The following is a 57671-nucleotide window of genomic DNA, read 5'->3' as shown; positions in this document are numbered from 1 at the left end:
GACACGCATAATCGTGAGCGCATCCTGTAGTTATCCTTTTATTTTAGCAAAGCCCTTCAAGCCCCATTTTCGCTTTTGTGTCCCTGGCGGGAGGAGAATGGCGATTTCTTGCCGAAAAGACGTAAAAAATTGCCAATAAATGTTAATGAAGCGCATAAATGCGCGCTTTGCCTCTCGACGCGTCAGTTTCTGCTGCCTATTATTTAGGGCGGTGTCGTTTGGATGAATAAACAGAGGGGAGAGAAATGCGCGCAGCGTTTTGGGTGGGGGGGGCCGCGTTATTATTGTCGGCTTGCAGTAGCGAACCTGTTCAGCAGGCAACCGCGGCGCATGTTTCGCCAGGGATGAAAGCGGCGATGTCCAGCGCCGGCGAAGCGAATTGCGCTATGATTGGCGGTTCGCTTTCAGCGGCCCGGCAGCTTGATGGTTCAGTAATTGGTATGTGCGCGCTACCCAACGGCAAACGTTGTAGCGAACAGTCGCTTGCCGCCGGAAGCTGCGGGAGTTATTAAGCGCGGCGTTTCGCCTGACGCGTATAACTTTTCACTTAATGGCTTAGTGCGCTAAATCCGCCAGTTTATACATTAGCGTTGTTTCTGCCGTCGCCAGCGTTAATTGGTTCGCGGTTAAATCGACCTGTGCGCCTTTGCTGAAGAGCTCGCTGAGGGTACCGTCCAGCGCATTAAGCTTCGGATCGGCGCACATCATTCGGGTCATCGCTAAATTTTTCACTTTTAATTCGCCGTCCGACAGTTTTCCTTCGCCGGTGAATTGATTGCACATTTTGCCAGATACCGTCATGTCCTCGCCAAAGCTGAGCTCCGGGCCGGTGACCGTTTTACCGTTTACGCTTTCCAGAACAAAGCGGTGGTGCTCCAGTTGCTCGCGTTTGACGGACACTTTTCCACTGCTCACGCACCCTGTGATTATGATGCTCAGGGCGACCAGCGTGACGATTTTCTTCATTGATATTCTCTGTAATCTGATAGTTAACACTGACTATAGTAATGATATGACCGGATAGATCTTCAGGGGTTATCCGAAAATGCTCCCCTGAGCGCAGGGGAGCGACAGGATTAGAACAGCGCGTTCGGGCAGGCTTCGCCCTTCTCAAGCTGGCTTAAGTTTTGTAACGTGGTTTCAGAGATGCTGATCAGCGCTTCTGCGGTCAGGAATGCCTGGTGCCCCGTAAACAGTACGTTATGGCAGGCCGACAGACGGCGGAAAACATCATCCTGAATAACATCGTTTGACTTATCTTCAAAGAACAGGTCGCGTTCGTTTTCATACACATCCATCCCCAGCGAGCCGATTTTCTGATTCTTCAGAGCTTCGATAGCCGCCTGGGAATCAATCAGCGCGCCACGACTGGTATTAATGACCATAACGCCATTTTTCATTTGATCGAATGCCGCATGGTTCAGCAAATGGTAGTTTTCCGGCGTGAGCGGGCAGTGCAGGGAAATGACATCCGATTCGGCAAACAACGTTTGCAGATCCACATACTCGACGCCGAGGTCAAGCGCGGCGGTGCTGGGATAGGGATCAAACGCCAGTAAACGCATTCCGAAGCCTTTCAGGATACGCAGCGCGGCGACGCCGATTTTACCGGTACCAATGACGCCAGCGGTTTTTCCGTGCATGGTAAAGCCGGTCAGTCCCTCAAGGGAAAAGTTAGCGTCGCGGGTGCGTTGATAAGCGCGGTGAATACGGCGGTTCAATGTCATCATCATGCCAATCGCATGTTCAGCGACGGCTTCCGGAGAATAAGCCGGCACGCGGACCACCTGCAAACCGAGCTCTTTAGCGGCATCCAGGTCGACATTATTAAATCCGGCGCAACGCAGCGCGATGTATTTCACGCCGTGTTTTTTCAGCTCTTCCAGTACCGGTCGGCTCCCGTCGTCATTCACGAAGATACAAACTGCCTCACATCCATTGGCGGTTTTCGCCGTTTTCTCGGTCAGCAGAAAATCAAAAAACTCCAGTTCAAAACCGAACGCTTCGTTCACTTGCTGTAGATATTTCTTGTCATACTGTTTGGTACTATAGACGGCGAGTTTCATATGACCTTCTCCAGTGATGTTAGAATCACACAAATATACTTAAAATTATCTTACAAAAAATCAAAAATAATTGATAGTCATACATATAATGAATAATTTTAGGTTATCATTCTCCACAACGCCTCAAATAGCCGGAGGGCGCCCCTGCAACATGCATAACGCATCACCCGCTTGCAACATGAACTATTAGGCTATGTACGGGCAATCATGCCAAAATAAAGAGATAGCCGACTGAATTTTTCGTTAAATCAGGAAATTAATGGCCCATGAAGGGTAAATATAAAGCCGCCCTTGCGCTACTGTTACTGCTGATTCTTGTCCCTCTGACGCTACTGATGACCCTCGGGCTGTGGGTTCCCACTCTGGCGGGAATTTGGCTACCCGTCGGTACCCGTATCGCTCTGGAACAAAGTCCACGCTTGACACGTCATGGGTTAGTGATTCCCGATCTTCGCTATCTGGTCAATGATTGTTCGTTAGCGCATATTACCCAGGCGGAACTGACGCATCCCAGCCGTTGGTTGCTGAATATTAAAAGCCTTAAACTGGATGCCGCGTGCCTGGCGAAACTGCCCGCTTCGGAAGCTTCTCCCGCCGCGCCGCGTACGCTGGCGCAGTGGCAGTCAATGCTGCCCAATACCTGGATTAACATTGATAATGTCATTCTCGCGCCCTGGCCGGAATGGCAGGGCAAGCTGGCGATCTCCATGACGCCGCTCATTCAGCAGATACGTTATCAGGGCGAAAAAGTAAAATTTCAAGGGCAGTTACGCGGTCAGGCATTGACGGTGAGCCAACTGGAGATCGCCGCGCTGGCCAACCAGCCTCCCGTTAGCCTGGCGGGGGAGTTTATGTTGCCGCTGGTACCGGATGGCCTGCCGGTCAGCGGTCATGCGGCAGCGACCTTGCGTCTGCCGCAGGAACCGTCGCTGGTGGATGCGGAACTGGAGTGGCGTGATAACGCCGGACAGCTCATCGTGATGGCGCGAGGTAATCCTGACCCGATTCTCGATCTCCCCTGGGCGGTAACGCGTCAGCGGCTTACCATCAGCGATGGCCGCTGGAACTGGCCATATCAGGGATTCCCCTTGAGCGGACGTCTGGCTTTTAATATCGATAACTGGCAAGCCGGGCCGGATAATGCGCGAGTCAGCGGACGCCTGAATATTCTGACCCAGGGCGATGCCGGTAAAGCGAACGCTGTACTGACTATCGGCCCGGGAAAACTCAGCATGGATAGCAGTGAGATGCCTCTACAGCTTACCGGCGAGGCTAAACAGAAGGATTTAATCTTTTATGCCGTATTGCCCGCTATGTTCCGCGGCAGTCTGGCCGATCCGCAGCTCACCTTTGCACCTGGCGCATTGCTACGCTCGCGCGGACGGGTGATTGATGCGTTAGATATTGATGAAATTCGTTGGCCGCTGGCGGGCGTTAAGGTGACGCCGCGCGGCGTTGATGGTCGATTACAGGCTATTTTACGGGCGCACGAAAATGAGATGGGCGATTTCGTTCTTCATCTTGATGGCCTGGCGAATGATTTTCTCCCTGATGCTGGTCGCTGGCGTTGGCGCTATTGGGGGCAAGGAAGCTTTACACCAATGCGCGCCCGCTGGGATATTGCCGGACAGGGCGAATGGCATGATAACACCATCAGGTTGACCAGTTTGTCCACCGGCTTTGATCAGTTGCACTATGGCGCAATGACCGTCACATCGCCAAGACTGGCGCTGAATAAACCTATTGTCTGGGTTCGCGACGCCACAACGCCGTCGCTACAGGGCGCGCTGTCTCTGGAGGCGGGAAAAACCGTATTTACCAGCGGGAGCGTGCTGCCGCCTTCTACCATTAATTTTAGCGTTGAAGGGCGCGAGCCAACCCTGTTCCAGTTTAAAGGCGACCTTCGGGCGGGGGCGATAGGGCCGGTACGGCTGAATGGGCGCTGGGATGGCGAACGCCTTCGCGGACAGGCCTGGTGGCCGAAGCAGTCGCTTATCGTTTTCCAGCCGTTGCTTCCACCAGACTGGAAAATGACGCTGCGCGAAGGCTCACTGTATGCGCAGGTGGCTTTTTCCGCCGCACAGGGGCAGGGGTTTGAAGCAGGTGGACACGGCGTGTTAAAAGGCGGTAGCGCCTGGATGCCGGATAACAAAATCAACGGCGTCGATTTCATTCTGCCATTTCGCTTCCACAACGGCGCGTGGCAATTGGGGACGCGCGGGCCCGTCTCGCTGCGTATTGCCGGGATAGTCAACCAGGTCACGGCGAAAAATATCACCGCTGATTTACAGGGCGGTTATCCCTGGAGCGAGTCGAATCCATTACTGCTAAGCGATGTCAGCGTAGACGTGCTGGGCGGTCAAATCATTATGAAACAGTTGCGAATGCCGCAGCACGACCCGGCGCTTTTGCGGGTGCAAAATATTTCATCCAGCGAATTGATTAGCGCCATAAATCCAAAGCAATTCGCCATGTCTGGTCCGGTTAGCGGCGCGCTGCCGCTGTGGCTGAACAATGAAAAATGGATAATCAAAGATGGCTGGCTTACGAATCCCGGGCCAATGACGTTGCGCATCGATAAAGATACTGCGGATGCGGTGGTGAAGGATAATGTCACGGCAGGCTCGGCGATCAACTGGTTACGTTATATGGAGATTACGCATTCGTGGACGAAAATTAACGTTGATAACCTGGGCGTACTAACGATGCAGGCGGCCATTACCGGCAAAAGCCGGGTAGATGGTAAAACCGCGATCGTTAACTTGAACTATACCCATGAAGAAAATGTGTTTACGCTGTGGCGCAGTTTGCGTTTTGGCGACAATTTACAGGCATGGCTTGAACAAAATACAGCGTTGCCGCAACCTCCTTGCCGGAAAGACAAGGACTGTGAGGATAAATAATGAAAATGAGTATTGCCATGCTGTCAGCGCTTGCGTCATTTATCGTGGTGGGCTGCACGCCACGTATTGAAGTCGCCGCGCCGGAACAGCCGATTACCATCAACATGAATGTAAAGATCGAGCATGAAATACATATCAAAGTCGATAAAGATGTTGAAGAACTCCTGAAATCACGCAGCGATCTATTCTGAGGCCATAATGAAAAAGTATTTAATGCTATGGGTGCTGACGCTGAGCTTGCTCACACCTTCTGTGTGGGCCTTAACCCTGGACGAAGCGCGCACGCAGGGCCGGGTTGGGGAAACGCTGAATGGCTATCTGGTGGCCTTAAAGAATGATGCCGAAACCCAGAAACTGGTGCTTGATATTAATCATGCCCGTCGCGCCAGTTATCAGCAGTTAGCGGATAGCAATCATCTTCCCGTGGACGAGGTGGCGAAGATGGCAGGGCAAAAACTGGTTGAGCGTGCCAGGCCGGGAGAATATGTCCAGGGAATTAATGGCAAATGGATGCGTAAATAACCGCTTTCCGACAATTTTTTTACCGCAAAATGCATTTTTATATTGGTAATTTCTGAATATGAAGGTCGTATTTATATTAGGCGAACCGGAAACGCCATTTCTATACTGTTGACTGGTATCACTATTCGCGAGAGTAACCAGGTATGACGTCTGAAAAATTATCTGCTGCCTGCCATTGTGGCAGCGTCGTGTTTACCGTTCAACTTAGCGATGGCTTTCATACCGCCAGGCGCTGCAACTGTTCGTTTTGCCGGATGCGCGGAGCGGTGGCAGTGTCTGCGCCGCTATCGGGTATTAAAGTGCTAAAAGGGCAGGATAAGCTTACCGAATATCGCTTCAATACGGGCAAGGCGGTGCATTTTTTCTGTTCGGTATGCGGGATATATACTTTTCATCAGCGCCGATCCAATCCCGAACAATATGGGGTCAATGTGGCGTGCATCGAAAATGTGTCGCCTTTTGATTTCGCCTGCGTTGAAGTCAATGATGGGGTAACGCATCCCAGCGATGGCGGCAGTAGCGGCGTGGTAGGATATTTGCGCTACGAACCGAAGAAGTCACCTCCCGTCGAAACGGGAGGCAAAAATATTTAAGCGGCCACTACGCTGTCAATCGCGGCTTTTGCATCGGCCTGAGCTTTAGCCGCCACTTCCGGCCCGTAGGCGATGCCTTCGGCAAAGACAAAATTCACGTCGGTAATACCGATAAAACCAAGGAACACTTTCAGGTAAGGCGCAATCAAATCCGTCGGGGTGTCTTTATGGATACCGCCGCGACTGGAGAGAACCACCGCGCGTTTACCGGTTACCAGACCTTCCGGGCCTTTTTCGGTATAGCGGAAAGTGATACCGGCGCGGGCAATCAGATCAAAGTAGTTTTTCAGCTGCGTCGGGATATTGAAATTGTACATCGGTGCCGCAATAACGATGACGTCGTGGGCTTTCAGTTCAGCAATGAGTTCATCAGACAGCGCCAGAGCGTCCTGCTGACGTGGCGTTAAAGGCGCATCGCCCGGACGCATCGCGCCCACCAGCTCGCCATCCAACACCGGAACAGGGTTGGCCGCCAGATCGCGGACAGTAATTTCATCTGCGACGTGTTTTTCGCGCCATTGTTCAATAAAATAGTCAGTCAACTGACCAGACTGAGAGTACCCTGCCAGAATACTGGATTTAAGAACTAATACCTTGCTCATGGGTGTTTCCTTTTATGTATTTGAAGGGGCGTGCCCCGTTGCTTGTTGACACTTTATTCACAAATATGTCGCAGGGATAGCGCAATATATCGAACTCTTTGTTCGAAATTATTGAACAACACAAAAAAAGCCCCAATGTGGTACTCTATACCTATCATTTAAAACGATTTTAAACAGGCAGAATGCTGCCCAAGAGCTTTATGACTGAACAATCTACGTTGACGCTTCAGGTGTTACAGCAGCGGCTGGATGCACTGATGCTGCGCGACAAACAGCGCTTTGCGCGCCGCCTGCATGGCGTAAAGAAAGTAAAAAATCCTGATGCGCAACAGGCCATTTTCCAGACGATGGCGAAAGAAATTGAACAGGCTGCGGCGCAGGTCGCCCTCCGCGAAGCGGCGCGCCCCTCAATCACTTATCCGCAAAATCTGCCTGTTAGCCAGAAGAAACAGGACATTCTGGAAGCGATCCGCGATCATCAGGTGGTGATCGTGGCAGGGGAAACCGGTTCCGGTAAAACCACCCAGCTGCCGAAAATTTGTATGGAACTGGGACGCGGAATTAAAGGACTTATTGGACATACTCAGCCGCGTCGTCTGGCGGCGCGCACCGTCGCTAACCGCATTGCCGAAGAGTTGCAAACGGAGCCAGGCGGCTGCATCGGCTATAAAGTTCGTTTCAGCGATCATGTCAGTAGCAACACCATGGTCAAACTGATGACGGACGGTATCCTGCTGGCGGAAATCCAGCAGGACAGGCTATTGATGCAGTATGACACCATCATTATTGATGAAGCGCATGAACGCAGCCTGAATATTGACTTCTTGCTCGGCTATCTGAAAGAGCTTCTGCCGCGTCGCCCCGATCTGAAAGTGATTATTACCTCTGCGACCATCGACCCGGAACGTTTCTCGCGCCACTTTAATAACGCGCCGATTATCGAAGTCTCTGGCCGAACGTATCCCGTAGAAGTTCGTTATCGCCCTATCGTGGAAGAGGCTGACGACACTGAACGCGATCAGCTACAGGCAATTTTTGACGCTGTTGATGAACTGGGGCGTGAAAGTCCCGGCGATATCCTGATTTTTATGAGCGGAGAGCGGGAAATCCGCGATACCGCCGACGCCCTGAACAAGCTGAACTTACGGCATACCGAAGTGTTGCCGCTGTATGCACGCTTGTCGAACAGCGAACAGAACCGCGTTTTCCAGTCGCACAGCGGACGCCGTATCGTGCTGGCGACTAACGTGGCGGAAACCTCGCTGACGGTGCCGGGTATCAAGTATGTGATCGATCCTGGCACTGCGCGCATCAGCCGCTACAGCTACCGCACTAAAGTGCAGCGCCTGCCGATTGAACCGATCTCACAGGCTTCCGCCAACCAGCGTAAAGGGCGTTGCGGACGCGTATCGGAAGGGATCTGCATTCGTCTGTATTCGGAAGATGACTTTTTGTCACGTCCGGAATTTACCGACCCGGAAATTCTACGTACCAACCTGGCGTCGGTTATTTTGCAGATGACCGCCCTGGGGCTGGGTGACATCGCTGCCTTCCCGTTTGTCGAAGCGCCGGATAAGCGCAATATTCAGGATGGCGTGCGTTTGTTGGAAGAGCTGGGGGCGATTACCGCCGACGAACAGCAAACGGCATATAAGCTGACGCCGCTGGGCCGACAATTATCCCAGTTGCCGGTCGACCCGCGCCTGGCGCGTATGGTTCTGGAAGCGCAAAAGCATGGCTGTGTGCGCGAAGCGATGATCATTACTTCCGCACTCTCTATTCAGGATCCGCGCGAGCGCCCAGTGGACAAGCAGCAGGCTTCCGATGAGAAACACCGGCGCTTCCATGATAAGGAGTCCGATTTTCTGGCGTTTGTTAACCTGTGGAATTACCTCGGCGAGCAACAAAAGGCCCTGTCGTCGAATCAATTCCGCCGTCTGTGTCGCACCGACTATCTGAACTATTTACGCGTGCGTGAGTGGCAGGATATCTATACCCAACTGCGTCAGGTGGTCAAAGAACTGGGGATTCCGGTAAACAGCGAACCCGCAGAGTACCGGGAAATTCACGTTGCGTTGTTAACGGGGCTGTTGTCGCATATCGGGATGAAAGATGCCGATAAACAAGAGTACACCGGCGCTCGTAACGCCCGATTCTCTATTTTCCCCGGTTCCGGTTTATTCAAAAAACCGCCGAAATGGACAATGGTCGCAGAACTGGTGGAGACCAGCCGTTTGTGGGGGCGTATCGCTGCCCGCATTGAGCCAGAATGGGTGGAACCGGTAGCCCAGCACCTGATTAAACGTTCATATAGCGAACCGCACTGGGAGCGGGCGCAAGGCGCGGTGATGGCGACGGAAAAGGTTACTGTCTACGGTCTGCCGATTGTCACCGCGCGCAAGGTGAATTACAGCCAGATTGACCCGGCGTTGTGTCGCGAGTTGTTCATCCGCCATGCGCTGGTGGAGGGGGACTGGCAAACCCGTCATGCCTTCTTCCGTGAGAATCTAAAATTGCGTGCGGAAGTCGAGGAACTTGAGCACAAATCTCGCCGCCGCGATATCCTGGTGGATGACGATACCCTGTTTGAGTTTTATGACCAGCGTATTAGCCATGACGTTATTTCCGCCCGCCACTTTGATAGTTGGTGGAAAAAAATCAGCCGCGAGACGCCGGATCTGCTCAACTTTGAAAAAAGTATGCTGATTAAAGAAGGCGCGGAAAAAATCAGCAAACTGGATTACCCGAATTTCTGGCACCAGGGCAATCTCAAGCTGCGTTTGAGCTATCAATTTGAACCGGGCGCGGATGCTGACGGCGTGACCGTCCATATTCCGTTGCCGCTACTTAACCAGGTTGATGAGAGCGGTTTTGAATGGCAGATCCCAGGACTGCGCCGTGAATTAGTTATTGCGCTGATTAAATCGTTGCCAAAACCGGTACGTCGCAACTTTGTTCCGGCTCCAAACTATGCTGAAGCGTTTTTAGGTCGCGTAACGCCGCTGGAGCTGCCGCTGCTGGACGCTCTGGAGCGTGAACTGCGCCGGATGACCGGCGTCACGGTCGACCGGGAAGACTGGCATTGGGATCAGGTGCCCGAGCATCTGAAAATCACGTTTCGCGTGGTGAATGACAAAAACAAGAAACTGCAGGAAGGGCGTTCGCTCGCCGAGCTTAAAAATGCGCTGAAAGGCAAAGTGCAGGAGACGCTCTCGGCGGTGGCGGATGACGGCATCGAGCAGAGCGGGCTGCATATCTGGAGTTTCGGCGAGCTGCCGGAAAGCTACGAACAGAAACGCGGTAATTATAAAGTGAAGGCGTGGCCGGCGTTAGTGGATGAGCGTGACAGCGTCGCTATCAAATTGTTTGATAATCCGCTGGAACAACAACAGGCGATGTGGTGCGGTTTACGCCGTCTGCTGTTGCTCAACATTCCTTCACCGATTAAGTATCTGCATGAGAAATTGCCGAATAAAGCCAAGCTGGGGCTGTACTTTAACCCGTACGGCAAAGTACTGGAGTTGATTGATGACTGTATTGCCTGCGGGGTAGATAAACTGATAGATGCCAACGGCGGACCGGTGTGGAGCGAAGCAGGTTTCACCGCGCTGCACGAAAAGGTACGCGCCGAGCTGAATGATACTGTGGTGGATATCGCGAAGCAGGTTGAGCGGATCCTGACGACCGTATTCAATATCAATAAGCGTCTGAAAGGGCGGGTGGATATGAGCATGGCGTTGGGGCTTTCCGATGTCAAGGCGCAGATGAGCGGTCTGGTATACCGTGGTTTTGTGACTGGCAACGGCTTTAAACGTCTCGGCGATACGCTGCGTTATCTGCAGGCAATTGAAAAGCGGCTGGAGAAACTGGCTGTCGATCCGCACCGCGATCGGGCGCAAATGCTGAAAGTCGAAAGCGTCCAGCAGGCGTGGCAACAATGGATAAATAAATTGCCTCCAGCGCGTCGCGAAGATGATGATGTTAAAGAGATCCGTTGGATGATTGAAGAACTGCGTGTCAGTTATTTCGCGCAACAGCTCGGTACGCCTTATCCTATTTCCGATAAGCGTATTTTACAGGCCATGGATCAGATTACGGCCTAAAAAGCCAGGCGACGACGTCTTTCAAAGAGATCCGGTACAAGTTCGGAACAAAAAGGAGGAATTATGAATACAACGCCATTTCCGGCGCTCTCTGCGGAAACATTGCTGGCGGTGAATACCGTCGGACAGTGGCTGGCGCAAAATGATTTTTCCGGCGAACAACCTTATTCGTCGGATTGCGTCGTCCTGGCGGGCAATGCGGTGATCCCCACTATCGACGCGGCCTGTCGCATCGCCAAAGCGCAAGGCGTTCCTTTACTGATTAGCGGCGGTATAGGCCATTCGACGCCGTTTTTGTACGCCGTGATTGCCCGGCATCCGCGCTACCACACTATTCGCACAAGCGGACGCGCTGAAGCCGCGATCCTCGCGGATATCGCGAACCAGTTCTGGCATATTCCGGCTGAGAAAATTTGGCTGGAAGATCGGTCAACTAATTGCGGCGAAAATGCCCGTTTCTCCTGCGCACTGATCCGTCAGGCGAAAGAAAACATTAACACGGCTATCGTTGTGCAAGACCCCACCATGCAGCGGCGCACTATCGCGGCGTTTCGGCGCGTGACAAACGACGACACCGATGCGCCACGCTGGCTGAGTTTTCCTGGCTTTGTTCCGGTACTGCGCCACCTTAATGACGGTACACGTTTTGCCAATGTTGAAGAGGGCATCTGGACGGTGGAGCGTTATCTGTCTCTGATTGCCGGCGAGCTGCCACGTTTGCGTGACGATGAAACAGGGTATGGACCGCGTGGTAAAGATTTTATCATTCACGTTGATATCCCACGTGATATTGAAAACGCATGGCAGGTATTGCAGGCAGATACTACGCTGCGCAGTGCGTTAGAACAGAGAGCTTTACGCTAAAAATCGCCCGTTTGCGAGGGTGAACGGGCAAGTGCGACCACCATCTCATAAATTTGATGAATTATTTATAAAAGCTGGTTATGTTGTCGCTTTACGGTTTTCATTCAGGACGCGCTATGGGCAATAAGTATTCCGGCTTGCAAATTGGTATTCACTGGTTAGTCTTTTTTCTGGTTATTGTGGCTTACGCCGCGATGGAGCTACGCGGTTTTGCGCCGCGTAGTTATCGGCCCTGGTTTAATATGACGCACGTTTCATGTGGTATCACTATTTTGCTTTTAATGGTGGCACGCTTGTTTATTCGGCTGAAATATCCCACGCCGCCCATTGTTCCTCGTCCAAAACCGATGATGACCGGAATGGCGCATTTAGGACATCTGGTGATTTACCTGTTATTTATCGTGCTGCCTGTTATTGGTCTGGTCATGATGTATAACCGCGGCAATCCCTGGGTCGCATTTGGCATTACTATGCCCCATGCCGCCGAGGCTAACTTTGAACGCGTAGATATGCTGAAATCCTGGCACGTCACGCTGGCGAATCTGGGCTATTTTGTTATTGGACTTCATGCCATCGCTGCTTTGATGCATCACTATTTCTGGAAAGACAATACGCTGTTACGGATGATGCCGCGTAAGCGTGACTAACCGTCCTGTATGACGTTTGTCGCAGGCGGGGTTAACCGCTTTAGGCAAACAAGGCATCTATCAGTGGGGATGGCGTATTCCATACAGAAAACGCCTGCGTCTAACCAGGACCCGTGACGCAGGCGAAGGAGGACGGGTCTACATCGGAAGCGGGTATTATACTTATTTGTATGACAAATAAAATAAGCAATTGCTATTCCGTAATCCAATGTTTAATCAACGGGTTAAACCCACATGATCGCGCTGCCCGACCGCCCGGAAGTGACTACACTTACAATGAACGTGGCGTAGTGGCGGAAAATAGCGCAACGGCGCCATGTTGCTCCAAAGTCACCTTAGCAAAATGTTCGTCCAACACGCTGCGTAACGTATCGGCTGAATCATTGGTATTACTGAATATTCCTTTCTTGTTATAAACAGCCATCAATTTCTTGCCAAAAGCATTGTGAGGAACCTCTTTGCCCAGAATCGTGGCACCAAAAAGTGTGCCGCCGGGTTTAAGCGCCATACCGGCATTTTTAATTGCCTTCGCTTTTGTTGTCATCTCACCAGGTAAGCAGTGCAGAAGATAGTACATCGAAACGGAATCGAAGCGCCCGTGCCAGTCCGCCGGGAACGTGTCGAAAACATCGTGTTGTAGTGTGGCGCAGATTTTTGTATTACCCACTCGGCTGGCGGCTATTTTCAGGCTATCCGGATTTAAATCCATCAGCGAAATGGCATGAGTCGCAGGTGCATGTTTCAGGTAATAACCTGTACCTACGCCAATATCCAGGTGAGTCTCGCCCATGTGATGCAGGAAGAAAGGAAGTAGTCGCGTATCAGTAGGACACTTCCAGGCATATTTGTTTGAGATATTGAGTACCCACCAGTCATATAAGCTAAGCGTGAATGGGTTATAGACTTTTGCGCCTGATTGTTGTGTATGCTTCATTGTTCTCTCACTAAATAATTTCGCGCTGGAATTAAAACAACGAAGCAATCGTTAGGCAAGCATTAATCAGGTGAGTGAGTAATTTAATGCGACGAATAAAGGCGATATTATGAGTTAAGCGGTTATCTTAAAGAAGATATAGGATAATAATAGCTGGCAAATGAATTGGACAGTTATATTATTATAAGCTGATAATTAATAATCGTTAATATACACATATTAAGCCCTATGATAATAGCATGCAATTAAATGCAGGAGGAACAATATTTATTCATACATATAAAGCGATTATTGCACATTAATTGATATTTTAAATGTTACGATGAGATAGCCATCTTGATTTAATATCACCTACCCGGAGGCGATATGATTGAGGTTTTTGAAGCGTTTGGCTGGACCTTACTTTTAGGCGGTCTGGCAGTGGCAGTACTGTTTATCACTGCACTGGATAAAAAACGGTAATCATTGCATTTGACGCGTCTGTTGAGTCGGTATTACAAATAATTGTACCTGAAATCTATCACTTCTGAAGTTTGCGATATTTTGCCATTCTGACGGCAAGGGGTAATCCTGACTGAAGTTACCGCCGCTTATCAACCAGACACGATGGTGACTTTTTGAAAGCGTTGTCAGAGTATCAATATATGTCTGATCGGCTTGCGCATAAAACAGTGAACCAAAGCCATAGGCATTCGGTCTGCCTGATGTTCCGTGTGCGTTAGGCGGTGTATAAAGAAATGTACGATAATCTCGCTTATTATAATACACATAACTTAAATAATCGAACATTTTACTGACTACCACGGCATCATTAGGCTGGTGACGGGTATTAATATAGTTTACCAGTGGTTTAAACTCGTCTATGTGCTCAGGGTTATTATGATATGAACCATAGCCGAATAATAAGGTGAATAAGATAAACCAGAAGCCACAAACCGCTTTTTTTGCGCGGGTAAGTAATACCGCGAGCAGGGGAGGAATGCTCAGCGATGAGAAGAAGAAATAACGATCGATAAATAACGGCATCCACCAGGAAATGATGAAGACCAGCATTACAGGGATGACCAGATTACAAAATAATATCAGCTGATATCTTTCATATTCTCCGTTGTATAAAGATATTCGCCCCACAGTACCGATAAAACCTCCCACAGCCAGCCACAGAATGAACGACGGAAAACCCTGTCCGTTGTTTCCGGTAAAAAAATGCCAGTACATCGCAGGCAGGTCACGCCATGTTACGGGGGGAATCCAACCGATATCATTACCGGCTCTCAACTGCGCCAGATGAGTCAGTAAATTAAACAATACGGGCAACCAGGGGAGATAAGCGACAGCAATCGCCAGGTTAGCAAACCACCAGCCAGGAAGTTTAAGGTAGCAGGCCGTTTTATGGCTTTGGCAGGATAATATTGTTACTGCGATCCAGTGGGCAATAAGTGCAAATAGGGTGAAATAATGGGTGTAAAAGCTGAACGTCATAAGTAAAGCATACGCGACAAGATAGCGATTATGGGTGGGTGTTTTTATCCACATCATCAATGCTAACGCGGCTGCGAGCGTTAGCATTCCCATTAACGCGTACATGCGCGTTTCTTGACTGTAATGGACTGCCATCGGCATCAGGGCGGCAAACCATCCTGCCAATAAGGCTGTACGCTCATTTGCCAGCCATCGCGTAAGCGCGATAACCAGCACAACTGTCAGGATCCCAAAGAGTAGACTGAGAGAGCGTACCGCTGCAATGCTATCACCCCATAATATGATCCAGTCATGCAGTAACAGATAATAAAGCGGGGGATGCACGTCAAAAGCGGCATGGAAGAGCAGATTATCTACGCTATGTCGACTAATCAGCACGCTGGACGCTTCGTCACACCAAAGGTAGCGGTCAGTTATAAACAGCAACCGTATAAGGACGGAGAATATGACAATGAGACAAACATGATATTTATACTTTATTTTTCTTAACCCATCGCCGGGCTGCCATATTGATAGTTGTGGTAGCGCCATAATATCCTCAATGGAGTAAGACTTAGACCAGAATGGACACCTAACGCAATAATGAAGGTTAAAATCTTAACCAACACTAAATAAAAATAACTTTGATAATGTCAGCGATGAATTAATCAGAATAGTGCAGTGCAACTCAGTAATCCTGACCGTAATGGCGAAGCAGTCTATGCTCTAAAAACCGGGTCAAACCGACAATAAAGGTAACGCCAATAAGGTACACTATGGCGGCAAAAAGGTAAGCATGGAAGAATTTAAAGCTGGTTGCAGCAACCTCCTGAATTCGCGCGAAAAACTCAGTATATTGGATAAGAAAAACGATGGTGCTGTCTTTAAGGTTATTAATCACCTGATTCGTTAAGGCTGGAATGGAAGACAGCAATACCTGAGGCAGTATAATCCACAAAAAGACCTGCCGTTTGTTCAACCCCTGAACGACTGCGGCCTCCGTTTCATATTTATTCAATGCGTTATAGGCCGTTGTCATGTACGCGGCATTATATGCGCCGACGTTTAAAGTAAACCCTGTAACCGCCACGGTAAAAGAGGACAGGTGAATGCCAGATTGAGGTAAACCATAATAGATAACAAACAGAATAAGAATGAGTGGCGTACCGATAAAGAAATCCATGTACAGTCGAGTTATGGCTTTTACCACGGGGCGATGGCTCAGGCTCAGAAAGAAAATAATAATTCCCCACAAAAAACCGGTGATGGAAACAATCAGCGCAAGTTTACAGGTTTCTTTAATACCGTCCACAACAAGTGGCAGTTGTTCAGTCAGGTCATTAAAGAAGAGAGACCAGCCAGCGATCATCGTTGTGCCTCGCTAAAAAAACAGTGGATATCTGGATCCGTTTCTCGTAAAGCAAGATCGGTAAAAGCGCCTTCTGCACGAATTTTGCCATGATTAAGAAACGTTACGTTATCGCTTAGTAATCTGGCGAGGCGAATATCATGAGTGACGCATAATATAGTGACGCCATTGTCGTGAAGTTGCTTGATCAACATTCCGACTTCACGAGTCATGAGCGGATCAAGCGCAGACGTCGGCTCATCAAAAATAATGAGTTCTGGGTCGGTGACCATTGTACGGGCCAGGGCGACGCGCTGTTGCTGCCCGCCCGATAATTGCGAAGGGTATTTCGCGCTATGCGAGACCATATCAAGTTTTTGTAGCTCATGTAAGGCTTTCTCCCGGGCTAGTTGTCCCGGCATGCCAAACACTTTACATAGGGCAAGGGTAATATTATCCATGACGTTAAGATGGCGATACAAAGCGTAATTCTGGAAGACACAACCAACTTTTTTTCTGAACTCAAGAATAGTAAATTCCTTGTCATAAATATTTCTCCCGTGAAAATAAATATCACCATAATCAGGCTCTTCTAATCGAAGCAGACAGCGTAAAAGCGTCGTTTTTCCACAACCCGATGGCCCCATGACTACTTTCATGTCTCCCGATTGAATTTTTAGACTAACCGTATCAAGAACCTTTTTTCCTGAATATTCCTTACTTATCTCTTTTAGTTCCAGTAAAGCCATGAGTATCACCTCTATTTTTATGCTTCAACTGATGCGATATTTTTTCTCAAACACTCCGGCCAGAAGAGTAAAAATTTTATAAATAATGAAATATAATACCCCGGCAAGAGTATAGATCTGTAACCCGTTCAGCGTGATGGCTGTCAGTGACATTGCCTGCTTCGTTATTTCAGCGATACCTACAGTATAAGCAAAGGGCGTCGCTTTTAATACAGAAGAAAACTCATTGATAATACCGGGCACAGAAAATCGCAACATCTGTGGCAACTCAATATTTAATATAATCTGTAATTGACGCATTCCTGCTACTTTCGCTACCGTGATTTCGAATGGCTCAACTAATTTAAGCGCCCCTCTGAACACCTCGGCAAGATAACTCCCGCTGATTAAGCCGACGCTGAGGTTCATGGCTACCAGAGGTGAAACATATATGCCAATCGATGGCAATCCAAAATAAACAAGAAAAACAGCAATAAGTATTGGAATTCCCCGAAGAATAAAGACCATTGCGTCGAGTATCTTCTGTAGTGGAAGGGGGGATAGTCGCCGTAATACGGCGACTGTAAGCCCGGTAAAAAACGCTGAGAGAAAACAGGTAAAGGTTACAAGCAGCGTATTACCAATCCCTTCCAATAGGAAATAAAAGATAGCCAGCATATTACCTGATGACATAGCTTACTATTTCATCCAGTTATCGACGATGTCAGATATTTTTTGTGGCCCTTGCTCTTTAAGCCATAAGTTGAAATCATCGCGCACGGGAGAGCCTTTCTTAAAGGCAATGCCAAGCTGATCAACATTCTTGAAAACATAACGGCTTTCTATCGGCATCTTTTTCTTATTTTTGAAGGTAAAATAAACCGGCTCTTCTATAAAAGCCAGATCAAGATTGCCATTTTTTAGATCAGCCATCGTCTCATTATATGTTGGATACAATTTTACTTTACTTAACGAGTAGTATCCTTTGGGCTCCAGATCGTTTTTGATAAGGTCGGAGTAAGCCATTCCTCGAGGGTATCCAATAGAATATTGATTTAATTCATTGAGGTTATTGAGCGTTATTTTATGATTGGCCATACTGACCAGATAAAAAGAGTTGATGTAATAAGGTTCAGAAAAATCAATAACTTTCTTACGTTTATCTGTGATTGAAATTCCCGAAAATGCGACATCTGCCTGACCACTCGCCACTGCGCCAAGCATTCCATCCCAGGCATATTCGGTGATGTTTAGCTTACAATGCCGTGACTGACAGTAAGACGAAAAAAGCTCCAGATCTATCCCCTGCAATTTGCCATCAGCACTTTTAAATAACATAGGGGGAGAGGCCGGTGATACTGCGACATTGAGTGTTTTCCCTTCAACGATGCTATCAGCAAAAGCTGAAGACGACATTATTCCCAACACTATCATCGATAAGCCAATTTTTTTGAATAACATGCTATCTATTTCCTGTAGTAAGGTAATGTGTATTATAAATTAAGCATTAGGGCGTGAACCTGACATTTGCAGGCGTAAAGTACTTAACGTTATGTATTCCATCGCTGTTAACTAATTTAATCAGGAGGTTTGACAGGAATCATCAAAGGGAATGGATTGAATATACCATGAGATATCAACTGGATATGAGTGCAGCGACCCCATGAAAGGTGAAAATGTAAAAATACCATAGACATTAGTATACTGGACATAGTTTATGCTCCATTTACGCATACATATTTACATGATAAGCAGATAAATGCTTCAGTGACGGTGTATTTAATGTCTCTAAGTATCATCTTGCCACTCTATCCAGGGCCAATATAAAGACTTATCTTTGCTTGTCAAATACATTTTCTGAGCTAATTTGATTTGCGTGCTATCTATATTTGCAAGCATATAAATTATTTATCCTATGAACAAACGACAACAAATCAGGAGTTCTGACGATGTTGTTATGTTTATCAAAACGTTAACTTGTTTTAATCGACAATAATCTTAATTCAGAAATATCTTAATATATGCGGTTGTCGAGATAAAATTCTCAAATTAACATCGTACATCTTATGTAATAAATATAAATACGATAAATAAATCCAAAACTGAGACTGCCAACCGGATAACAAACAGCAATAAAGAGGGCTCTTCATTAAGTTATCCTGGCAATGGTTAAGGTGGTAACATTTTTGGTGGCTTTACCCATTTTAATCGTGTTCACAACACGTTAATTACCTTATGATTACCATGGTAATTAAAAATGAATCCTCGATGACTCGATGACTCGATGACTCGTTGGCTGAATGAAAAGAAAATTCTACATCACATAGGCGCATGTATCGCGTATAATGGGCTCCGATGTCCCTAATCATTGCTATGACATAATAATATGTATCTTAACCGCTTTTGTTATTTACTCCTGATCTCCGCTGCGGTCGGAAGCATTTTTACATCGCATCCCGTCGCGATGTGGTTCCTGCTCGCCAACGTGCTAACGCTGGCGATCTACGGTATAGACAAAACGGCGGCACGTAAAACCTGGCGCAGAGTGCCGGAATCCACTTTGTTGGTGTTTGGGGTTGTCGGTGGGTGGCCTGGTGCGATTGTTGGTCAACAACTCTTCCGTCATAAAACGCAAAAGCAGCCATTCAAAACATACTTTATCGTCAGTGTGATAGTGAGTATTGTAGTTACGGTGGCGATCTATCGACTCTATCCATTTTTGTCCTACTGAACATAGAGTATGGATCACTTATTGACCAACCGGCAGCAAAGACAACCTCATATTTTCATGCCACCGGCACTATGATATTGAGCGGTGTTTTGCTCAAGGCGTACCGCAGCCGATGGAACATTATTCAGTGGAATAATGATGAGCTATAAAACTTTCTAACATTGTGGCAAAACAATGATGGACTTCCTGGGTTGGATGGACAAAGTCATTGAAGACGTATTGCGGACATATATCCAGCTGAGGGTCTTTAGCCCCGGGAACATGTACATAGCCGTGGTGAGTATAAGGGTTTTCCGTATCATAACCAATATTACTGGCCACCTCCATTATCATCTTAAATGCATCGGCAGTCTCGTAATAGCATATTTTGTGCTGGGGATATTTTTCTTTTAATTCTTCAACATTAGTTTTTAGCAGGGCATTGTGAGCGGTGCTTTCATCCTTAAGTTTTCTTTTTTCATCAGAATGTTTGCCATAGGGCGTCAAAGACAAATCGGGAATCCCCATGACTAAAACATTATTAACTCCACCGGAAATTATTTTTTCAATATCATCAATTTGTTGCTCAACGACCATCATTACATTATCTTTGTGTAGTGTCATATAGTCATTAGCCCCCAATAAAAATATCGCCAGGTCCTGGTGAGAAGGGGTGTAAGATGCGACTTGTCTGTCCGTATTTGATACAAAGTCACCGAGGCAATTAAAGCAGGAATACCTTGCCGATGTACTTCCCCCTTCAGCAAAATTAAGCATCTCTTTACCTAAGAAGTGTGGAGATGATAAAAACTCAGTCCAGGTAAATCCATTAGTAAACCTTCCGCCAAAGTATTGACCATAGGAGGGTAAGATATGATGTGTTTTTTCAAACATACGCCCCATGGAGTCAGATAAACTGTCGCCAAAAAATACCAGTCTGGTAATATCACCTAAAGAAATATTTTTTGGCTTGGGATGTAATCTATTGATTTCTTTGGCAAGACCAAAAGCTTCCGGATGACATTCAACCTCAATAGATAAAATATTTTCACCATTATCATCTTTAATAATCAACTTATCGGCGTGTTCCTGTGATTCTATAATAAACTGTTCTTTACATCCCTGAGACGCTAAGGCTCGAAGTTTGATGTAGGCTCCGCGAACCTGTACCGGTGTTAGATTCAGTTCCTGATAGTGGTAAAGTTTAAAGATACATTCGAGCGCCTCTGCATGGTAAGTGGTGAAGAAATATGCTTTGATTTTCTCCCATAAACTTAATTCCGGAGGGCGTGCGCTTTCTTTTATCACATTAAATCTTTCAGCACTGATAGATGATGTGAAATAACCCTGTCCAACACTCAATGGCATAGTGTCCTCCTTACTAATTAATCACGCTTTAGCAAAACATTAATTAACAAATATTAGCAAGAAAAGTAATCAGGTAAATGGTGTATATAGAATTGCGCTTCTTTAACAGTTTGTCGCCGCCAAAAAAACACATGCAATATTTATTATTTTTCAACGAAGTAAATATATCATCAACAACGTGAGGTTAATGCCGGGTACATATTATCTGACTGCTATCATTATTGACTGTGCGTCTGGTTAAGGCAAACCTCTAAAAAAAGTAGCCACTCCTGATTTTAGTGTGCTGGCGTGGGTATGAGCTGGCTTGATACTCAGGAAAATTAGGTAAGCTTATCATCAAGCTATTATTTCCAAGGGGGTGGTGTTTTATATAACGTGTTGATTTCTATTTTCATATTAAATATTTCTTAAGTGAGTTAACTATAATGAGTGATGATTCAATTATTAAAAACTCTTCAATGCTTTTGGCCTATTTAGGTGGTCTGGGATGGGGGAGCGCCTATTTTTATGGCTGGGGCGTCTCCGCGTACTATGGTTTCCCGTGGTGGTATGTAGGCGTCGGCCCTGACAACATTGCCCGAAGTCTATTCCATGCGATTAGCCTGATGGCTATATTCATAATAGCGTGGGGAGTGGGTATTCTATTATTTTTTTTAGTAAAGCAAAAAGCACGTATTCACGACCTTAGCTTCTTACGCCTTTTTTTGGCAGCGGTTTTGTTCTTTATTCCAATTGTTATCGAGTTTTCTCTCTTAACAGAATCGTTTTTGTGGGAGCTTTTTTTTATCATTTTACTGGTGGCTTTATGCCTATCGGTGGGGATGCGTTTTTATAGTAAATTGATGCCAGTGATTTGTTTTACGCAACTCAGTTGGGTGCGAAGACATTGTTTCACTATAGTTATGATTGGTTTTATTATATATTTTTTTATATTTTCTTTTTTTGTTGGGATCTATAAGCCACAATTAAAGAAAGAATACGAAATGATATTGTATGATGGAGGCTGGTACTACGTCCTGGCCAGGTATCATGATAGTTTTATTTTGTCGAAATCCTTTACTAAAAATAACAATAGATTTATTATTTTTAGACCAGAAGATGGACACTCTTATGAAATTACCCTGGTAAAAGTCAGACTTTAATAAAATACTGGCTGGCAAGAGCGTGAAATGACGCCAGAGCTTCCCATAGCAGAGATTAGAGAAAGAACTGAGCGCCCATATCTGTAGGCTGTGGAATAGCAATGCCGGGAAGGGCATGGCATGACACTTTATCTGACATTACCATCTGAGTGGCAGTTTAGCAGATGTTTCAGGCCAAACCCAAGTTGAATTGGACCGCTCAGAAGCCGATTACCTACATAACAAATCCTGGCCGCAAGCTTATGCTGTGGGCGGAATATACGACCGCTATTATCCAGATTGGCTGTTAACTTATTTATTTTCCCAAAGTAGCCTATAACATGGCTCCCTGAGGCATTGGCTAGCATCTGTGCATTGGAAAAACAGCTTCCATTTGCACTATAGCAACTTATAAAGTTTATTGCCTCATGAGAGTTGCTAATATGGCGGATTGATTTGAAAAGTGATGATGACTGACTTGCACCGGAACCGTACCGATTTTCATGTTGAACAACAAAAGGAGCACCATGTTTACAAATCGAAATAGGCATGGATTATTACCTGAGATTGATTTCAAATTAACAATAATGATGACGCTTTTGGGTATTAAAAATCTTTCAAATAACGCTCATTTGATTTTTTGTCCACTATTAACTAAGTCTGGAAAGACACAGGGTTGAGATATTTTCGCTACCCGTCGGCGGTGTATTGCAGTTGTGATGTTACGTTCTTACAAGACTGACATCTGCATATCATAACCTTTATTCATTACCACCTGGTGAGTAAGTAAAAACTATTGAGCAAATATTTACTTCTGGGTAATGGGACTGGATTCACACGGCATTACCTCTGTGCCCCAGTCGGGCAGAACATTGCAGCTTAGAAAGGAAGCTTTGGCGTTTATTGTCTGTGGCCAGAAAAAGTTCCCGTAAGCTGAATATGCTGAATGTGAACTGATTCTTGATGACCTATGCCGGTAAGTTATAAGCGATTGATTTTTATATTGTGTGTAATTTTACAATTACATAAACATTAAATTCTGATAGTATACCCCCCTATAGTATATGGAGGTCGAATGCCGCATTCACCTGAAGATAAAAAACGTATCCTTACCCGCGTTCGTCGCATACGCGGGCAGGTTGAAGCGCTGGAGCGGGCGCTTGAGTCTGGCGAACCTTGTCTGGCTATTCTGCAACAAATTGCCGCCGTGCGCGGCGCTTCTAATGGCCTGATGAGTGAAATAGTTGAGATCCATCTGAAAGATGAGCTGGTCAGCGGGGAAACTACGCCAGATCAGCGCGCGGTTCGGATGGCGGAAATCGGCCATCTTCTTCGCGCTTATCTAAAATAACAATTTCCCTCACCGTAACAGGAAGAGATATATGAAATCACGTGCAGCAGTTGCTTTTGGTCCCGGTCAGCCGCTAAAAATTGTCGAGATTGACGTTGCGCCGCCGAAAAAAGGCGAAGTTCTGGTCAAAATCACCCATACCGGCGTTTGCCATACCGATGCTTTTACCCTTTCCGGCGATGATCCGGAAGGCGTATTCCCGGCAGTCCTGGGTCACGAAGGCGGCGGCGTGGTAGTCGAGGTCGGCGAGGGGGTCACCAGCCTGAAACCCGGCGACCATGTTATTCCACTGTATACGGCGGAATGCGGCGAGTGTAAGTTCTGTAAGTCCGGTAAAACTAACCTTTGTCAGGCCGTACGCGCCACTCAGGGAAAAGGGCTGATGCCGGATGGCACTACCCGCTTTTCTTATAACGGCGAACCCGTTTATCACTATATGGGAACCAGCACGTTCAGCGAATATACCGTTTGCGCGGAAATTTCTCTGGCGAAAGTGAACCCGCAGGCGCCGCTGGATAAAGTGTGTCTGTTGGGCTGCGGCGTGACGACTGGTATTGGCGCCGTCCATAACACCGCTAAAGTGAAAGCGGGCGACACCGTTGCCGTTTTTGGTCTAGGCGGTATTGGGCTGGCGGTTATTCAGGGCGCGGTTCAGGCTAAAGCCGGGCGTATTTTAGCTATCGACACGAATCCGGAAAAATTTACGCTGGCGGGCGAAATGGGGGCCACGGACTTTATTAATCCGAATGATTACGACAAACCGATCCAAGACGTTATTGTTGAGCTTACTGATGGCGGCGTAGATTTCAGTTTTGAATGTATCGGCAACGTTAACGTGATGCGAGCGGCGCTGGAATGTTGTCATAAAGGCTGGGGCGAAAGCATTATTATTGGCGTAGCGGGGGCAGGGCAGGAAATCAAAACCCGTCCCTTCCAGCTAGTGACTGGTCGCGTCTGGCGTGGCTCCGCTTTTGGCGGCGTGAAAGGGCGCACGCAGCTGCCAGGGATGGTCGAAGATGCGATGAACGGTAAAATCCGTTTAGATCCTTTTATTACTCACCGCCTGCCGCTGGAGCAGATTAACGATGCCTTTGAACTGATGCATCAGGGTAAATCCATCCGTACTGTTATCCACTTTGGCGATAACTGATTCATCCGCCAGCGGATTTTCCGCTGGCGCTTTTCTGAATTTTCTGGAATGAATGTTGTGAAAATGTGACGAAGGCGATGCTTTTCGCGGTAAGCAAACGTCATGAAGTGCCGATGACTATCTAACGGGCGTGTTTTACGCATAAAACCTACAAGAGAGTCGACGGTCATGGGCAACACATTCTCGATGCAAGCCTCGCATAAACTGGGCTTCCTGCATCATATTCGGCTGGTTCCGCTGTTTTCCTCCATTCTCGGTGGCATCCTTCTTCTTTTTGCTTTGAGCGCCGGGCTGGCAGGCTATTTTCTGTTACAGGCCGATCGCGATCAGCGTGATGTCACGGACGAGATTCAGGTACGGATGGGATTATCCAACAGCGCTAACCACTTACGTACCGCACGTATCAATATGATCCACGCTGGCGCGGCGAGCCGGATTGCTGAAATGGATGAAATGAAAGCCAATATTGCCGCTGCGGAAACGCGGATCAAGCAGTCTCAGGACGGCTTTAACGCTTATATGTCCAGAGCGGTGAAAACACCCGCCGATGATGCATTGGATAACAAGTTAAACGCCCGTTACACCGCCTATATCAACGGCCTGCAACCGATGCTGAAATTTGCCAAAAATGGCATGTTCGAAGCGATCATTAATCATGAAAACGAGCAGGCAAAACAACTGGATGCCGCATATAACCATGTCCTGTTGAAAGCGATTGAACTGCGCACCGAGCGGGCGAGACTACTTAGCGAGCAGGCTTACCAACGTACCCGGCTCGGTATGATGTTTATGATTGGCGCATTTACGTTGGCGCTGGTATTGACGTTAATGACCTTCATGGTGCTGCGTCGCACGGTGATACAACCCTTGCAGCAGTCTGCGTCACGTATCGAACGCATTGCGGCGGGCGATCTGACCATGGCTGACGAGCCCACAGGACGCAGTGAAATTGGTCGTCTGAGTCATCATCTTCAGCAGATGCAGCATGCGTTGCAACAAACGGTAGGGGCGGTGCGTCAGGGGGCGGAGGAAATTTATCGAGGCACCAGCGAAATTACTGCCGGTAATACGGATTTATCTTCTCGTACTGAACAGCAGGCTGCCGCCATTGAACAAACTGCGGCCAGTATGGAACAGTTGACGGCAACCGTTAAACAGAATGCGGATAATGCGCATCACGCCAGCAAACTAGCGGAAGATGCTTCCGGTAAAGCCAGTCGCGGAGGCCAGATGGTTTCCGGGGTCGTACAAACGATGGGGAATATTTCCACCAGCTCGAAAAAAATCTCGGAAATTACCGCCGTCATTAACAGTATCGCTTTCCAGACCAACATACTGGCGCTGAACGCGGCGGTCGAGGCGGCACGTGCCGGGGAACAAGGACGCGGTTTTGCGGTGGTCGCCAGTGAGGTTCGTACCCTCGCCAGTCGCAGCGCGCAGGCGGCAAAAGAGATTGAAGGCTTGATCGGCGCATCGGTCAGCCTGATTGAACAAGGATCTGAAGAGGTTATCGCTGCGGGGAGCACCATGAATGAGATTGTGGATGCCGTCAAACGCGTCACCGATATTATGCTCGATATCGCGGCAGCCTCTGATGAGCAAAGTCGCGGTATTGTTCAGGTCAGTCAGGCGATTTCTGAGATGGACAAGGTTACGCAACAAAACGCGTCGCTGGTCGAAGAGGCGTCCGCGGCGGCGGCTTCGCTTGAAGAACAGGCCGCCCGCTTGACGCAAGCCGTTGATGCGTTTCATTTACAGGATACTGGCGCGACGATGCGATCATCCTTCCTTTAATGAGCGTCGCGCCAGCGGGCTATTTTAGCCGCGGGCGCGGTTAATGTCCGACAGCCGCTATCACAGCGGCATCGATTTACGGATCGCCGCAATCAGCATTTGCGCCCCGGTTGAGAGCGGGATATCAACTCGCGTAAGAATACCTATCGGTTCGCCCGCGCTCTGGGTCGGCACGGGTAATGAGACCAGCGTTGCCTGGCGAAGATCTTCTTTAACCGCGCCAGAGGGGACGAACCAGACGTAATCGTAATCTACGGTAAGTTGTCGTGATAACGATGCGGATAGCGTTTCGATACATCCGGCAGGCATTTTACACCCCTGGCTTTGCAACAGGGCTTCCGCATTCTGGCGCGGTACCGTGCCTTTTGGCGAGACGACTACCGGCCATTCCATAACCCGACTGAGCGTGATCGTCTCCTGTAACAGGGGATGGCCGGGGCGTACCACTAATTTAAGCGATTCTAAAAACAGCAGTTCGTAATTTAAACCGCCCATTAATTCCGGGTCTGACATGCGGCCAATACCCAGATCGATCTCGCCTGACTTGAGACCCGCAAGCAACATCGTATTGTTCATGGTCGCGACCTGTAACGAGGTCGATTTTTGCTGTTGATGGAACCGCCCAATAGCCGCCGGGAGTATACCCAGCGCAGCGGTGGGGAGCGCGCCAACACGCACCACATCGGCGCTGGCGTCCTCTTTGCGATTCAGCGCCTGCCCGGCGGTATTCAATGCATCTAATACTTTTACCGCATGAGTCAAAAATTGTTCGCCAGGAACCGTTAATTGCGCGCCCAGTCGCCCGCGTTCGAACAGACGGGTTCCGGTGAGTTGTTCCAGTTCGTTCAGCGTTTTAGAAAGCGCTGGCTGGCTCAGGTTAAGGGTTTCAGCCGCGCGCCCCAGCGTTCCCTGTTGCGCAACGGCGACAAATGTATGAAGGTGGCGCAACCGAATGCGCTGACTAAACAGACCATTTTTTTCCATAAGCGATGTTAAAAACAGAGCCGTGCGGGTGACAAGTAAAGTTGTTTGTTTTTGATAACCTGATAGCAAAATATTATTAACATTTTACCATTTCAAGTTACAACTGTTTTATTTTACTGATGATTCAACTGCCGTTAAGCGTGTTAAGCCGCGATCTGGTCGGGGATACGCCAGCTCATGTCAATCTGTTCTGCATAATGAATTCAGACCGGATCACACTTTATAAATTCTTCTCCCCGGAATGGATGAGGTTTTCTACACTCCAGGTAACATTCACTGGAGGCATGACATTATGGCGAACACCATCACGGCAGATGAGATTCGGGAACACTTTTCGCAGGCAATGTCGGCAATGTACCAGCAGGAAGTTCCGCAGTACGGTACGTTACTGGAACTTGTGGCTGACGTGAATCTGGCGGTGCTGGAAAATAATCCCAAACTGCATGAGCAGTTGGCTAATGCCGATGAACTGGCGCGATTGAACGTGGAACGACATGGCGCCATTCGTGTTGGCACCGCAGAAGAACTTTCTACCTTGCGTCGGATATTCGCCATCATGGGGATGTACCCAGTAAGTTATTACGATCTCTCTCAGGCGGGCGTGCCTGTGCACTCCACGGCATTTCGTCCCATTGACGAGGCTTCGCTCTCGCGTAATCCCTTTCGCATGTTCACTTCGCTATTACGCCTGGAGCTCATTGAAAACGCGGCATTACGCCAGCGGGCGGCGGAAATCTTATCGCAGCGGGATATTTTTACATCGCGCTGCCGACAATTGCTGGATGAGTACGACGAGCAGGGCGGTTTTAGCGCTGCTCAGGCCGAAGAGTTCGTCCGTGAAACGCTGGAGACTTTTCGCTGGCATCGTCAGGCTACCGTTGATGAAGAAACGTACCTCAGCCTGCATCGTGAGCATCGTTTAATTGCCGACGTGGTCTGTTTCCCGGGATGTCACATTAACCATCTGACGCCGCGTACTCTGGATATCGACCGGGTACAGGCCATGATGCCGGAGTGCGGCATTACGCCTAAAACTCTTATCGAAGGTCCGCCTCGCCGCGAAGTGCCTATTCTGTTGCGGCAAACCAGTTTCAAAGCACTGGAAGAGCAGGTGCTCTTCGTTGATGAAAAGCAGGGTACGCACACGGCGCGCTTCGGCGAAATTGAGCAACGTGGCGTCGCGCTGACGCCAAAAGGTCGTCGATTATATGACGAACTGTTGCACAAGGCGGGAACGGGTAAGGATAACTTCACGCATCAACTCCATTTGCGGGAGGTCTTTAACGCCTTTCCGGATAGCGAATTTCTGCTTCGCCAGCAGGGGCTTGCCTGGTTCCGCTATCGCTTAACGCCTTCCGGCGAGGCGCATCGTCAGGCGATCCATCCTGGCGACGATCCGCAGCCGCTTATTGAGCGCGGTTGGGTGATCGCGCAGCCGATTACCTATGAAGATTTTCTTCCGGTCAGCGCAGCCGGCATTTTTCAGTCGAATTTGGGAAATGAAACGCTGGCCAGAAGCCACGGCAATGCCAGCCGCGACGCCTTTGAACAGGCGCTGGGATGTGCAGTACGGGATGAATTTTCGTTATATCAGGAAGCGGAAGAACGCAGTAAACGCCGTTGCGGTCTGCTTTAAAAGCGGTAAGCTTCACAGGCTGTGAGGATACTGTAAAAGGAAGGCGTTATGTTGAATCCCTCCATCCCACTGGTGGAGACGCGTCACGGTAAAATCGTGGGCGTCGTACAGGAAGAAATCCATATCTGGCGCGGTATACCTTATGCCGCGCCGCCAACAGGGGAGCTACGCTGGCGTGCGCCGCAGCCTGTTACAGCCTGGCAGGATGTGCGCCAGGCGGATTGTTTCTCCTGCGCCAGTTGGCAGGATATTACCTGGTGTCGCGAACTCGGCGGCGGCGATCCGGGAAATTTTTCCGAAGACTGTCTCTATCTGAACGTCTGGGCTCCCGCCGTACGTCATGAACCGTTGCCGGTCATGGTCTGGCTACACGGCGGCGGTTACACCATTGGCGCGGGGAGTTTGCCGCCCTATGACGGACATGCGCTGGCGAAGCGCGGCGCGATCGTGGTGACGGTCAATTATCGGCTTGGCCATCTGGGCTTTTTCGCGCATCCGGCGCTGGAAGGCGGAGAGGCGGAGTGTATTCATAATTTCGCTTTACTCGATCAAATCGCTGCGCTGCGTTGGGTGCAGGACAATATTGCCGCATTTGGCGGCGATACGCAGAATGTGACGTTATTTGGCGAATCCGCCGGCGCCCGCAGCGTGCTGTCGTTGATGGCTTCGCCGTTGGCGAAGGGGCTTTTTCATAAAGCGATTATTCAGAGTGGTTATACGCTGCCGGATACGCCCCGCGATGTGGCGCTAAAAAAAGGCGTTGCGCTGGCAGAACATCTTGGTTTAGCCAATGCCACTGCCGAACAGCTACGCGCTTTACCGGCAGAGACGTTTTGGCCGCTGGACGAGCCTTTTAAAATTGCGCCGACGCCGATTTCCGGCGACGTCGTGCTGCCGCATCCGATGCTGGAAACCTTCTTTGCGGCGAAACAGCATCCCATACCGGTGATGATCGGCTCGAATAGCGATGAAGCCAGCGTATTGGCAGTTTTTGGCGTCGATATTGCCGGTCAAATTCAAAAAATGCGCCGTGAGCGGCGTGTTGGCCTGGGGTTAATCCGGCTGCTTTATACTGGAGTGAAAGGCGACGAAGCACTAGGGCGGCAGGTCTGTCGGGATATGGTATTTACCACGTTGGGTTATGTCGTCATGCAAGCGCAGCAGCGGATCGGCGAACCGTGCTGGCGTTACTGGTTTGATTATGTCGCCGAAGCGGAGCATAACACCTACGCGAATGGTGCCTGTCATGGCAATGAAATACCGTATGTATTCGATACGTTAACGCGGGCTGAGCCCACATGCCATTATGTGAATGAGAATGACCTGGCCTTTGCCTCGCAGGTGGCGGATTACTGGGTGAATTTCGCTCGTCATGCCAGCCGCACGCGCGACGTGCTGCACGGCCCGGTTCGCTGGCCCGCCAGCATTCGGGGGCGAGATCGTCTGTTGCGGATTGGGCTGAACAAACTTGCCGGTTTTAAAGTGGAAAACCGCTTTATGCGTGCGCGTCTGGCGCTGTTTAAACGAGTCATGAAACATCACGTTAGTCTGGAATAAACTTTTCATAACCTGAAGAATGCTGCGTGAGGTTTACATCCGATTAGGTCGGTTCTTATCGACATAAAATATTTACGCTTTTGCACAGTTTCCAGGCGACCAACAATTGGATTATTAATGAATTTTGTCTAGAGTGAGCGGTCAGAAACGGGCACATTCTTGCTGCTGAAAAAACCAGCGCGGGACCATTCACAAGACCAGAAGGACTCATTTTCAGGTATGAATCGTAGACGATTTATTAAAGGTTCAATGGCAATGGCCGCCGTGTGCGGTTCCAGCGGTATTGCTTCACTCTTTTCTCAGGCGGCGTTTGCCGCAGAATCCGATATTGCGGATGGTAAAATTGTCCGTTTTGATTTTGCTGGTCTGCAATCAATGGCCCAGGCGTTAGCGAAAAAGCCCTGGGGCGGCGCGCCGGGCCCCTTGCCGGATACGCTCGCCAATCTGACGCCGCAGGCCTATAACAGCATTCAGTATGACGCGGCGCATTCACTCTGGAACGGTGTTGCCAACCGGCAGCTCGATATTCAGTTTTTCCACGTAGGGATGGGCTTTCGTCGTCGCGTACGCATGTTTTCCGTTGATACGACGACGCATCTTGCTCGCGAGATTCATTTTCGCCCGGAACTGTTTAAATACAACGATGCCGGCGTCGATACGACGCAACTGGAAGGGCAGAGCGATCTCGGTTTCGCCGGTTTCCGTGTCTTTAAAGCGCCGGAACTGGCGCGGCGCGATGTCGTCTCCTTCCTGGGCGCCAGTTATTTCCGGGCGGTAGATGATACTTATCAGTATGGCCTGTCGGCTCGCGGGCTGGCGATAGATACCTATACTGACGGTCAGGAAGAGTTCCCTGACTTCACCGCATTCTGGTTTGACACCGCCAAGCCGGGCGATACTACGTTTACCGTTTACGCTCTGCTGGACAGCGCCAGCGTGACGGGCGCGTATAAATTTGTGATCCATTGCGAAAAATCGCAGGTGATCATGGATGTAGAAAACCATCTCTACGCCCGTAAAGATATTAAGCAACTTGGCATTGCGCCGATGACCAGTATGTTTAGCTGTGGGAATAATGAACGCCGGGTATGCGACACCATTCATCCGCAAATTCACGACTCCGATCGGCTGGCGATGTGGCGGGGTAACGGCGAGTGGATTTGCCGCCCGCTGAATAATCCGCAGAAATTGCAGTTCAATGCATATATGGACGATAACCCGAAAGGGTTCGGCCTGCTGCAACTCGATCGCGATTTCTCGCATTATCAGGATGTGATGGGCTGGTACAACAAACGTCCGAGCCTGTGGGTGGAGCCGCGCAGTAAGTGGGGGAAAGGCGCGGTTAGCCTGATGGAGATCCCAACCACTGGTGAAACTCTGGATAATGTGGTCTGTTTCTGGCAGCCGGAAAAAGCGATCAAAGCCGGGGATGCGCTGGCGTTCAATTATCGTTTGTACTGGAGCGCGCAGCCGCCGGTACAATCGCCGCTTGCGCGGGTCATGGCGACCCGTACAGGGATGGGCGGCTTTCCCGAAGGTTGGGCGCCGGGCGAACATTACCCGGATAAATGGGCGCGCCGTTTTGCTATTGATTTTGTCGGCGGCGATCTGAAAGCGGCCGCGCCAAAAGGCATTGAGCCGGTAATTACGCTCTCCAGTGGCGAGGCGAAGCAGATTGAGATCCTCTACGTAGAGCCTTTCGACGGTTATCGTATCCAGTTTGACTGGTATCCGACCTCGGATTCTACGGCACCGGTGGATATGCGTATGTTCCTGCGCTGCCAGGGGGAGGCTATCAGCGAAACCTGGCTGTATCAGTATTTCCCGCCTGCGCCGGATAAGCGCCGTTATGTCGACGATCGTATCATGCGTTAGTCTGTTTGCCTTCTGTACCGCCACAAAGGCGGTACAGGTTCCGGAAATTGCCCTGGCATAAACTCATCCGTGAGCCGCTGTTTTTGTGACACGGCCTTTCCATCGTTCTATTTTTGCAACAGTCCTTCCTGTTTATCCCTCTCGATCCTGCGGACAGGGGACATTAAGATAGCTTCACCTTATTTAAGATATAAAGTGAATATAATGAAAAAGAGTTTTCTTGGTGCTCTCCTGTCTCTGGGTTTATTAAGTGCTGCTCATGCAGATGTATATAAATTTGATAATACGCATACCAATGCGGTATTTAATATCGATCATTTCCAGACCTCAACCAATCATGGCGGGTTTTATGCTATTAGCGGCGAACTGAAATATCAGCCGGAAAAGCAAGTCGCAGAGATGCGTGTGACGATTCCCGTGAGCGCCTTAAATACCGGGGTGGATGCGTTTGATAACCATATTCGCAGTAGCGATATTCTGGATGCGGAAAAATATCCAGAAATAGTATTTAAATCGACAAAATGGCATTTTGACGATAATAAACCAGTCTCTATTGACGGTTTGCTAACAATGAAGGGAGTAACTAAGCCCGTCACCTTAACCACCACCAAGTTTGGCTGTTATATGAGCCCGATATTCAAGGCGCAGGTTTGCGGTGGTGATTTTGTCACGCAAATAGATCGCACCCAGTGGGGGGTAGATTATCTGGTCGATATGGGGATGACGAAAGTTGTCGATATAAAAATCCAGGCAGAAGCGGTTAAGCAATAAAGGGAATGATGATGAAAACTAATCACCTCATTCGGGTAGTGGCCTCGCTGGCGATGTTGGCAACGTCAGGCCTGGCTTATGCTGAAGAGTACAAAGCCAGCACGGACGAAAAAGCAATAAAAATGACGAACGTAGCCTCTCTGGAAGCGCGCGTTCAGGCCAGAATGGAGAAAGGGGCATTTGGTTATATTCGCGGTGGAGCCGAAGATGAGAATAACCTTCGCAGCAACACCGAAAGCTTTGACAAAAAATATATTATGCCGCGCGTATTACAGGGCATTGAGTTAAAAGAGATCGATTTATCAACGCAGCTACTGGGTATTCCGCTTAAAACGCCTATAATCCAGGCACCGATGGCAGCGCAGGGCCTGGCCCACGCCTCCGGAGAGTTGGCGACGGCGAAAGGCATGGCGCAGGTCGGTTCGATTTTCTCGTTGAGTACTTATGGCAACAAGACCATCGAAGAGGTGGCTAACGTTTCCGGGAAAAATCCGTTCTTCTTCCAGCTTTATATGAGTAAGAATAATCAATTTAACGAATTTATTCTTGCACAAGCGGTAAAGCATGGCGCTAAAGCGATTATTCTGACCGTAGATTCGCCTGTCGGTGGCTATCGGGAAGAAGATATTAAAAATAACTTCCAGTTCCCGTTGGGCTTTGCAAACCTGGAAATGTTCGCCAGAAAAAATGACGATGGTTCAAAAACCGGCAAAGGGGCAGGGATAAGTGAAATTTACGCGCAGGCTAAACAAGCCTTTACGCCGGAGGATATTGCCTATGTACATCGTATTTCCGGTCTGCCGGTTATCGTAAAAGGCATTCAGTCGCCGGAGGATGCTGAAATTGCTATCCAGGCCGGGGCCGCAGGAATATGGGTTTCTAATCATGGTGGTCGTCAATTAGACAGCGGGCCGTCCTCATTCGATATGCTTCCTGCGATTGCAAAAGTTGTCAACAAGCGAGTGCCTGTTATTTTTGACAGCGGAGTACGCCGTGGTTCGCACGTATTCAAAGCGTTAGCCAGCGGGGCGGATATTGTGGCGGTTGGCCGGCCTGTATTATACGGTCTTAATCTTGGCGGCGCTCAGGGTGTGGCATCAGTGATTGAACAGCTAAACAAAGAGCTGACAATTAACATGATGTTGGGTGGTGCCAGGAATATTGAACAAGTGAAAACGACACGCTTGTTAACTGAAAAAGAGCTGCCCCAGTAATATAAAGGTCGGGTACTATACCCGACCTTTTCCTGTATGATTTCCCTCAACAATGCTTCCGGTAGAAAATGACGCGCTCTGTTTCCTCAAATCCTAACGCCTGGTGAACTTTCTGGGAAATTGTATTTTCCGGCGAGGTATCAGAGGCCATTTCCCGACACCCTTTATTCGTTCCCCATCGTTGCACCGCTGCAATCAATTGTTTCGCTACGCCGCGTTGACGGAACGAGGGGAGAACAAAAATACCTTCAAGGAAAACTACGGGCGAACTGTCACAGCCATTGACATAATCGTGGCGGATTGAGGCATCCGCAAAGCCAATCGCCACCCCGTCTGCCATCGCAATAAATGATGCCAGATGATCGGCTTGCAGAATTTCTTCGCCGTCCGCCAGATGGGCGTCATCCGGGTGACCAGGCCAGAGCTGTTTTCGCAATCCGCGCCAGTGCTCCAGATGGGTTTTGTTCATGTGCCTGATGTCCATTAACACGCTCCTGATGAGGGGTCTGACATGATGAGACGGCATCCCGCCTGCTGATAACGTCGGGCGATAGCAGACGGGAGCGCACTGTCGCTAAGAATGGTAGTAATACAGGACAGCGTCGCCACCGCATGGGGTTCTACAGTATCAAACTTTGAGTGATCGGCCATCAATATGACCTCGCGTGAGCGCTGAATAATGCGCGTTTTAACGCCCACTTCAAACATGGTAGCGTTGGTGATACCCGTTTCAATCGACAGCGCATCGCAGGAGATAAAGGCGCGTTCAACGGCAAAGGCGTTAATCATCTCCAGCGCCAGACTCTCGCCCACCGAAAAGTAACCGGGGCGAATCAGTCCGCCGATAATGTAACTCTCTACGTGTGGGAAGCCACCCAGTTCATTAGCGATTTTGATGTCATTGCAAATGACTTTTACTTTGGCGTCGACCAGACATTTTGCCAGTTCCAGACAGGTGGAGCCGGAGTCGAGAAAAAAGCAGTCTCCATCTTTGATGAACGTGCGGGCGAGGGCGGCGATTTCGCGTTTCGCCTCACTTTGTAACGTTCGCTTAACGTCGAAAACATATTCTTTATCTTCCGTACTGTCGTCGAAGTCAATACAACCATGGCCGCGAACCATACCGGGATAACGGCTGGCGATATAGTGAAAATCCCGGCGCACGGTTGCCTCTGCATAGCCAAAAAGTTCAATAGCTTGTTGTGTTGAGAGGTGCCTGTGTTGCCAAAGGTAATGCAACATCTGTTTGATACGGTCGGGGCGCTGTTGGCTCATCAGCATATGACTCCTTTATAGCGCGGTGAATTGTGACAACGTCACATCATAGTTCGCCGTCGTGAACAACGCCCGGCCAATCACCAGATGCTGTGCGCCTGCGGCGGCAAGCAGCCGTGCGGCGCGAAGTGTAATACCGCCGTCCGCCCAGCATTCCGCAGCAGGGAAATGCTCTCTGCTCTGACTCACTTTTTCACACATCGCGGCGATAAATTGCTGCCCGCGCCCGTCGGGTTCGCTGGTCATGATCATCAGCGCATCCAGTTGCAATGCCAGATAACGATAAGGCAATAGCGGCGTTGCCGGGTTAAGCGCCAGTCCTGCTTTCGCCCCGATAGCGCGAATATCCGCCAGAATCTCCGAGGGGTTTTGCACGCTTTCGGCATGAATGAAAATCCAGCTGGGGCGGATAGCTGCAAGCCAGGGTAGCCAGCGTTGCGGTGATGAGACCATCAGGTGAAATGAGAGCGGATGGCGAGTGTGTTGTGCGACTGCCTGAATGGTTTTCATACCGAAGGTAATATTGTTGATGAAACTGGTATCTTCGATATCCAGATGCAGCGAGCCGAGAGGCGCATCGTGTAAAGCGGTCAACGCCTCGGCATAGCGCAGCGGATCGGCGGAGGCCAGTGAAGGGTGCAGGATCATCGGAACCTCCATCAGCGCAATGCGGTTAATTGCGCGAAAAGCGCGGCGTCATTTGGCGCATCTTGCAGCATCGCGACGCTTTCCGGCGAGTCGAGCCACTGGCTGATGCGTTGAATGGTGCGAATATGTGCTTCGGCATCCGTGGCGCTGGCGCAAAGCAACAGCCAGATGGGATCGCAATCCGCATTGCCGAAAGCGACCGGCGTTGCTAACGTAGTGACGCTGATTTGATTATGGTTGGCGCCTTGCTCTGGTCTGGCATGGGGCAGCGCAATCCCCGGCGCGATAAGATAATATGGCCCCCATTTAAGGGTGTTCTCAATAATACCGTCCAGGTAGCAGGGGGCCGCCGCGCCGAAGGTAATCAGCGGACGAACGGCGATATCCAGCGCGTGTCGCCAGTCGCTGGCATGGCGTTGCGCCTGAACCCACTTAACATCATTAATCATCGATCGTTGACTCCTTGCCGGTTCGGGTTACTCTGGAACCGATCCCCGGCGTGTCTTTTGGCGAAGGCGACGGAGATCGGCAGAAGAGTTATCGCTCTCTGCAGGGGATAAGCGTTTTGCTTATCCCCATTTTATTGTCGGATATGGCGTACTTTCTCCATAAACTTCGCCACGCGCGCCTGGTCGACAAAGTTGGCGAAGACGCCGTCTTTTTTAAACGTGGTTGCCGTTACGCATCCGTCGGCAATGCAGAGCTGCTCCTCAACGTTTTCCAGACACACCCCGGTATTCGCCAGCACGACCGTGTCGGGAACGGTCTCTTTTACCCGCTTCAGTATGGCGCTATCCGTGCGGGCACCCGCCGTCAGGCCTGAGACGCACAGGGCATCGGGGTTATTGTTAAATACGGTCGATTTCGCAATTGAACAGACATCGCGGTTTCCCAGATACACCGCCGCTTCCGGAACGATGTTAAACAGCGTTTTCACGTGGCCTGCGCCGATGCGATGCTGATGGCGAATGGTTTCGCCGACATTCGTATCCCAGACGCCAAAATCGCTGGCGTAAGCGCCGGTGAAAATTTCGCGGATAAATTTTGCGTCGGTCGCCATCGCTAAATCAAACGAGGCCACAGGGTCCCACAACACGTTTACCCCAAACGGTACGCGGATTTCACTCATTAACTGACCGATGATTCTTGCCATCGCGGTGGTCGTTTCCGGTCTGACTTTCGTTAAATAAGGCAGACTAAATTCGTTGGAGAACATCACTGCATCCACGCCGCCATTTTGTAGCGCCATTAAATCGTCATGGGCGCGGTCAATTACCCAGTTCATGCCTTTCCTGGTATCGAACCCGGGATCGCCCGGCAACGCCCGTAAATGGCACATGGCGATAACGGCTTTTTCTGTTCCTATTACCTCTTTTAGCCAACTCATTCTGGGTTGCTCCTTATTCCGGTAGTTCACGTTTACGTAAGACAAGTATGATGCTGGCGACAATGCCGACCACAATAACCACGCCAATCATGCCCAGCGACATCAATTCAGATATTGACCAGCCAAACATATTTCCCACCGACAGCGCGGTAATTTGCGCGTTTTCAGCGGCGAAGCTAAAGCCGCCTTTGAGCGCCATATCGGTAAAGTACGGTGCGAACTGGGTGGCGATCAGCAGAACGGTAATCATGACAATGATGCCGCTGAGCAGAGTACGAATCAGATCGCCGCGATGAATAACCGTGGCCATGCAGATAAAAAACGGCGCAACCGGTAAATCAGCCAGCGGCAGGACTTTATTGCCCGGCAGTATGCTCGCCAGAATTAACATGATGGGAATTAACAGCAGTCCAACCGCGATGGTGGTCGGGTGGCCTAACGTCACTGCGGTATCCAGACCGATAAAGACTTCGCGCCCTTTAAAGTGTTTCTGGAAGAACTTACGCGCGCCGTCGGAAATGGGCATTAATCCCTCAACGATAAGGCGAATCATGCGCGGAAACAGCACCATAATCGCCGCCACGGTAATCATTAAGGTTGCGCACCCTTTAAAGCCTTCGCCTGCGGCAAGTCCGAAGATCAGCCCGAGAACAACGCCAATGATCACCGGGTCGCCGACCATCCCATACCGTTTTTGGATCTCCTGAGCGTCAATATTGCGTCCTTTCATAAACGGTATTTTTTCGTATATCGCATCCAGCAATACGAACAACGGCACGGAACTGGAGCCATACCCTTGCGGAATAGAAATCCCTTCCAGACCCACAATGTTCTGTACTCGTTTCGCCGTCCAGTCGGCCATTTTCAACGACAAGGCGGCGTGACAAATCGCGCCCAGTACGCCATAAATCAGACTGCCGGTCATCAACTGGACGACCGTTCCGGTAATGGCGTAGTGCCAGTAGTTATAAATATCAACGTTCATGGTTTTGGTCAGACGAGTCACCAACATACCGACGTTGAGCAGAAAGATAACGGGAATGATCATAGCGCCGATGGCCGTCGCATAGCCGACGCCGGACGCGGGCCCGGCGCCGACGTCAAACACATGCAGCGTCAGGCCAAAACGCTCAATCATCACTTTAATCGGCGGACTGAGACTGTCGATCGCCATGACGATCACCAACCCCATGCCGACAAAACCGATGCCGACCGTCACCCCGGCTTTCACCGCCTGCAGCCAGGGAATACGAAAGATTAAACCGATGATAATCATAATGATGGGCACAAAGACGGTGCCGCCGAGAGACAGGATGTAATCAAACATAATGCCCCCTTTATTGTGTTAACAGCGCCTTGATTTCTTGTTTTAATGCGTCGTCGTTGATGCCTGTCAGCAGGGCGGCGCCGTTGAGCGTCGGGATGCCATAGTCACTGTGCGTACGCATGGACGTTACGATGAGATCCATACCGTTACAGTTCAACGGGATCTCATTCAGACAACATTGCGCCGTGGTTGCCGCAATGCCTTGCTCCGCAAGAAAGTCCTGCAGTTTTTGTGCAATCATGGTTGATGTCGACATGCCGGTACCACATGCCACAAGGATCTTTTTCATCATGGTCGTGCCTCTTGTGTAGCGCCTGTTTCAGGCTCAATGGGAAACTGTTCTGGCGACATATTGGCCAGCGCAGTCAGTAAACGGATACAATCAGCCAGGTCGCGCAGGCTGGCGACTTCGGCTGGCGAGTGGGTATAGCGGCAGGGAATAGAAAGACTGGCACAGGGAATACCGTCCAGTTCAACCTGAATATAGCCGGTTTCGGTGATGACGCCTGGCGCGACTTCTCGCTGTACGGGAATATTATTTTCGTGCGCGGTGGTCTCCAGCATCCGCAGCAAACGCGGCGGCGTAATCAGTCCCGCCAACGTACCGCGTCCGTGATAGTTCAGACAGGTGATGCCGACGCCGTGGTTGACCCGCACATCAGAGTAATCCTGCAGGTCAGGCGTGTCGCAGGATGGGGTGATATCAATACCAATCGCCAGGTCGGGGCGCACGCGTCGTAAAACGGGAATAATGCCGCGAATATTGAACTCTTCCTGCACCGACGCGACCAGGAATACCGCGATATCGAGCGGTGTGGAGGCGAGGGCCTCGGCGACGCCCAGTAGCGCCGTACACCCCAGCCTGTCATCCAGCGCCTTACTGCATACCAGGTCGTTGCCCAGACAGTGCGGCGGGTTGTAAAGGGTTACTGGCGTCCCCACCTGAATACCCATTCGTTCGGCATCCGCTTTATCTTTTGCGCCGATATCAATCCAGAGTTTATCGAGAGCGGGAGGCTGGGTGCGCTCGTCACCCTTCGCGAAGTGATATGCTTTAATACCGATACAGCCCATGATATCGCCTGAACGTCCGGCAAGCGTCACAATCGAACCGGGCATAGTAATTTGCGCCGGGCCGCCCACGCGTTCAAAACGTAAAAAACCGGAGGGTTCGATCTTGCGTACCATAAAACCCACTTCATCCATATGCGCAAAAATCATCAGGCGAAGCGCGTCGGATTTATCGCTGCCATAACGGGCGACGACATTGCCCAGGCGATCCCGCCAGACGTCTTTGGCCTGCTGTTCAAACGCGTGCTGCATAACGTTTGCAATACTGCTTTCATGTCCTGAAATCCCGTTTAGCCGCAGTAAAGAAAAAAGCGTTTCCTGCACAGAAAAGGTCATTGGCGTCTCCGTGGTGATAAAACAATCAGTCGTTGAGCGTTTTATAGGCGGAGAATGGTTGGATAAGTGTGAAATGTGTCACGCGGAAATACGCTAAATAGGGCCAATAAAAAATAATGTGATGGCGATACAATAAAAACGCTCATATCACCTGCGGGTTATCGGTAAACCAGGCTATTTATGTGATCACGACCAACAACGAAGAAGGGCAACGCGATGGTGGAAATTATTCCTGTTAGCACGACGCTGGAACTGCAAGCGGCAGATGAAAGTCATGTTCCGGCGCTGCACCAACTGGTACTCAAAAACAAAGCGTGGCTACAACAGTCGCTCGACTGGCCGCAATATGTCACGTCGCAGGAGGAAACGCGTAAGCATGTGCAGGGTAATATACTGTTGCACCAGCGTGGTTACGCCAAAATGTACCTGATTTTCTGCCAGAATGAGATGGCGGGCGTACTCTCATTTAATGCCATCGAACCGATAAACAAAGCCGCCTATATCGGTTACTGGTTGGATGAGTCCCTCCAGGGACAAGGGATAATGTCGCAATCATTACAGGCGCTGATGACACATTATGCCCGGCGCGGCGATATTCGGCGCTTCGTCATTAAATGCCGCGTTGATAATCAAGCCAGTAATGCGGTCGCACGGCGCAACCATTTTACGCTGGAAGGCTGTATGAAACAGGCCGAGTATCTTAACGGCGACTATCACGACGTTAATATGTATGCCCGCATTATTGATGCGGATTAAAGGGAACCGACTAAGGGGGTACGCGTAATACGATCCTCGCCATTGATCACTTTTGGGCCGCGCAGGTGAATAGTATTGCCGTCAAACGCTATCACCGCCGCCCGTCCGCTAATCTCGACCTGGTGCTCAATCAGAATTTCGCCCTGTATACAGGCATGGCCTTCAATCAGCACGCGGTCGTCCAGTAAAATCGGGCCTCCGCGTACCTCTGCATGTCCGCCTACCAGCACATGATGTTTTAACACACAGTTGCCTTCGATTAACGCATGTTCCGCTACCTGCGAGCTGTAGCGAAGGGTAGGGATAGCATCTTCCTCTGTGCCGGCGATAACCCGCGCATGGCCATAGACTTTGGCGCAGTCACAGATCCAGACATTATTGTCTTTGTTGCCTTCGATGAGCGCGAAATCAAAGACCTCCGCCCGGTGCTCAATAAAAGCGTGTGTGATAGTGGCGTCGCCATAAAGCTGTACCTGATGGACAATCCGCGAATGGTTCACGGTGGCGCGATCGTAAATTTGTAAAATCTGCGCATGTTCATGCGTTAGTCCCTGAACGGCGAGAATTTCTGACTGGTTTAACACGCGGGCATCGCCATAAATCGCACACTCTCCGCGCACGGAAGAGGACTGAATGGTGACGTTGTCACTTATCCGTGCGCCATCGCTGATATCAGCGCGATCAATCCAGACGTTATCGCCTATTCGCACGTTATTGTAGAGCGTGCACGGCTGCGTGATACGCGCGTTATCCGTAATTTCCGTGCCCGCAAAGGCCATCGCGTTTTCATCATAAATCCAGCAATCCCCCTGTTGTGACAGCACATTATCGGCATCAACCCAGCCGCCGGAGGTTCCGGCTTTAACATCGTTAAAATCCGTTACGGCAATAACTTGTCGTAATAAGACGCTTTTCTTCTCACCGTCTACCTGATAAGTAAAAGCACGAGGTTCTTCACTCAGTCGATATTTGGTCATAGGGAAATTCCGTGTGAACGATTAAGATAACCGTAGCAAAGGTACTGGCGAAACAACCAGAAATTCCATAAAATGCATTTAAAATATACTTTATAAATTAAACAAAATGCGTAATCACAAGCAGAGCGATCGTGTGCTCAATCTGCCTGCGGGCTATTTTGGCATCGTCCTTGGCACTATCGGTATGGGATTCGCCTGGCGTTATGCCAGCCAGATATGGGCAATAAGCCACTGGCCCGGCGACATCATGGTGATCCTGGCGATGATTATTTGGGCACTCTTGACCCTGGCGTTCCTTAGCCGTCTTGTGCGCTTTCCCCATAGCGTGATGGCTGAAGTGCGACATCCGGTAATGAGCAGTTTTGTCAGCCTGTTTCCCGCCACCACGATGCTGGTCGCGATCGGCTTCGTTCCCTGGTATCGCCCGTTGGCCGTTGCGCTATTCAGCGTGGGGGTCGTCATACAACTGGCGTATGCCGCATGGCAGACGGCGGGACTTTGGCGCGGAGCGCATCCGGAAGAAGCGACAACCCCGGGGCTTTATCTGCCCACGGTAGCGAATAATTTTATCAGCGCCATGGCCTGTGGAGCGCTCGGCTACAATGATGCCGGACTGGTGTTTTTAGGCGCAGGCGTTTTTTCGTGGTTAAGTCTGGAACCGGTTATTTTGCAGCGACTGCGTAGCTGCGGCGAATTACCGGCGGTGCTGCGTACGTCGTTGGGTATCCAACTGGCGCCCGCGCTGGTCGCCTGTAGCGCCTGGCTGAGCGTCAATGGCGGGGAGGGCGACACGCTGGCGAAAATGCTATTCGGCTACGGTCTGTTACAACTTTTATTTATGCTGCGATTAATGCCCTGGTATTTATCACAACCGTTTAATGCTTCTTTCTGGAGTTTTTCGTTCGGCGTTTCCGCGCTGGCGACCACGGGGTTACATCTTGGTCACGGTAGTGAATCAGGGCTTTTCCATATTCTGGCCGTCCCGCTGTTTATTTTCACTAACGCTATTATCGCCTTATTGCTGGTTCGTACATTTCTATTGCTGGTGCAGGGGACGTTGCTTATTCGCACTGAGCGCGCTGCACTGTTGAAAACGGAGGAAAAAAATGACCGTTCGTGACGAAAATTACTTTACTGAGAAATATGGATTAACCCGCACGCATTCGGATGTGCTGGCGGCGGCAAAGGTTGTCGCGCCGGGCCGAACGCTGGATTTGGGATGCGGCAATGGCCGCAATAGTCTGTATCTGGCCGCGAACGGTTATGACGTTACCGCATGGGATAAAAATCCGGCCAGTATGGCTAACCTTGAGCGTATTAAAGCGGCAGAAGGGCTGGATAATCTGCAAACCGACATTGTCGATCTGAATACATTGACCTTTGACGGCGAGTACGATTTTATTCTCTCGACGGTGGTTATGATGTTTCTTGAGGCGCAAACCATTCCCGGTTTAATTGCCAATATGCAACGCTGCACAAAACCCGGCGGGTATAATTTGATTGTTGCGGCAATGGATACGCCGGACTTTCCCTGTACGGTGGGATTCCCGTTCGCTTTTAAAGAAGGCGAATTACGCCGCTATTACGAAGGATGGGACATGCTGAAATACAACGAAGATGTCGGCGAGCTTCACCGCACGGACGAAAACGGCAACCGTATCAAACTGCGCTTTGCTACGATGCTGGCGAGAAAACCGGCCTGACCGATGCAAGTTCTGTAAGTCTCGCTGCGTTCGGCATTTTTTTGTCGGGCGCCGCGTTCAAATTGTGCTGTCGTTACCATTTTTAGTGCATCCAGAATGATTTCGTTTTGCTATTATTTCCTTTGCATCATTGCGAAGACTAAAGGGATCGTTTCATGCGTACTCATACTTTATTTAAAGTTGCAGTGCTTACTGGCTTGCTGGCGTTATCCGGCTGTGCGTCCAAAGTCACACAGCCGGATAAGTATTCTGGATTCTTAAAAAATTATTCGGACCTGCAGGAAACTACCTCCGCCACGGGAAAACCGGTGTTGCGCTGGGTAGATCCACATTTCAATGACTCTAACTATGACAATATTGTTTACAATCCGATAACGTACTATCCCGTCCCCAAGCCAACGACCCAGGTCGGGCAGCAAGTTCTTGATAAACTGCTGGCTTATACGAACAGTAAAGTAAAATCAGCAATTGAACAGCGCAAACCGCTGGTCACGACGCCAGGGCCGCGCAGTTTGATTTTCCGCGGGGCGATTACGGGCGTGGATACCAGCAAAGAAGGGCTACAATTCTATGAGGTAATCCCTGTAGCGCTGATTGTGGCGGGCACGCAAATGGCGACGGGCCACCGAACCATGGATACCCACCTTTATTTTGAGGGTGAGCTGATAGATGCCGCGACCAACAAGCCGGTCGTCAAGGTAGTGCGCCAGGGTGAAGGTCAAGACCTGAGTAATTCCAGTACGCCAATGGCGTTTGAGACGTTGAAACAGGTCGTGGATGATATGGCGACGGATACCTCTATGTTTGACGTTAACAAAAAATAGTTCTGCGGCGCCATCGCAAGATGGCGCAAACCCCGGCAGATTAGCGGTCGCCATCAGCCAGACAACGATGGGCGGCGCGTTCTCGTTAATACAGCGTAGCCTATCCCGCCAGCGATCAACCCCCAGAATGCCGATCCGATGCCCATCAGCGTTAGCCCGCTGGCGGTGACGAGAAATGCGATAACTGCCGCGTCACGCTCATTTTCGTGAGTAAGCGCCTGATACAGGCTACCGCTAATCGTACTTAACAGTGCCAGACCAGCCAGCATTTGCACCCAGCTAACCGGCAGGGCGACCATCAGCGCGGTTATCGAACCGCCAAACCACCCGGCAAGTAAATAAAAAACGCCTGCGGCGGCGGCCGCTAACCAGCGACGCGTTGGATCGGGGTGCGCGTCCGGGCTTTGACAAATGGCGGCTGTAATGGCGGCAATGCAGATAGAATAAACGCCAAATGGCGAAAGCAGCAGCGCCAGCAATCCGGTAAAAATCATTAACGGAGAGACAGGAAGCTGATAGCCAGACGCCTTCATTGTGGCGACGCCGGGGGCGTTTTGCGATGCCATCGTCACCAGAAAGAGCGGTACCGCGACGCTCAGGCTTTGCGCGAATGAAAAGTGGGGGGGAACGAAGGTGGGCCACACCGGCGCGAAATGAATACCGCTCATCGCCACCTTACCCTGGATGAGCGCCACCGTTATTCCCATCACCATGGCAGCAATAACGGCATAGCGGGGCGCGAATACTTTAAAGAGTAGCCACGCCAATAGCATACCGCCGCACATGACAAACTCTCCGTTGAGCGTCCCGAACGCCTGCAGGCCGAAGCGTAGCAGTATTCCCGCCAGCATTGCGGCGGCAAGAGAATGGGGGATTATCCGCATCAAACGCGCAAATAATCCCGTGACGCCGCACAGCACAATCAGGGCATTGGCGACAATGAATATGCCCACCGCGTCTGGCAACGATAATCCCTGAAGCCCTGTTACCAACAGAGCGGCGCCAGGCGTTGACCAGGCGGTTAAAACCGGCGCACGATACCACAAGGTTAACGTTAGTGTGCTTATGCCCATGGCTATACCGAGGGCGGTCATCCAGCCGGCGATCTCTGCGGGTGTTGCGCCAGCGGCGAGCGCCGCCTGCCAGATAATGGCGGCGGAACTTGCATAGCCGACCAGAACGGCGACCAGACCAGATAATACAGTAGGTAACGGCAGTGATAACAGACGCATGATCGCCTCTTGTGCGTTATAACGGTCAGTCAATGTAGCATTGTGCGTTATAGCGTACAAGTGATACGCTATGGCCTTACAGGGGGGAAAAATGGATAACCTGACACACTATCTGGCGACCACGTTAAGAACGCTACGCCATCAGCGAGGCTGGAGTTTATCGCGTCTGGCGGAGATCTCCGGCGTCTCAAAAGCCATGTTGGGGCAGATAGAGCGTAATGAATCCAGCCCGACAGTCGCAACGCTGTGGAAAATTGCGACGGGCCTGAACGTTCCATTCTCAATGTTTATTTCGCCTCCGCAGGCCGAATTTCCTCCGACCTTCGATCCCCAGCAGCAAGCGATGGTAATCACACCGCTGTTTCCGTGGGACCCTGAACTCTGTTTTGACTATTTTTCCCTATTGCTGGCGCCAGGCGCGGTCAGCGAATCAACGCCGCATAAAACCGGCGTTATCGAACATGTGGTGGTGATGCAGGGTCGGCTGGACATGTGTACTGGTGGGGTATGGCAAACCATAGACGCCGGTAAAGGTTTGCGTTTTGCCGGTGATATGGCGCATACCTATCGCAACAGTAGTGACCAGACGGTTCATTTTCACTCGCTGATCCATTACCCGCGTGATTAAGCGGGAAAACTATTTCGTTAGTTTGCGCTTCTGACTACAATAGCCGCCATTTCGCTGCTATTGGATAAGAAAGACTGTATGCGCCAGCAACCTCACTATCTCGAATTGTTAAGTCCGGCCCGTGACGCCGCAATTGCTCGCGAAGCGATTTTGCATGGCGCAGATGCCGTCTACATCGGTGGACCCGGTTTTGGCGCGCGTCATAACGCCAGTAACAGTCTGCGCGATATCGCCGATCTGGTCCCGTTTGCTCACCGTTACGGCGCCCGGATTTTTGTCACGCTGAATACTATCCTGCATGATGATGAGCTGGAGCCCGCGCAGCGGTTAATCACCGATTTGTACAACACCGGGGTGGATGCGCTGATTGTGCAGGATATGGGCATTCTGGAGCTGGATATCCCGCCGATTGAGCTTCACGCCAGTACACAGTGTGATATTCGTAGTGTGGAAAAAGCGAAATTTCTTGCCGATGTCGGTTTTTCACAGATTGTACTGGCGCGCGAGCTTAATTTGAGTCAGATAGCGGCTATTCATCAGGCTACTGACGCCACGATTGAGTTCTTCATTCATGGCGCGCTGTGTGTCGCTTATTCTGGGCAGTGTTATATCTCTCATGCGCAAACCGGGCGCAGCGCCAATCGGGGCGACTGTTCGCAAGCCTGTCGTTTACCGTATACGTTAAAAGACGATCAGGGGCGGGTGGTCTCTTACGAAAAACATTTGCTATCGATGAAAGATAACGACCAAACGGCTAACCTCGGCGCGTTGATCGATGCAGGTGTACGTTCCTTCAAGATTGAAGGGCGCTACAAAGACATGAGCTATGTCAAAAACATCACCGCGCATTATCGTCAGATGCTGGACGCGATTATCGAGCAACGTGGCGATCTGGCGCGTGCGTCGGTTGGTCGGACCGAGCACTTTTTTGTTCCCTCCACGGAGAAAACCTTCCACCGCGGCAGCACCGACTATTTTGTTAACGCGCGGAAAGGCGATATTGGCGCATTTGATTCACCAAAATTTATTGGCTTGCCGGTAGGCGAGGTGCTGAATGTGGCGAAGGATTATCTCGATGTAGAAGCTACGGAGCCGTTGGCGAATGGCGATGGTCTTAACGTGTTGATTAAGCGTGAAGTGGTGGGTTTTCGCGCCAATACGGTGGAGAAAACCGGTCATAACCGCTACCGCGTTTGGCCAAATGATATGCCTGCCGACCTGCATAAAGTCCGTCCGCATCATCCGTTGAATCGTAATCTGGATCATAACTGGCAGCAAGCGCTGACAAAAACCTCCAGTGAGCGCCGTGTGGCGGTTGATATCATGCTGGGCGGCTGGCAGGAACAGCTTATTCTGACGCTGACCAGTGAAGACGGTGTCTGCATCACGCATACGCTTGACGGGGTATTTGAGGAAGCCAATAACTCTGAAAAAGCGTTGAATAACCTAACAGCCGGACTGGCGAAGCTGGGACAGACGCCTTACTACGCACGTGATATGCAGGTGACATTACCGGCGGCGTTGTTCGTGCCAAATAGCCTGCTCAATCAGTTCCGTCGGGAGGCGATTGATATGCTTGACGCGGCGCGGCTGGCCCATTATCAACGAGGTCGTCGGAAACCCGTGGCGCAGCCTGCGCCGGTCTATCCGCAAACGCATCTCAGCTTTCTCGCTAATGTCTACAACCACAAAGCGCGGGAATTTTATCACCGTTACGGCGTACAATTGATTGATGCGGCCTATGAGGCGCATCAGGAGAAGGGAGAGGTACCGGTCATGATCACCAAACACTGCCTGCGTTTTGCGTTCAACCTTTGTCCTAAGCAGGCGAAAGGAAATATTAAGAGCTGGAAAGCCACGCCGATGCAGTTGGTGCATGGCGATGAGGTACTGACGCTAAAATTCGACTGCCGCCCTTGCGAAATGCATGTCATTGGCAAAATTAAAAACCACATCTTAAAAATGCCCCAGCCCGGCAGCGTTGTCGCTTCAGTGAGCCCTGAAGCGCTGATGAAAACGCTGCCGAAGCGTAGGGGCGTTTAATTAACGAAAATAGCTCTCTGGTTTGCGCGATTTCTGCCAGTTGTGGTGCTCGCGCAAGCCTTCCGCGGATTCTTCCGCTGCCGCCCGTAATTCATCACTGTCGGCTTCGTGTCTAAGTTGGTGCCCTCCCGTCGCAAACCATACGAATGCGTGGTCTTGCTGTTTCGCCAGTAACTGGCCTGAAAACAGCGCACAGGTCAGTAAAACTACTGATAACGTTTTTGTAAGCATCATTCCACCTTCCAGTTACGTCGTGAGGCTATGATGCCAATAATTTCTTTGAGTTATTATTCAACACTTCAAATTAGCGAAAACGGTTTGTCAATAAGTGCGATAAGTTGTATGAGAAAATATACTTATACTCAGTATCTCAATTATAAAAATAACGAGCCAATTCGCTCCATAGTAAATCCATTATTCCATGGAAGTATATATTTAAAGTTATTGTACTAGATGGTTTTGGTATTGCCAGGGGATTGTAAACCATACTATTTATGGAGTGGTCAACGCTGGTGATGAGCCTCATTTTTTGTTGTTTCAACGAGTGAAGATAAATCTTCAGAAAAAAGGCTGTTATGAACTTGTAACGCTACATATTCAACAAGGTCGTTTAAACATAGCAGGTCATGAGAGGAATTTTCCTCAAGCATATTCATTAATATCTCATTCTTAAACAAACATGAATAAACTAGTTGAGTAACTGAGCTTTGTGTATGATTTGCATGAAATGTTGCATTCTTTAAGTTAGTATTCTCAATAACCTTTGCGGCTATTTTGTTTTTAATAGCATCGTCAATAGGTGGTACACCTGCCTGGGCGATGCCCAGATTAATCCTGGAGGAGATGGCGGCTTTTCTTTCCTGTTCCTTCCAGTCACATAAATTACCCTTTTCTGCCATGTCGATAAGCGTCTCTTTTATATTTTTTAGGTCAACGGAAAATGTTATACCGCCGGATAGCGAGAGTAGTAACCGCTCAGGGAACAAGCAACATAGTGGTTCACAAACATAAGTGCTAGCTTTTATATTAATATCAGAATATCTTTTCAGGTGGGCAGACTGAGTATCAACACAGAGCACTGTTCTATTCATTATCTCATAATAGTAGTGATCCTGACGTATCACAATGCATAACGGAATATCTTCGTCATCTTTAATGCAGAGATTTGTATATTGATACTCAGCATCTTTATAGTGCTGAAAATGGAAATTTCCTCTGCATGATGGTGATGATAATTCATATAACTTGCAAAATAAATCAAATAAACGTTGCGCGTCAGGCGGAGAGGCAACATCACATAATTCCTTTATATATTGATCGGCAGCGGATCTTCGCGTGCTACAGAAAAAATCTTTAATCTTTTCCCATAGTAACGTAAAGAAGGAGCGTTGAGAGATGGCACTTTGAGAAAACATCTCACTCTTTAAAAACCCTCTCCCGATAGTAATTGGCATAATTTAGACCACAAGTGATTATATAATACTTCATTACTGGAATAGGTGGTATTCAAAATATTATCCCATGTTGCCCATCGGTTTGCCTATCGGTGAAACACCTGATTTTTGCTTTGTCCTGAACGTTCAAATCGACCCGTAGCTTTAGTCATGCCCACGCCTCCTGGACATGAAGTATGTCAGGTAAAACGAATGAAACTAAAACGGTTTTCTTAATTTTCACATCATCATGTACCATAAGTAATGATTAATTACACACTATATTATTTTTAGATAAAGTAAATTGTTGCTCAACCGTGTAGAAATTTTCTTATAAGAAGTTAAACTGAAAGTATTATTAGGCTAACAACAATGAGATATTTAGCGGTAGGGCAGAAGGCCAATACTGATAGCACTTATGATATAAATGCCTTACTCTTTAGTTTCTGTCTTAATTATATTTGTTGTAACGATTAGCTGACGGATTTATTTCCAGTTGGGCGATAAAATTATAAAAACCTGCGAGGAGGCTCAAAATGAAGAAATCAGATGGTGAAATTCACGAAAAGACAGCATCCTGGGGCATTTTGCAGTCAGAATGGCTAAGAAAATGTGGACGGCTATTATTGCTGTTACTTTACCGTTTCGTTATCGGATGGGCTTTTTTTCAGTTACTCGCCATGATCGTGGCAGGGATATTTTTGTTAGGCGTCTTATTATTTCATCCCATAATATTTGTACAGACTATCGCAATCACTGAGAAGTTAAATCATGCTTCGCTTGATTTATGGCATATCCTTAAGTTATGCCTATGGCATTACGGTATCATCGCAGGGTTTATTTTTATGGCGGAGTGTACGTTAAGTAAAAGTATACGGCAGGTTCAGCGCTTGTCCAAAAAGTTTGGGGCACAGGATTTTTCTTCACGCCCCTGATCCGCCGCTGCAACCTGCGTTCTTACTGAATAATGACTATGACCAGCAGACCTAATTATCTCGGTTCGAAGGGGATTCTATGTGTTTGAACAACTGCGGTGAATCGTAATTTCAGATGCATTATCGCCGACAATTGACGCGTTCCTCACTAATTGCCTTCCTGACTATATAGTGGTCTTATCTTTGGCGAAACAATCTTATTTAGTTATGGAAGGCGACAACAACTGTACTACTGCTTATCAAATAACCTTTCTGGTCAGGTAGACTCGCCTTCGTCAAAACACATCGTTATCTGTGCTTCTGGGGACTCACTCCCTTGCCGCCTTTAAGCGACTCGAATTATTTTGGGTATAGAACAGGCGGCGTCATGGTCATATAAGCAAAATATAACCTCTCCGTTTGTAATAAGGCACAGATTACAGGGGGGAATGATGTTTATTTTAACCATCTGTTTAAGCGCTGTCCGCTAATCTGTACCTGCTCAAATACATAATCACCCCTGTGACTCTCGCGAGGTGTAACATATGGTAAAATGCGTATCTTCTTTCCTCCTGTTCAGCCTGTTTTCCATTCAGGCAATGTCAGCTGAAAACCATATTGATCTCCACCAGCCAAAAGACTTTGTCGATATTACTACGGTCGCCCCCGACGTACAGGTAGACATGCGATACTTCACTTCCCATAACTTTATTGGTCGCCCAATTAAAGGCTATAACGCGCCTGTTTGCCTGTTAACACGACCAGCCGCGAACGCAGTGAAGCAGGTCGCCGATCGTTTACGTCCCTTCGGACTTACCTTGAAAATATATGATTGCTACCGTCCGCAAAGCGCAGTGAACGACTTTATCGCGTGGGCCAAAGATCCTTCTCAAAACCAAATGAAAAACGAATTTTATCCGCTGGTAGAGAAAAAGCGTCTGTTTGAGGAAGGTTATCTTGCCGCCAGATCCGGCCACAGTCGGGGAAGTACGCTTGATCTAACGATTGTTCCACTCGACAGTAAAATACCGATATACCATCCCGGACGACCACTGGTGAATTGTACTGCGTCCGCGGCACAACGCTCGCCAGATAATAGTCTGGATTTTGGTACCGGCTTTGACTGTTTTAGTCCGTTATCCCATCCCGATAATGCCATGCTTACCGCTCAGCAACGCGCAAATAGGTTGTTATTACAAACATTGATGCGTGATGCGGGCTTTACGCCACTGGATACTGAATGGTGGCACTTCTCCCTTACTCATGAACCATACCCGAACACCTGGTTTGACTTTCCCGTTAAGCAGAGACCCTGAAACGGCGTTTTGTTGCGAAATCTAATCATTACGCCTGTTGGAAAGCACCATAACAGTTAGCAAATCGTTGTTAATTTTAACAACTGATATACACTGCGGTTGCCACCTGCAAGCAGCGCTCAATGAGAACGAATAATGAAAAAATATCAACGTCTGGCGGAGCAAATTAGAGAACAAATCGCCTCTGGCGTTTGGCAGCCCGGCGATCGATTACCCTCGCTGAGGGAGCAGGTCGCCAGTAGCGGCATGAGTTTTATGACTGTCGGTCATGCGTACCAGTTGCTGGAAAGTCAGGGACGGATTATCGCCCGTCCGCAATCCGGTTATTATGTCGCGCCGCATCCGGTTTGTCGGTCAGTCGCGACGGCAGCGCACGTTATTCGGGATGAAGCCGTAGATATCAATACCTATATTTTTGAGATGCTGCAGGCCAGCCGTGATACCTCAGTGGTGCCTTTTGCTTCAGCGTTTCCCGATCCGCGTCTGTTTCCCTTGCCGCAATTGAACCGATCTCTGGCGCAGGTCAGTAAAACCGCGACGGCAATGAGCGTCATCGAAAATTTGCCGCCAGGTAATGCAGAATTGCGCTATGCAATAGCACGCCGTTACGCGCAGCAGGGGATTACCGTTTCTCCTGACGAGATCGTCATTACCGCTGGCGCGCTGGAAGCGTTGAATCTTAGTTTACAAGCAGTGACGGCGCCGGGAGACTGGGTGGTGGTGGAGAACCCCTGTTTCTACGGTGCGCTACAGGCCCTGGAGCGATTGCGCCTGAAAGCGTTGTCGATACCCACCGATGTTAAAGAAGGTATCGATCTTATGGCGCTGGAACAGGCGTTACAGGAATATCCGGTGAAAGCGTGCTGGTTAATGACCAACAGCCAGAATCCGTTAGGGTTTACGCTGAGTGCTGAGAAAAAAGCGCGGCTGGTTGCGTTACTCACGCACCATAACGTGATGCTAATTGAAGATGATGTTTATAGCGAACTCTACTTTGGCCGTGAGAAACCTCTACCCGCCAAAGCATGGGATCGCGACGACACCGTGTTGCATTGTTCATCTTTTTCCAAATGTCTGGTTCCCGGTTTTCGCATTGGCTGGGTTGCGGGAGGAAGCCATGCCAGACAAATTCAGCGTTTGCAGTTAATGAGCACATTATCCACCAGTTCCCCCATGCAATTGGCGTTAGTGGATTATCTCTCGACACGTCGATATGACGCGCATCTGCGCCGATTGCGAAGGCTGCTTGCCGAACGTAAACAGCAAGCCTGGCAAACCCTTTTGCGCCATCTCCCGGCGGAAGTAAAAATTCACCATAACGATAGCGGTTATTTTCTTTGGCTGGAGCTACCTGAGCAGCTTGATGCTGGTGAACTTAGCGCCAAAGCGCTTGAACACCTTATCAGTATCGCGCCGGGGAAAATGTTTTCAACGTCCGGCGCCTGGACGCGTTTCTTTCGTTTTAACACCGCATGGCATTGGGGAGAACGGGAAGAACAGGCCGTAAAACAGCTTGGCAGCCTGATTCGCGAGATGCTGCGCGCTAAAAGCCTTGTGTGAGGTGGAATGCGTGTCAGCTCACAACCTGACTAAATTTCCCGAGTGTGCCGGGTGAGCATCTGGCGCGCCGTCTATTTTTAGGAAAGCGGCGGCCCGTTCGCCGGAAATCGATTAATGACGATATGGGAAAATGCTATGCAATATCAATTACTGATTAATGGCGTGCTGGTGGACGGCGAGGGAGAAAGGCAGTCTGTTTATAACCCGGCGACAGGCGAGGTCATACTTGAGATTGCGGAAGCGTCGCCCGCGCAGGTTGACGCCGCAGTGCTGGCCGCCGATAGCGCGTTTGCCGAATGGGGGCAGACCACACCCAAAGCACGGGCGGAATGTCTGTTAAAACTGGCGGACAGCATCGAGCAAAACGCCCTTGAGTTCGCCCGGCTTGAATCGCAAAACTGCGGTAAGCCTTTGCACTGCGTAATTAATGATGAAATTCCGGCAATCGTGGATGTCTTTCGCTTTTTTGCCGGCGCGGCCCGTTGTTTGAGTGGGCTGGCGGCGGGCGAATATCTGGAAGGACATACGTCGATGATCCGCCGGGATCCGATTGGCGTAGTTGCCTCTATCGCGCCGTGGAATTATCCGCTCATGATGGCGGCCTGGAAGCTGGCGCCAGCGCTGGCGGCAGGTAACTGCGTGGTGATTAAGCCTTCTGAAATCACGCCGCTGACGGCACTTAAACTTGCCGCGCTGGCGAAGGATATCTTTCCGCCGGGGGTGCTCAATGTCCTGTTCGGACGAGGGCAGACTGTTGGCGATGTATTGACCGGTCATGAAAAAGTACGCATGGTCTCTTTAACCGGTTCTATCGCGACCGGGGAGCATATTCTGCGCCATACTGCGCCAGCGATAAAACGTACGCATATGGAACTCGGTGGTAAAGCCCCGGTGATTGTTTTTGATGACGCCGATCTGGATGCGGTGGCGCAGGGCGTCCGGAGTTTTGGTTTCTATAATGCCGGACAGGATTGTACTGCGGCGTGCCGTATATATGCGCAGCGCGGTATCTATGATGCGCTGGTCGAAAAGCTAGGGAACGCGGTGAGCAGCCTGAAAATGGGCGCGCCGGAGGATAAGTCGACAGAGCTGGGGCCGTTAAGTTCGCTGGCGCACCTGAAGCGCGTCACAGCGGCTGTAGAGGAGGCGAAGGCCCTCAGCCATATCCGTGTGATTACTGGCGGAAGTCAAACGGAAGGTAAAGGTTACTATTTCGCTCCGACGTTGCTGGCAGACGCAAAACAGGAAGATGCCATCGTGCAACGCGAGGTCTTCGGCCCGGTGGTCAGTATAACCGTCTTTGATGATGAAGATCAGGTTCTGAGGTGGGCCAACGATTCTCGCTATGGTCTGGCATCCTCCGTCTGGACTCAGGACGTCGGGCGGGCGCACCGGCTTAGCGCCAGATTGCAGTATGGCTGTACCTGGATTAATACCCATTTCATGTTGGTTAGCGAGATGCCGCATGGAGGGCAAAAACAGTCGGGATACGGCAAAGATATGTCATTGTATGGTCTGGAAGACTACACTCTTGTCCGCCACATCATGGTTAAGCATTAAGGATCATTTACTGTTCAGAAAAATCATGAAAAAATAGGCGGGTGTTGGCGGAGAGGGGGACCTCCCCGCCAACATGCGCAGCAAGTACTCAAAGGTTGAACACCTCAAGCAAACCAGCCGAATCTCAACGAGATCAGACCCAAAAGTCCTGCAGCAGCAAAGACATTAATCAGCACGACGGTTTTACTGGAAACATTCATTTTCGCCACCTTTCATCATAACCCCTATGGGTATAGTACGGGTTGGCGAGATCCGCAATAATACGTAAACAGGATATTCTGTGAGCGGAGCCGTGCATTGAGAACGTTTTGCTGTTAAGGCTGATAAACCTTGATGTGTGTCGAATAAAAAGAGCATATTGCGCGCGTTTTTTCCTCTGGTTGGCGCGGATGCCTGATATGACCCTCTTTCAAAAGATATTAATTTTTTACGCCGTCATGGCGGTGATATCATCCCTGATCACCTGGTTTTTGACTCATGACAAAAAACGAATTCGTTTCCTGAGCGCCTTTTTGGTTGGCGCGACATGGCCGATAAGTTTCCCCGTCGCGTTGCTGTTTTCGCTTTTCTGACCTCAAGCCCGATACAGGTTACCGGGCATGGTTTTTCCGCCAGGTCAGGCTATCAGGGCAATTAATTGCTCTCTGTCTACGTCGGTAACGTCCTGCGGATGCCGATATCCTGCGTTCTCATTGGCCAGGGTATACAGCGCAACAAGCCAGTCATAGACATAGCGGCTGGCGGCGTGAACGGGCTGTTCGTCAAGCTTTGTTAGACGCAACATTGTCGAACGCGGCGTTGCGGCGAAAATGGCTGCGCCTTTCTGAACGCGGCTGGCCGGGCGTTGGGCCTCCTCGATATTTGTGTAGCCGAGCCAGGCGATGAAGTTACCAATGATGGCATGAAGCTGCGCGCCGCTAACCTCCTCGCGCTGCATGGTTTTCTGTAACTGCTGAGGTAAACCGAGGCGATAGCTGGCGGTAATTAAAATCTCCGCCACGGCGTTGAGCATCTGCGGTTCCAGTCCCAGACGCTGCGCATTATCCCGGCAGTGGGCCCACTGGCGCAGATGATTGATCCACATTTTGTGCGCCTGGTAGCCTGTTTCGTGACCTTCTGACGCTGAAGCGCGCGTTGGTTCGTCGGCAAAGAGATCGATCGCGTCATTAAATAAACCGCTGACCTGTTCTTCTCGCGACTGTCGGGTGCGCAGCAACGCTTCGAAGTTCTGTACCGGCGGTAACAGCCCGGCCAGCAGGTCGCCATGTCTGGCGGCCTGGGCCTGAAGACGCCGGATCACGGTTTCAACCGGTAGCCGCGCGTCATCAAACATCGGTAACAGATCCCGCACGCGGCCTCGCAGTTGTTCGCGTAACGCCTGTAAGCGCGCCTGTCGCTGTGGTGCCGATGTCGCCTGCGATAACCACTCCACCAAACGCTGCATACTGTGTTTATCCAGCGCCTGCAACGTTCCCCAATGCACGCCAGGTTTACCCATCAACTGCTGGACGGCTTCATCCAGATTTTGCTGGGTGGCAAAACGGGCATCCTGTGGAGTAATAGCCCAGACGACGCCGGGTAACGCTGATTCATGCTGCGGCTGCGTGGCGTTAACCCACGCCAGTAAGTGACGGGCGGCGGCGGATGTTTGCGAGCGAGATGCCAGAGCATTGCAAATTACCAGAACATCGGGCTGTACCTGTTGACGGTAATGGGCCAGCATCCAGCCTAATTTCGCCCGCCATAACGGATGAGGATGACTGTCTGGCGCGACCGGAATATCCAGTAAATCAACATTATCCAGTACGCTGTTTTCAACGGTTAGCACCAGTTCGCGGGTAAGCAGCGCCAGAGAATCAAGCGAAAGGCTGACCGCATTGAGCAGTCGGCCTTCCTTAACCGGATGCACCACCACATCGCTTTGCGTATCGCTGGCGGTTAGCGCCATTTGCGTCAGGAAGTTTTCCGCCGGTAAGCCAAAATGATCGACCAGCAGGCTGAGCGGCGCCGCCAGTTCCCCGGCATGGCTGGTTTGTTGCAACATATGCGCCAGCGCCAGCCATTGCTGGGTGATCTCCGGTTGCTCTCCCCACAGTAATGCCCAGGCGTGCGCCCGTGTCGTGAGATCCAGTGCAGGCAAGAGCGAGGCAAAGTGTTGCCATGTCGCATCATCAATATGTTGTCTGGCGGACGGCAGGCAAGAGCGCCAGAAACTCGCGATGGTCGCAACCTCTTCAGCGGTAACGCCGGGGACGGGCTGCGGTTGGCGAAGCGATTGCCATTTCTCCAGGCGTGATGTGATAATGGATTTTTCGACCTGGCGACAAATGTGGGACGAGCTGGTCCAGGCAATAAAGATCTGCACCAGTTCGGCTTCAC

The 57671-nt window shown here is 49.8% G+C and carries 56 protein-coding genes and 1 pseudogene (1 of these 57 running past the window's edge); 30 read left to right on the top strand and 27 right to left on the bottom strand.

The window, feature by feature from the left end; genetic code table 11:
* Positions 1-30: 30 nt before the first annotated feature.
* The gene (locus NA389_RS00815) at positions 31-342 is read right to left on the bottom strand and encodes a hypothetical protein (RefSeq protein WP_031607689.1); all 312 of its coding nucleotides are present in this window, start codon (positions 340-342) and stop codon (positions 31-33) included.
* On the opposite strand from NA389_RS00815, the gene NA389_RS00810 reads away from it, so the two are divergent.
* Positions 246-512 carry a putative hemolysin gene (locus tag NA389_RS00810; protein ID WP_001200684.1) on the top strand — a complete coding sequence of 89 codons (267 nt, stop codon included), beginning with the start codon at positions 246-248 and terminating at the stop codon, positions 510-512. The genes NA389_RS00815 and NA389_RS00810 overlap by 97 nt on opposite strands.
* 43 nt (positions 513-555) lie before the next feature.
* On the opposite strand, the gene hslJ is transcribed toward NA389_RS00810, so the two are convergent.
* Both hslJ and ldhA read right to left on the bottom strand, forming a co-directional pair.
* Positions 556-966, bottom strand: a complete 411-nt coding sequence (hslJ, locus tag NA389_RS00805; protein ID WP_000725237.1) for a heat shock protein HslJ — start codon at positions 964-966, stop codon at positions 556-558.
* 110 nt (positions 967-1076) lie between these two features.
* Positions 1077-2066 carry a D-lactate dehydrogenase gene (gene ldhA, locus NA389_RS00800; RefSeq protein ID WP_000762206.1) on the bottom strand — a complete coding sequence of 330 codons (990 nt, stop codon included), beginning with the start codon at positions 2064-2066 and terminating at the stop codon, positions 1077-1079.
* Between the two features lie 266 nt (positions 2067-2332).
* On the opposite strand from ldhA, the gene NA389_RS00795 reads away from it, so the two are divergent.
* The 4 genes from NA389_RS00795 (at position 2333) to NA389_RS00780 (ending at position 6084) form a co-directional block, all read left to right on the top strand.
* Positions 2333-4969, top strand: a complete 2637-nt coding sequence (locus tag NA389_RS00795) for a YdbH family protein (protein WP_000677022.1) — start codon at positions 2333-2335, stop codon at positions 4967-4969.
* Positions 4969-5160 carry a YnbE family lipoprotein gene (locus NA389_RS00790; RefSeq protein WP_000784063.1) on the top strand — a complete coding sequence of 64 codons (192 nt, stop codon included), beginning with the start codon at positions 4969-4971 and terminating at the stop codon, positions 5158-5160. Before NA389_RS00795 ends, NA389_RS00790 begins: the two co-directional genes overlap by 1 nt.
* A 7-nt stretch (positions 5161-5167) precedes the next feature.
* A complete protein-coding gene (locus tag NA389_RS00785; protein WP_000760414.1) occupies positions 5168-5491 on the top strand; it encodes a YdbL family protein in 324 nt (107 codons plus the stop codon).
* Between the two features lie 143 nt (positions 5492-5634).
* Positions 5635-6084, top strand: a complete 450-nt coding sequence (locus tag NA389_RS00780) for a GFA family protein (RefSeq protein ID WP_001551828.1) — start codon at positions 5635-5637, stop codon at positions 6082-6084.
* Here NA389_RS00780 and azoR read toward each other — a convergent pair.
* Complete coding sequence (azoR, locus tag NA389_RS00775) at positions 6081-6686, bottom strand: FMN-dependent NADH-azoreductase (RefSeq protein ID WP_000048924.1); 606 nt, start codon at positions 6684-6686, stop codon at positions 6081-6083. The two genes, NA389_RS00780 and azoR, sit on opposite strands and share 4 nt — an antisense overlap.
* Before the next feature lie 200 nt (positions 6687-6886).
* Here azoR and hrpA point away from each other — a divergent pair, with 200 nt between their 5' ends.
* The 3 genes from hrpA (at position 6887) to cybB (ending at position 12300) form a co-directional block, all read left to right on the top strand.
* A complete protein-coding gene (gene hrpA, locus NA389_RS00770; protein WP_079917064.1) occupies positions 6887-10789 on the top strand; it encodes an ATP-dependent RNA helicase HrpA in 3903 nt (1300 codons plus the stop codon).
* 63 nt (positions 10790-10852) lie between these two features.
* Positions 10853-11653, top strand: coding sequence for a YdcF family protein (locus tag NA389_RS00765; protein ID WP_001098497.1), 801 nt, complete (start codon positions 10853-10855; stop codon positions 11651-11653).
* A gap of 116 nt (positions 11654-11769) precedes the next feature.
* Positions 11770-12300 (top strand): cytochrome b561, encoded by a 531-nt coding sequence (gene cybB, locus NA389_RS00760; protein ID WP_000527275.1) that lies wholly within the window; start codon positions 11770-11772, stop codon positions 12298-12300.
* A 271-nt stretch (positions 12301-12571) separates the two neighbouring features.
* On the opposite strand, the gene NA389_RS00755 is transcribed toward cybB, so the two are convergent.
* The 6 genes from NA389_RS00755 to NA389_RS00730 form a co-directional block, all read right to left on the bottom strand.
* On the bottom strand, positions 12572-13234 hold the full coding sequence (locus NA389_RS00755; protein WP_001666976.1) for a class I SAM-dependent methyltransferase: 663 nt from the start codon (positions 13232-13234) through the stop codon (positions 12572-12574).
* A 462-nt stretch (positions 13235-13696) separates the two neighbouring features.
* A complete protein-coding gene (locus NA389_RS00750; RefSeq protein ID WP_001666977.1) occupies positions 13697-15247 on the bottom strand; it encodes a glycosyltransferase family 39 protein in 1551 nt (516 codons plus the stop codon).
* Between the two features lie 136 nt (positions 15248-15383).
* The gene (locus NA389_RS00745) at positions 15384-16064 is read right to left on the bottom strand and encodes an amino acid ABC transporter permease (RefSeq protein WP_000560165.1); all 681 of its coding nucleotides are present in this window, start codon (positions 16062-16064) and stop codon (positions 15384-15386) included.
* The gene (locus tag NA389_RS00740) at positions 16061-16792 is read right to left on the bottom strand and encodes an amino acid ABC transporter ATP-binding protein (RefSeq protein ID WP_001185903.1); all 732 of its coding nucleotides are present in this window, start codon (positions 16790-16792) and stop codon (positions 16061-16063) included. The genes NA389_RS00745 and NA389_RS00740 overlap by 4 nt, the downstream gene beginning before the upstream one ends.
* 24 nt (positions 16793-16816) lie before the next feature.
* Entirely contained in the window at positions 16817-17464 is a 648-nt protein-coding gene (locus tag NA389_RS00735) for an amino acid ABC transporter permease (RefSeq protein ID WP_000094442.1), read from the bottom strand.
* A 6-nt stretch (positions 17465-17470) separates the two neighbouring features.
* Positions 17471-18232: a transporter substrate-binding domain-containing protein gene (locus NA389_RS00730; RefSeq protein ID WP_000897695.1), complete on the bottom strand. Its 762-nt coding sequence runs from the start codon at positions 18230-18232 to the stop codon at positions 17471-17473.
* Positions 18233-19157: 925 nt separating this feature from the next.
* Between NA389_RS00730 and NA389_RS00725 the strand changes: the two genes are divergently transcribed.
* Positions 19158-19502 (top strand): DUF1294 domain-containing protein, encoded by a 345-nt coding sequence (locus NA389_RS00725; RefSeq protein WP_000281190.1) that lies wholly within the window; start codon positions 19158-19160, stop codon positions 19500-19502.
* A 120-nt stretch (positions 19503-19622) separates the two neighbouring features.
* Here NA389_RS00725 and sseJ read toward each other — a convergent pair whose 3' ends face one another.
* Positions 19623-20849 (bottom strand): SPI-2 type III secretion system effector SseJ, encoded by a 1227-nt coding sequence (gene sseJ, locus NA389_RS00720; RefSeq protein WP_001131419.1) that lies wholly within the window; start codon positions 20847-20849, stop codon positions 19623-19625.
* Between the two features lie 425 nt (positions 20850-21274).
* Between sseJ and NA389_RS00715 the strand changes: the two genes are divergently transcribed.
* The gene (locus NA389_RS00715; RefSeq protein WP_001527697.1) at positions 21275-21991 is read left to right on the top strand and encodes a hypothetical protein; all 717 of its coding nucleotides are present in this window, start codon (positions 21275-21277) and stop codon (positions 21989-21991) included.
* A gap of 128 nt (positions 21992-22119) precedes the next feature.
* Here the strand turns inward: NA389_RS00715 and NA389_RS00710 are convergent, their stop codons facing one another.
* Entirely contained in the window at positions 22120-22521 is a 402-nt protein-coding gene (locus NA389_RS00710; RefSeq protein WP_077905956.1) for an effector protein, read from the bottom strand.
* 524 nt (positions 22522-23045) lie between these two features.
* On the opposite strand from NA389_RS00710, the gene NA389_RS00705 reads away from it, so the two are divergent.
* The 3 genes from NA389_RS00705 to NA389_RS00695 all read left to right on the top strand — a co-directional run bounded on the left by NA389_RS00705 (position 23046) and on the right by NA389_RS00695 (position 26265).
* Positions 23046-23321, top strand: a complete 276-nt coding sequence (locus NA389_RS00705; protein ID WP_001120768.1) for a metal/formaldehyde-sensitive transcriptional repressor — start codon at positions 23046-23048, stop codon at positions 23319-23321.
* Between the two features lie 31 nt (positions 23322-23352).
* Positions 23353-24471, top strand: coding sequence for an S-(hydroxymethyl)glutathione dehydrogenase/class III alcohol dehydrogenase (locus tag NA389_RS00700; RefSeq protein WP_000842137.1), 1119 nt, complete (start codon positions 23353-23355; stop codon positions 24469-24471).
* A 168-nt stretch (positions 24472-24639) separates the two neighbouring features.
* Positions 24640-26265, top strand: a complete 1626-nt coding sequence (locus tag NA389_RS00695) for a methyl-accepting chemotaxis protein (protein WP_000528491.1) — start codon at positions 24640-24642, stop codon at positions 26263-26265.
* A 60-nt stretch (positions 26266-26325) separates the two neighbouring features.
* Here NA389_RS00695 and NA389_RS00690 read toward each other — a convergent pair whose 3' ends face one another.
* Positions 26326-27249 carry a LysR substrate-binding domain-containing protein gene (locus tag NA389_RS00690; RefSeq protein WP_000414259.1) on the bottom strand — a complete coding sequence of 308 codons (924 nt, stop codon included), beginning with the start codon at positions 27247-27249 and terminating at the stop codon, positions 26326-26328.
* Between the two features lie 292 nt (positions 27250-27541).
* Here NA389_RS00690 and hglS point away from each other — a divergent pair, with 292 nt between their 5' ends.
* From hglS to NA389_RS00665, 5 genes are all read left to right on the top strand, one after another.
* A complete protein-coding gene (hglS, locus tag NA389_RS00685) occupies positions 27542-28885 on the top strand; it encodes a 2-oxoadipate dioxygenase/decarboxylase HglS (RefSeq protein WP_000024089.1) in 1344 nt (447 codons plus the stop codon).
* Between the two features lie 48 nt (positions 28886-28933).
* The gene (locus tag NA389_RS00680; RefSeq protein ID WP_000933993.1) at positions 28934-30442 is read left to right on the top strand and encodes a carboxylesterase/lipase family protein; all 1509 of its coding nucleotides are present in this window, start codon (positions 28934-28936) and stop codon (positions 30440-30442) included.
* A 219-nt stretch (positions 30443-30661) separates the two neighbouring features.
* The gene (locus tag NA389_RS00675) at positions 30662-32317 is read left to right on the top strand and encodes a glucan biosynthesis protein D (RefSeq protein WP_001081945.1); all 1656 of its coding nucleotides are present in this window, start codon (positions 30662-30664) and stop codon (positions 32315-32317) included.
* Between the two features lie 195 nt (positions 32318-32512).
* On the top strand, positions 32513-33088 hold the full coding sequence (locus NA389_RS00670) for a YceI family protein (RefSeq protein ID WP_001024309.1): 576 nt from the start codon (positions 32513-32515) through the stop codon (positions 33086-33088).
* Between the two features lie 11 nt (positions 33089-33099).
* Complete coding sequence (locus NA389_RS00665) at positions 33100-34302, top strand: lactate oxidase (protein ID WP_000856051.1); 1203 nt, start codon at positions 33100-33102, stop codon at positions 34300-34302.
* A 46-nt stretch (positions 34303-34348) separates the two neighbouring features.
* Here NA389_RS00665 and aac(6') read toward each other — a convergent pair whose 3' ends face one another.
* The 8 genes from aac(6') to NA389_RS00625 form a co-directional block, all read right to left on the bottom strand.
* On the bottom strand, positions 34349-34786 hold the full coding sequence (gene aac(6'), locus NA389_RS00660; RefSeq protein ID WP_000354600.1) for a cryptic aminoglycoside N-acetyltransferase AAC(6')-Iy/Iaa: 438 nt from the start codon (positions 34784-34786) through the stop codon (positions 34349-34351).
* Complete coding sequence (locus tag NA389_RS00655) at positions 34786-35577, bottom strand: DeoR/GlpR family DNA-binding transcription regulator (protein WP_024134423.1); 792 nt, start codon at positions 35575-35577, stop codon at positions 34786-34788. The genes aac(6') and NA389_RS00655 overlap by 1 nt, the downstream gene beginning before the upstream one ends.
* 15 nt (positions 35578-35592) lie before the next feature.
* Complete coding sequence (locus NA389_RS00650) at positions 35593-36225, bottom strand: ribulose-phosphate 3 epimerase family protein (protein ID WP_000600605.1); 633 nt, start codon at positions 36223-36225, stop codon at positions 35593-35595.
* 11 nt (positions 36226-36236) lie between these two features.
* A complete protein-coding gene (gene sgcA, locus NA389_RS00645; RefSeq protein WP_000606454.1) occupies positions 36237-36674 on the bottom strand; it encodes an SgcA family PTS sugar transporter subunit IIA in 438 nt (145 codons plus the stop codon).
* A gap of 131 nt (positions 36675-36805) precedes the next feature.
* On the bottom strand, positions 36806-37612 hold the full coding sequence (gene sgcQ, locus NA389_RS00640) for a BtpA family protein SgcQ (protein ID WP_000118619.1): 807 nt from the start codon (positions 37610-37612) through the stop codon (positions 36806-36808).
* Positions 37613-37625: 13 nt separating this feature from the next.
* A complete protein-coding gene (sgcC, locus tag NA389_RS00635; RefSeq protein WP_000460835.1) occupies positions 37626-38939 on the bottom strand; it encodes a PTS sugar transporter subunit IIC SgcC in 1314 nt (437 codons plus the stop codon).
* Positions 38940-38949: 10 nt separating this feature from the next.
* Positions 38950-39231, bottom strand: a complete 282-nt coding sequence (sgcB, locus tag NA389_RS00630; protein WP_000976132.1) for a PTS sugar transporter subunit IIB SgcB — start codon at positions 39229-39231, stop codon at positions 38950-38952.
* Positions 39228-40346 carry a M42 family metallopeptidase gene (locus NA389_RS00625; RefSeq protein ID WP_000144623.1) on the bottom strand — a complete coding sequence of 373 codons (1119 nt, stop codon included), beginning with the start codon at positions 40344-40346 and terminating at the stop codon, positions 39228-39230. Before NA389_RS00625 ends, sgcB begins: the two co-directional genes overlap by 4 nt.
* Positions 40347-40562: 216 nt before the next feature.
* On the opposite strand from NA389_RS00625, the gene rimL reads away from it, so the two are divergent.
* Positions 40563-41102, top strand: coding sequence for a 50S ribosomal protein L7/L12-serine acetyltransferase (gene rimL / locus NA389_RS00620; RefSeq protein ID WP_000229293.1), 540 nt, complete (start codon positions 40563-40565; stop codon positions 41100-41102).
* On the opposite strand, the gene ydcK is transcribed toward rimL, so the two are convergent.
* Positions 41099-42079, bottom strand: a complete 981-nt coding sequence (gene ydcK, locus NA389_RS00615) for a YdcK family protein (protein ID WP_000170578.1) — start codon at positions 42077-42079, stop codon at positions 41099-41101. The genes rimL and ydcK overlap by 4 nt on opposite strands.
* 106 nt (positions 42080-42185) lie before the next feature.
* Here ydcK and tehA point away from each other — a divergent pair, with 106 nt between their 5' ends.
* From tehA to NA389_RS00600, 3 genes are all read left to right on the top strand, one after another.
* The gene (gene tehA, locus NA389_RS00610) at positions 42186-43199 is read left to right on the top strand and encodes a dicarboxylate transporter/tellurite-resistance protein TehA (RefSeq protein WP_001243996.1); all 1014 of its coding nucleotides are present in this window, start codon (positions 42186-42188) and stop codon (positions 43197-43199) included.
* Entirely contained in the window at positions 43186-43782 is a 597-nt protein-coding gene (gene tehB, locus NA389_RS00605) for a tellurite resistance methyltransferase TehB (protein WP_000218275.1), read from the top strand. Before tehA ends, tehB begins: the two co-directional genes overlap by 14 nt.
* Before the next feature lie 155 nt (positions 43783-43937).
* A complete protein-coding gene (locus tag NA389_RS00600) occupies positions 43938-44606 on the top strand; it encodes a DUF3313 domain-containing protein (protein WP_001259021.1) in 669 nt (222 codons plus the stop codon).
* A 53-nt stretch (positions 44607-44659) separates the two neighbouring features.
* Here NA389_RS00600 and NA389_RS00595 read toward each other — a convergent pair whose 3' ends face one another.
* Positions 44660-45838, bottom strand: a complete 1179-nt coding sequence (locus NA389_RS00595; RefSeq protein WP_001238500.1) for a benzoate/H(+) symporter BenE family transporter — start codon at positions 45836-45838, stop codon at positions 44660-44662.
* A 91-nt stretch (positions 45839-45929) separates the two neighbouring features.
* Between NA389_RS00595 and NA389_RS00590 the strand changes: the two genes are divergently transcribed.
* On the top strand, positions 45930-46466 hold the full coding sequence (locus tag NA389_RS00590) for a helix-turn-helix domain-containing protein (RefSeq protein ID WP_000369551.1): 537 nt from the start codon (positions 45930-45932) through the stop codon (positions 46464-46466).
* A 78-nt stretch (positions 46467-46544) separates the two neighbouring features.
* The gene (locus NA389_RS00585; RefSeq protein WP_001249761.1) at positions 46545-48509 is read left to right on the top strand and encodes a peptidase U32 family protein; all 1965 of its coding nucleotides are present in this window, start codon (positions 46545-46547) and stop codon (positions 48507-48509) included.
* On the opposite strand, the gene NA389_RS00580 is transcribed toward NA389_RS00585, so the two are convergent.
* On the bottom strand, positions 48510-48740 hold the full coding sequence (locus NA389_RS00580; protein ID WP_000956438.1) for a DUF2554 family protein: 231 nt from the start codon (positions 48738-48740) through the stop codon (positions 48510-48512).
* A 272-nt stretch (positions 48741-49012) separates the two neighbouring features.
* Positions 49013-49963, bottom strand: a complete 951-nt coding sequence (sifB, locus tag NA389_RS00575) for an SPI-2 type III secretion system effector SifB (RefSeq protein ID WP_001122937.1) — start codon at positions 49961-49963, stop codon at positions 49013-49015.
* A gap of 515 nt (positions 49964-50478) precedes the next feature.
* On the opposite strand from sifB, the gene ugtL reads away from it, so the two are divergent.
* The 5 genes and pseudogenes from ugtL (at position 50479) to patD (ending at position 55292) form a co-directional block, all read left to right on the top strand.
* Positions 50479-50877, top strand: coding sequence for a hypothetical protein (ugtL, locus tag NA389_RS00570; RefSeq protein ID WP_000747901.1), 399 nt, complete (start codon positions 50479-50481; stop codon positions 50875-50877).
* 32 nt (positions 50878-50909) lie between these two features.
* Positions 50910-51141 (top strand): annotated as a pseudogene (locus tag NA389_RS00565) (hypothetical protein).
* Between the two features lie 260 nt (positions 51142-51401).
* The gene (locus tag NA389_RS00560; RefSeq protein ID WP_000237708.1) at positions 51402-52172 is read left to right on the top strand and encodes a M15 family metallopeptidase; all 771 of its coding nucleotides are present in this window, start codon (positions 51402-51404) and stop codon (positions 52170-52172) included.
* Positions 52173-52307: 135 nt separating this feature from the next.
* Positions 52308-53732, top strand: a complete 1425-nt coding sequence (ycdR, locus tag NA389_RS00555; protein WP_000760686.1) for a GntR family transcriptional regulator YdcR — start codon at positions 52308-52310, stop codon at positions 53730-53732.
* Positions 53733-53846: 114 nt separating this feature from the next.
* Entirely contained in the window at positions 53847-55292 is a 1446-nt protein-coding gene (gene patD, locus NA389_RS00550; RefSeq protein WP_000158090.1) for an aminobutyraldehyde dehydrogenase, read from the top strand.
* Between the two features lie 104 nt (positions 55293-55396).
* Here the strand turns inward: patD and yncL are convergent, their stop codons facing one another.
* A complete protein-coding gene (gene yncL / locus NA389_RS00545; RefSeq protein WP_001103198.1) occupies positions 55397-55492 on the bottom strand; it encodes a stress response membrane protein YncL in 96 nt (31 codons plus the stop codon).
* A gap of 198 nt (positions 55493-55690) precedes the next feature.
* On the opposite strand from yncL, the gene NA389_RS00540 reads away from it, so the two are divergent.
* Complete coding sequence (locus NA389_RS00540; RefSeq protein WP_000171943.1) at positions 55691-55864, top strand: GhoT/OrtT family toxin; 174 nt, start codon at positions 55691-55693, stop codon at positions 55862-55864.
* A gap of 44 nt (positions 55865-55908) precedes the next feature.
* Here NA389_RS00540 and srfC read toward each other — a convergent pair whose 3' ends face one another.
* Positions 55909-57671: the 3' portion of a virulence-associated effector SrfC gene (gene srfC, locus NA389_RS00535; protein WP_079917062.1), read on the bottom strand. 382 nt of this gene lie beyond the right edge of the window; 1763 of the gene's 2145 nt are visible here — the last part of the coding sequence; its start codon lies beyond the right edge, outside the window; it ends in the stop codon at positions 55909-55911.

It is taken from the genome of Salmonella sp. NW645, from assembly GCF_051703725.1.
GTDB classification, from domain to species: Bacteria; Pseudomonadota; Gammaproteobacteria; order Enterobacterales; family Enterobacteriaceae; genus Salmonella; species Salmonella enterica.
This window is presented reverse-complemented; position numbering and strand designations above follow the sequence as displayed.

Excerpts from the sequence above, each read along its gene's own strand:
- NA389_RS00810 (WP_001200684.1), top strand. The coding sequence starts at position 246 with ATGCGCGCAGCGTTTTGGGTGGGGGGGGCCGCGTTATTATTGTCGGCT.
- hslJ (WP_000725237.1), bottom strand. The coding sequence starts at position 966 with ATGAAGAAAATCGTCACGCTGGTCGCCCTGAGCATCATAATCACAGGG.
- ldhA (WP_000762206.1), bottom strand. The coding sequence starts at position 2,066 with ATGAAACTCGCCGTCTATAGTACCAAACAGTATGACAAGAAATATCTA.
- NA389_RS00795 (WP_000677022.1), top strand. The coding sequence starts at position 2,333 with ATGAAGGGTAAATATAAAGCCGCCCTTGCGCTACTGTTACTGCTGATT.
- NA389_RS00790 (WP_000784063.1), top strand. The coding sequence starts at position 4,969 with ATGAAAATGAGTATTGCCATGCTGTCAGCGCTTGCGTCATTTATCGTG.
- NA389_RS00785 (WP_000760414.1), top strand. The coding sequence starts at position 5,168 with ATGAAAAAGTATTTAATGCTATGGGTGCTGACGCTGAGCTTGCTCACA.
- NA389_RS00780 (WP_001551828.1), top strand. The coding sequence starts at position 5,635 with ATGACGTCTGAAAAATTATCTGCTGCCTGCCATTGTGGCAGCGTCGTG.
- azoR (WP_000048924.1), bottom strand. The coding sequence starts at position 6,686 with ATGAGCAAGGTATTAGTTCTTAAATCCAGTATTCTGGCAGGGTACTCT.
- hrpA (WP_079917064.1), top strand. The coding sequence starts at position 6,887 with ATGACTGAACAATCTACGTTGACGCTTCAGGTGTTACAGCAGCGGCTG.
- NA389_RS00765 (WP_001098497.1), top strand. The coding sequence starts at position 10,853 with ATGAATACAACGCCATTTCCGGCGCTCTCTGCGGAAACATTGCTGGCG.
- cybB (WP_000527275.1), top strand. The coding sequence starts at position 11,770 with ATGGGCAATAAGTATTCCGGCTTGCAAATTGGTATTCACTGGTTAGTC.
- NA389_RS00755 (WP_001666976.1), bottom strand. The coding sequence starts at position 13,234 with ATGAAGCATACACAACAATCAGGCGCAAAAGTCTATAACCCATTCACG.
- NA389_RS00750 (WP_001666977.1), bottom strand. The coding sequence starts at position 15,247 with ATGGCGCTACCACAACTATCAATATGGCAGCCCGGCGATGGGTTAAGA.
- NA389_RS00745 (WP_000560165.1), bottom strand. The coding sequence starts at position 16,064 with ATGATCGCTGGCTGGTCTCTCTTCTTTAATGACCTGACTGAACAACTG.
- NA389_RS00740 (WP_001185903.1), bottom strand. The coding sequence starts at position 16,792 with ATGGCTTTACTGGAACTAAAAGAGATAAGTAAGGAATATTCAGGAAAA.
- NA389_RS00735 (WP_000094442.1), bottom strand. The coding sequence starts at position 17,464 with ATGTCATCAGGTAATATGCTGGCTATCTTTTATTTCCTATTGGAAGGG.
- NA389_RS00730 (WP_000897695.1), bottom strand. The coding sequence starts at position 18,232 with ATGTTATTCAAAAAAATTGGCTTATCGATGATAGTGTTGGGAATAATG.
- NA389_RS00725 (WP_000281190.1), top strand. The coding sequence starts at position 19,158 with ATGTATCTTAACCGCTTTTGTTATTTACTCCTGATCTCCGCTGCGGTC.
- sseJ (WP_001131419.1), bottom strand. The coding sequence starts at position 20,849 with ATGCCATTGAGTGTTGGACAGGGTTATTTCACATCATCTATCAGTGCT.
- NA389_RS00715 (WP_001527697.1), top strand. The coding sequence starts at position 21,275 with ATGAGTGATGATTCAATTATTAAAAACTCTTCAATGCTTTTGGCCTAT.
- NA389_RS00710 (WP_077905956.1), bottom strand. The coding sequence starts at position 22,521 with ATGCCTATTTCGATTTGTAAACATGGTGCTCCTTTTGTTGTTCAACAT.
- NA389_RS00705 (WP_001120768.1), top strand. The coding sequence starts at position 23,046 with ATGCCGCATTCACCTGAAGATAAAAAACGTATCCTTACCCGCGTTCGT.
- NA389_RS00700 (WP_000842137.1), top strand. The coding sequence starts at position 23,353 with ATGAAATCACGTGCAGCAGTTGCTTTTGGTCCCGGTCAGCCGCTAAAA.
- NA389_RS00695 (WP_000528491.1), top strand. The coding sequence starts at position 24,640 with ATGGGCAACACATTCTCGATGCAAGCCTCGCATAAACTGGGCTTCCTG.
- NA389_RS00690 (WP_000414259.1), bottom strand. The coding sequence starts at position 27,249 with ATGGAAAAAAATGGTCTGTTTAGTCAGCGCATTCGGTTGCGCCACCTT.
- hglS (WP_000024089.1), top strand. The coding sequence starts at position 27,542 with ATGGCGAACACCATCACGGCAGATGAGATTCGGGAACACTTTTCGCAG.
- NA389_RS00680 (WP_000933993.1), top strand. The coding sequence starts at position 28,934 with ATGTTGAATCCCTCCATCCCACTGGTGGAGACGCGTCACGGTAAAATC.
- NA389_RS00675 (WP_001081945.1), top strand. The coding sequence starts at position 30,662 with ATGAATCGTAGACGATTTATTAAAGGTTCAATGGCAATGGCCGCCGTG.
- NA389_RS00665 (WP_000856051.1), top strand. The coding sequence starts at position 33,100 with ATGAAAACTAATCACCTCATTCGGGTAGTGGCCTCGCTGGCGATGTTG.
- NA389_RS00655 (WP_024134423.1), bottom strand. The coding sequence starts at position 35,577 with ATGAGCCAACAGCGCCCCGACCGTATCAAACAGATGTTGCATTACCTT.
- NA389_RS00650 (WP_000600605.1), bottom strand. The coding sequence starts at position 36,225 with ATGATCCTGCACCCTTCACTGGCCTCCGCCGATCCGCTGCGCTATGCC.
- sgcA (WP_000606454.1), bottom strand. The coding sequence starts at position 36,674 with ATGATTAATGATGTTAAGTGGGTTCAGGCGCAACGCCATGCCAGCGAC.
- sgcQ (WP_000118619.1), bottom strand. The coding sequence starts at position 37,612 with ATGAGTTGGCTAAAAGAGGTAATAGGAACAGAAAAAGCCGTTATCGCC.
- sgcC (WP_000460835.1), bottom strand. The coding sequence starts at position 38,939 with ATGTTTGATTACATCCTGTCTCTCGGCGGCACCGTCTTTGTGCCCATC.
- sgcB (WP_000976132.1), bottom strand. The coding sequence starts at position 39,231 with ATGATGAAAAAGATCCTTGTGGCATGTGGTACCGGCATGTCGACATCA.
- NA389_RS00625 (WP_000144623.1), bottom strand. The coding sequence starts at position 40,346 with ATGACCTTTTCTGTGCAGGAAACGCTTTTTTCTTTACTGCGGCTAAAC.
- rimL (WP_000229293.1), top strand. The coding sequence starts at position 40,563 with ATGGTGGAAATTATTCCTGTTAGCACGACGCTGGAACTGCAAGCGGCA.
- ydcK (WP_000170578.1), bottom strand. The coding sequence starts at position 42,079 with ATGACCAAATATCGACTGAGTGAAGAACCTCGTGCTTTTACTTATCAG.
- tehA (WP_001243996.1), top strand. The coding sequence starts at position 42,186 with ATGCGTAATCACAAGCAGAGCGATCGTGTGCTCAATCTGCCTGCGGGC.
- tehB (WP_000218275.1), top strand. The coding sequence starts at position 43,186 with ATGACCGTTCGTGACGAAAATTACTTTACTGAGAAATATGGATTAACC.
- NA389_RS00600 (WP_001259021.1), top strand. The coding sequence starts at position 43,938 with ATGCGTACTCATACTTTATTTAAAGTTGCAGTGCTTACTGGCTTGCTG.
- NA389_RS00595 (WP_001238500.1), bottom strand. The coding sequence starts at position 45,838 with ATGCGTCTGTTATCACTGCCGTTACCTACTGTATTATCTGGTCTGGTC.
- NA389_RS00590 (WP_000369551.1), top strand. The coding sequence starts at position 45,930 with ATGGATAACCTGACACACTATCTGGCGACCACGTTAAGAACGCTACGC.
- NA389_RS00585 (WP_001249761.1), top strand. The coding sequence starts at position 46,545 with ATGCGCCAGCAACCTCACTATCTCGAATTGTTAAGTCCGGCCCGTGAC.
- NA389_RS00580 (WP_000956438.1), bottom strand. The coding sequence starts at position 48,740 with ATGCTTACAAAAACGTTATCAGTAGTTTTACTGACCTGTGCGCTGTTT.
- sifB (WP_001122937.1), bottom strand. The coding sequence starts at position 49,963 with ATGCCAATTACTATCGGGAGAGGGTTTTTAAAGAGTGAGATGTTTTCT.
- ugtL (WP_000747901.1), top strand. The coding sequence starts at position 50,479 with ATGAAGAAATCAGATGGTGAAATTCACGAAAAGACAGCATCCTGGGGC.
- NA389_RS00560 (WP_000237708.1), top strand. The coding sequence starts at position 51,402 with ATGGTAAAATGCGTATCTTCTTTCCTCCTGTTCAGCCTGTTTTCCATT.
- ycdR (WP_000760686.1), top strand. The coding sequence starts at position 52,308 with ATGAAAAAATATCAACGTCTGGCGGAGCAAATTAGAGAACAAATCGCC.
- patD (WP_000158090.1), top strand. The coding sequence starts at position 53,847 with ATGACGATATGGGAAAATGCTATGCAATATCAATTACTGATTAATGGC.
- yncL (WP_001103198.1), bottom strand. The coding sequence starts at position 55,492 with ATGAATGTTTCCAGTAAAACCGTCGTGCTGATTAATGTCTTTGCTGCT.
- NA389_RS00540 (WP_000171943.1), top strand. The coding sequence starts at position 55,691 with ATGACCCTCTTTCAAAAGATATTAATTTTTTACGCCGTCATGGCGGTG.